Annotated in this window: 48 protein-coding genes and 9 tRNA genes (2 of these 57 running past the window's edge); 28 read left to right on the top strand and 29 right to left on the bottom strand. The window is 44.0% G+C overall.

Going from position 1 to position 57,671, the window contains the following annotated elements:
• Together PCAR9_RS06515 and PCAR9_RS06510 are read right to left on the bottom strand one after the other, a co-directional pair.
• Window positions 1-2,287, bottom strand: the 5' portion of a protein-coding gene (locus PCAR9_RS06515; RefSeq protein ID WP_179982903.1) for an ABC transporter permease. Its footprint begins 236 nt before the window's first position; the window shows 2,287 of its 2,523 coding nt (coding positions 1-2,287); the start codon lies at window positions 2,285-2,287; its stop codon lies beyond the left edge, outside the window.
• The gene (locus PCAR9_RS06510) at window positions 2,288-2,986 is read right to left on the bottom strand and encodes an ABC transporter ATP-binding protein (RefSeq protein ID WP_179982902.1); all 699 of its coding nucleotides are present in this window, start codon (window positions 2,984-2,986) and stop codon (window positions 2,288-2,290) included.
• Between the two features lie 16 nt (window positions 2,987-3,002).
• Between PCAR9_RS06510 and PCAR9_RS06505 the strand changes: the two genes are divergently transcribed.
• From PCAR9_RS06505 to PCAR9_RS06495, 3 genes are all read left to right on the top strand, one after another.
• A complete protein-coding gene (locus tag PCAR9_RS06505; protein ID WP_179982901.1) occupies window positions 3,003-3,659 on the top strand; it encodes an arylesterase in 657 nt (218 codons plus the stop codon).
• 46 nt (window positions 3,660-3,705) lie between these two features.
• On the top strand, window positions 3,706-3,888 hold the full coding sequence (locus PCAR9_RS06500) for a hypothetical protein (protein WP_179982900.1): 183 nt from the start codon (window positions 3,706-3,708) through the stop codon (window positions 3,886-3,888).
• Window positions 3,889-4,199: 311 nt separating this feature from the next.
• Entirely contained in the window at window positions 4,200-5,174 is a 975-nt protein-coding gene (locus tag PCAR9_RS06495; protein ID WP_179982899.1) for a transposase, read from the top strand.
• A gap of 25 nt (window positions 5,175-5,199) precedes the next feature.
• Here the strand turns inward: PCAR9_RS06495 and dusC are convergent, their stop codons facing one another.
• The 10 genes from dusC to gltX form a co-directional block, all read right to left on the bottom strand.
• The gene (gene dusC, locus PCAR9_RS06490; RefSeq protein WP_179982898.1) at window positions 5,200-6,138 is read right to left on the bottom strand and encodes a tRNA dihydrouridine(16) synthase DusC; all 939 of its coding nucleotides are present in this window, start codon (window positions 6,136-6,138) and stop codon (window positions 5,200-5,202) included.
• Window positions 6,139-6,393: 255 nt separating this feature from the next.
• Window positions 6,394-6,558: a DUF1289 domain-containing protein gene (locus PCAR9_RS06485; RefSeq protein WP_179982897.1), complete on the bottom strand. Its 165-nt coding sequence runs from the start codon at window positions 6,556-6,558 to the stop codon at window positions 6,394-6,396.
• Window positions 6,555-6,776 carry a hypothetical protein gene (locus tag PCAR9_RS06480; protein WP_179982896.1) on the bottom strand — a complete coding sequence of 74 codons (222 nt, stop codon included), beginning with the start codon at window positions 6,774-6,776 and terminating at the stop codon, window positions 6,555-6,557. The genes PCAR9_RS06485 and PCAR9_RS06480 overlap by 4 nt, the downstream gene beginning before the upstream one ends.
• Before the next feature lie 59 nt (window positions 6,777-6,835).
• Window positions 6,836-7,741 carry a M14 family metallopeptidase gene (locus PCAR9_RS06475; protein WP_179982895.1) on the bottom strand — a complete coding sequence of 302 codons (906 nt, stop codon included), beginning with the start codon at window positions 7,739-7,741 and terminating at the stop codon, window positions 6,836-6,838.
• Between the two features lie 363 nt (window positions 7,742-8,104).
• Window positions 8,105-8,180, bottom strand: a tRNA-Glu gene (locus PCAR9_RS06470).
• Between the two features lie 151 nt (window positions 8,181-8,331).
• A tRNA-Glu gene (locus PCAR9_RS06465) sits at window positions 8,332-8,407 on the bottom strand.
• Between the two features lie 157 nt (window positions 8,408-8,564).
• A tRNA-Glu gene (locus tag PCAR9_RS06460) sits at window positions 8,565-8,640 on the bottom strand.
• A gap of 151 nt (window positions 8,641-8,791) precedes the next feature.
• Window positions 8,792-8,867: transfer RNA gene (locus tag PCAR9_RS06455), tRNA-Glu, on the bottom strand.
• Between the two features lie 93 nt (window positions 8,868-8,960).
• A tRNA-Ala gene (locus PCAR9_RS06450) sits at window positions 8,961-9,036 on the bottom strand.
• Between the two features lie 85 nt (window positions 9,037-9,121).
• Window positions 9,122-10,531 carry a glutamate--tRNA ligase gene (gene gltX / locus PCAR9_RS06445; RefSeq protein ID WP_179982894.1) on the bottom strand — a complete coding sequence of 470 codons (1,410 nt, stop codon included), beginning with the start codon at window positions 10,529-10,531 and terminating at the stop codon, window positions 9,122-9,124.
• Between the two features lie 838 nt (window positions 10,532-11,369).
• Here gltX and PCAR9_RS06440 point away from each other — a divergent pair.
• The 5 genes from PCAR9_RS06440 to PCAR9_RS06420 all read left to right on the top strand — a co-directional run bounded on the left by PCAR9_RS06440 (window position 11,370) and on the right by PCAR9_RS06420 (window position 13,763).
• Window positions 11,370-11,445 (top strand) — tRNA-Val (locus tag PCAR9_RS06440).
• Window positions 11,446-11,481: 36 nt separating this feature from the next.
• Window positions 11,482-11,557 (top strand) — tRNA-Val (locus PCAR9_RS06435).
• Window positions 11,558-11,594: 37 nt separating this feature from the next.
• Window positions 11,595-11,670, top strand: a tRNA-Val gene (locus PCAR9_RS06430).
• Window positions 11,671-11,706: 36 nt separating this feature from the next.
• A tRNA-Val gene (locus PCAR9_RS06425) sits at window positions 11,707-11,782 on the top strand.
• A 358-nt stretch (window positions 11,783-12,140) separates the two neighbouring features.
• The gene (locus PCAR9_RS06420; RefSeq protein ID WP_179982893.1) at window positions 12,141-13,763 is read left to right on the top strand and encodes a response regulator; all 1,623 of its coding nucleotides are present in this window, start codon (window positions 12,141-12,143) and stop codon (window positions 13,761-13,763) included.
• 38 nt (window positions 13,764-13,801) lie between these two features.
• Here the strand turns inward: PCAR9_RS06420 and PCAR9_RS06415 are convergent, their stop codons facing one another.
• Both PCAR9_RS06415 and moaA read right to left on the bottom strand, forming a co-directional pair.
• On the bottom strand, window positions 13,802-14,329 hold the full coding sequence (locus PCAR9_RS06415) for a GNAT family N-acetyltransferase (RefSeq protein ID WP_179982892.1): 528 nt from the start codon (window positions 14,327-14,329) through the stop codon (window positions 13,802-13,804).
• 129 nt (window positions 14,330-14,458) lie between these two features.
• On the bottom strand, window positions 14,459-15,427 hold the full coding sequence (gene moaA / locus PCAR9_RS06410; RefSeq protein WP_179982891.1) for a GTP 3',8-cyclase MoaA: 969 nt from the start codon (window positions 15,425-15,427) through the stop codon (window positions 14,459-14,461).
• Window positions 15,428-15,749: 322 nt separating this feature from the next.
• On the opposite strand from moaA, the gene PCAR9_RS06405 reads away from it, so the two are divergent.
• The 3 genes from PCAR9_RS06405 (at window position 15,750) to PCAR9_RS06395 (ending at window position 18,210) form a co-directional block, all read left to right on the top strand.
• On the top strand, window positions 15,750-17,567 hold the full coding sequence (locus PCAR9_RS06405; protein WP_179982890.1) for an ABCB family ABC transporter ATP-binding protein/permease: 1,818 nt from the start codon (window positions 15,750-15,752) through the stop codon (window positions 17,565-17,567).
• A 3-nt stretch (window positions 17,568-17,570) separates the two neighbouring features.
• Window positions 17,571-17,786 carry a DUF3820 family protein gene (locus PCAR9_RS06400; protein ID WP_179982889.1) on the top strand — a complete coding sequence of 72 codons (216 nt, stop codon included), beginning with the start codon at window positions 17,571-17,573 and terminating at the stop codon, window positions 17,784-17,786.
• Window positions 17,787-17,892: 106 nt separating this feature from the next.
• Window positions 17,893-18,210: a hypothetical protein gene (locus tag PCAR9_RS06395; protein WP_179982888.1), complete on the top strand. Its 318-nt coding sequence runs from the start codon at window positions 17,893-17,895 to the stop codon at window positions 18,208-18,210.
• A gap of 72 nt (window positions 18,211-18,282) precedes the next feature.
• Here the strand turns inward: PCAR9_RS06395 and PCAR9_RS06390 are convergent, their stop codons facing one another.
• The 4 genes from PCAR9_RS06390 to PCAR9_RS06375 form a co-directional block, all read right to left on the bottom strand.
• On the bottom strand, window positions 18,283-19,626 hold the full coding sequence (locus PCAR9_RS06390; protein WP_179982887.1) for a class II 3-deoxy-7-phosphoheptulonate synthase: 1,344 nt from the start codon (window positions 19,624-19,626) through the stop codon (window positions 18,283-18,285).
• A 176-nt stretch (window positions 19,627-19,802) separates the two neighbouring features.
• Window positions 19,803-20,702 carry an ABC transporter ATP-binding protein gene (locus PCAR9_RS06385; RefSeq protein WP_179982886.1) on the bottom strand — a complete coding sequence of 300 codons (900 nt, stop codon included), beginning with the start codon at window positions 20,700-20,702 and terminating at the stop codon, window positions 19,803-19,805.
• 4 nt (window positions 20,703-20,706) lie between these two features.
• On the bottom strand, window positions 20,707-21,681 hold the full coding sequence (locus PCAR9_RS06380; protein ID WP_179982885.1) for a FecCD family ABC transporter permease: 975 nt from the start codon (window positions 21,679-21,681) through the stop codon (window positions 20,707-20,709).
• A gap of 99 nt (window positions 21,682-21,780) precedes the next feature.
• Entirely contained in the window at window positions 21,781-22,257 is a 477-nt protein-coding gene (locus PCAR9_RS06375; RefSeq protein WP_179982884.1) for a low molecular weight protein-tyrosine-phosphatase, read from the bottom strand.
• 93 nt (window positions 22,258-22,350) lie between these two features.
• Between PCAR9_RS06375 and pepE the strand changes: the two genes are divergently transcribed.
• Window positions 22,351-23,073 carry a dipeptidase PepE gene (gene pepE, locus PCAR9_RS06370; RefSeq protein WP_179982883.1) on the top strand — a complete coding sequence of 241 codons (723 nt, stop codon included), beginning with the start codon at window positions 22,351-22,353 and terminating at the stop codon, window positions 23,071-23,073.
• On the opposite strand, the gene bioD is transcribed toward pepE, so the two are convergent.
• The 4 genes from bioD to bioB are packed head-to-tail and all read right to left on the bottom strand — an operon-like array spanning window position 23,044 to window position 27,300.
• Complete coding sequence (bioD, locus tag PCAR9_RS06365) at window positions 23,044-23,805, bottom strand: dethiobiotin synthase (RefSeq protein WP_179982882.1); 762 nt, start codon at window positions 23,803-23,805, stop codon at window positions 23,044-23,046. The genes pepE and bioD overlap by 30 nt on opposite strands.
• Window positions 23,802-24,755 (bottom strand): methyltransferase domain-containing protein, encoded by a 954-nt coding sequence (locus tag PCAR9_RS06360; RefSeq protein ID WP_179982881.1) that lies wholly within the window; start codon window positions 24,753-24,755, stop codon window positions 23,802-23,804. Before PCAR9_RS06360 ends, bioD begins: the two co-directional genes overlap by 4 nt.
• Before the next feature lie 56 nt (window positions 24,756-24,811).
• Window positions 24,812-26,179 (bottom strand): aminotransferase class I/II-fold pyridoxal phosphate-dependent enzyme, encoded by a 1,368-nt coding sequence (locus PCAR9_RS06355; protein ID WP_179982880.1) that lies wholly within the window; start codon window positions 26,177-26,179, stop codon window positions 24,812-24,814.
• Entirely contained in the window at window positions 26,179-27,300 is a 1,122-nt protein-coding gene (bioB, locus tag PCAR9_RS06350) for a biotin synthase BioB (RefSeq protein WP_179982879.1), read from the bottom strand. The genes PCAR9_RS06355 and bioB overlap by 1 nt, the downstream gene beginning before the upstream one ends.
• Before the next feature lie 98 nt (window positions 27,301-27,398).
• Here bioB and bioA point away from each other — a divergent pair, with 98 nt between their 5' ends.
• From bioA to PCAR9_RS06335, 3 genes are all read left to right on the top strand, one after another.
• Window positions 27,399-28,664, top strand: coding sequence for an adenosylmethionine--8-amino-7-oxononanoate transaminase (bioA, locus tag PCAR9_RS06345; protein WP_179982878.1), 1,266 nt, complete (start codon window positions 27,399-27,401; stop codon window positions 28,662-28,664).
• Between the two features lie 163 nt (window positions 28,665-28,827).
• Window positions 28,828-29,349: a DUF2937 family protein gene (locus PCAR9_RS06340; RefSeq protein WP_179982877.1), complete on the top strand. Its 522-nt coding sequence runs from the start codon at window positions 28,828-28,830 to the stop codon at window positions 29,347-29,349.
• Between the two features lie 583 nt (window positions 29,350-29,932).
• Entirely contained in the window at window positions 29,933-30,214 is a 282-nt protein-coding gene (locus PCAR9_RS06335; RefSeq protein ID WP_179982876.1) for a hypothetical protein, read from the top strand.
• A gap of 45 nt (window positions 30,215-30,259) precedes the next feature.
• On the opposite strand, the gene PCAR9_RS06330 is transcribed toward PCAR9_RS06335, so the two are convergent.
• Together PCAR9_RS06330 and PCAR9_RS06325 are read right to left on the bottom strand one after the other, a co-directional pair.
• Complete coding sequence (locus PCAR9_RS06330) at window positions 30,260-31,534, bottom strand: GNAT family N-acetyltransferase/peptidase C39 family protein (RefSeq protein WP_179982875.1); 1,275 nt, start codon at window positions 31,532-31,534, stop codon at window positions 30,260-30,262.
• Window positions 31,531-33,018: a RimK family ATP-grasp domain-containing protein gene (locus PCAR9_RS06325; protein ID WP_179982874.1), complete on the bottom strand. Its 1,488-nt coding sequence runs from the start codon at window positions 33,016-33,018 to the stop codon at window positions 31,531-31,533. The genes PCAR9_RS06330 and PCAR9_RS06325 overlap by 4 nt, the downstream gene beginning before the upstream one ends.
• Window positions 33,019-33,268: 250 nt before the next feature.
• Here PCAR9_RS06325 and PCAR9_RS06320 point away from each other — a divergent pair, with 250 nt between their 5' ends.
• Entirely contained in the window at window positions 33,269-34,237 is a 969-nt protein-coding gene (locus tag PCAR9_RS06320) for a calcium/sodium antiporter (protein ID WP_179982873.1), read from the top strand.
• Between the two features lie 123 nt (window positions 34,238-34,360).
• On the opposite strand, the gene PCAR9_RS06315 is transcribed toward PCAR9_RS06320, so the two are convergent.
• Window positions 34,361-34,738: a hypothetical protein gene (locus PCAR9_RS06315; protein ID WP_420000789.1), complete on the bottom strand. Its 378-nt coding sequence runs from the start codon at window positions 34,736-34,738 to the stop codon at window positions 34,361-34,363.
• A 456-nt stretch (window positions 34,739-35,194) separates the two neighbouring features.
• Between PCAR9_RS06315 and asnS the strand changes: the two genes are divergently transcribed.
• Window positions 35,195-36,592, top strand: coding sequence for an asparagine--tRNA ligase (asnS, locus tag PCAR9_RS06310; RefSeq protein ID WP_179982871.1), 1,398 nt, complete (start codon window positions 35,195-35,197; stop codon window positions 36,590-36,592).
• Between the two features lie 109 nt (window positions 36,593-36,701).
• Here asnS and PCAR9_RS06305 read toward each other — a convergent pair whose 3' ends face one another.
• Window positions 36,702-37,601: an AraC family transcriptional regulator gene (locus tag PCAR9_RS06305; RefSeq protein ID WP_179982870.1), complete on the bottom strand. Its 900-nt coding sequence runs from the start codon at window positions 37,599-37,601 to the stop codon at window positions 36,702-36,704.
• Between the two features lie 203 nt (window positions 37,602-37,804).
• Here PCAR9_RS06305 and PCAR9_RS06300 point away from each other — a divergent pair, with 203 nt between their 5' ends.
• Both PCAR9_RS06300 and PCAR9_RS06295 read left to right on the top strand, forming a co-directional pair.
• Window positions 37,805-38,755: an SDR family oxidoreductase gene (locus PCAR9_RS06300; RefSeq protein WP_179982869.1), complete on the top strand. Its 951-nt coding sequence runs from the start codon at window positions 37,805-37,807 to the stop codon at window positions 38,753-38,755.
• A 56-nt stretch (window positions 38,756-38,811) separates the two neighbouring features.
• The gene (locus PCAR9_RS06295; RefSeq protein WP_179982868.1) at window positions 38,812-39,489 is read left to right on the top strand and encodes a fibrobacter succinogenes major paralogous domain-containing protein; all 678 of its coding nucleotides are present in this window, start codon (window positions 38,812-38,814) and stop codon (window positions 39,487-39,489) included.
• A 110-nt stretch (window positions 39,490-39,599) separates the two neighbouring features.
• On the opposite strand, the gene PCAR9_RS06290 is transcribed toward PCAR9_RS06295, so the two are convergent.
• Window positions 39,600-40,616 carry a hypothetical protein gene (locus PCAR9_RS06290; RefSeq protein ID WP_232091131.1) on the bottom strand — a complete coding sequence of 339 codons (1,017 nt, stop codon included), beginning with the start codon at window positions 40,614-40,616 and terminating at the stop codon, window positions 39,600-39,602.
• 162 nt (window positions 40,617-40,778) lie between these two features.
• On the opposite strand from PCAR9_RS06290, the gene PCAR9_RS06285 reads away from it, so the two are divergent.
• From PCAR9_RS06285 to PCAR9_RS06255, 7 genes are all read left to right on the top strand, one after another.
• Complete coding sequence (locus PCAR9_RS06285; protein ID WP_179982867.1) at window positions 40,779-41,921, top strand: paraquat-inducible protein A; 1,143 nt, start codon at window positions 40,779-40,781, stop codon at window positions 41,919-41,921.
• Window positions 41,918-43,570 (top strand): intermembrane transport protein PqiB, encoded by a 1,653-nt coding sequence (pqiB, locus tag PCAR9_RS06280; protein ID WP_179982866.1) that lies wholly within the window; start codon window positions 41,918-41,920, stop codon window positions 43,568-43,570. Before PCAR9_RS06285 ends, pqiB begins: the two co-directional genes overlap by 4 nt.
• Before the next feature lie 231 nt (window positions 43,571-43,801).
• Entirely contained in the window at window positions 43,802-44,413 is a 612-nt protein-coding gene (locus PCAR9_RS06275) for a PqiC family protein (RefSeq protein ID WP_179982865.1), read from the top strand.
• A gap of 2 nt (window positions 44,414-44,415) precedes the next feature.
• A complete protein-coding gene (locus PCAR9_RS06270; protein ID WP_179982864.1) occupies window positions 44,416-45,549 on the top strand; it encodes a GGDEF domain-containing protein in 1,134 nt (377 codons plus the stop codon).
• A 119-nt stretch (window positions 45,550-45,668) separates the two neighbouring features.
• Window positions 45,669-46,817 carry an efflux RND transporter periplasmic adaptor subunit gene (locus PCAR9_RS06265; RefSeq protein WP_179982863.1) on the top strand — a complete coding sequence of 383 codons (1,149 nt, stop codon included), beginning with the start codon at window positions 45,669-45,671 and terminating at the stop codon, window positions 46,815-46,817.
• 9 nt (window positions 46,818-46,826) lie between these two features.
• On the top strand, window positions 46,827-50,006 hold the full coding sequence (locus PCAR9_RS06260) for an efflux RND transporter permease subunit (protein ID WP_179982862.1): 3,180 nt from the start codon (window positions 46,827-46,829) through the stop codon (window positions 50,004-50,006).
• 135 nt (window positions 50,007-50,141) lie between these two features.
• Window positions 50,142-50,630 carry a GNAT family N-acetyltransferase gene (locus PCAR9_RS06255; RefSeq protein WP_179982861.1) on the top strand — a complete coding sequence of 163 codons (489 nt, stop codon included), beginning with the start codon at window positions 50,142-50,144 and terminating at the stop codon, window positions 50,628-50,630.
• A 214-nt stretch (window positions 50,631-50,844) separates the two neighbouring features.
• Here the strand turns inward: PCAR9_RS06255 and PCAR9_RS06250 are convergent, their stop codons facing one another.
• Both PCAR9_RS06250 and PCAR9_RS06245 read right to left on the bottom strand, forming a co-directional pair.
• Window positions 50,845-52,920, bottom strand: a complete 2,076-nt coding sequence (locus PCAR9_RS06250) for a TonB-dependent receptor (protein WP_179982860.1) — start codon at window positions 52,918-52,920, stop codon at window positions 50,845-50,847.
• A 735-nt stretch (window positions 52,921-53,655) separates the two neighbouring features.
• Window positions 53,656-54,270 carry a TetR/AcrR family transcriptional regulator gene (locus tag PCAR9_RS06245; protein ID WP_179982859.1) on the bottom strand — a complete coding sequence of 205 codons (615 nt, stop codon included), beginning with the start codon at window positions 54,268-54,270 and terminating at the stop codon, window positions 53,656-53,658.
• Between the two features lie 214 nt (window positions 54,271-54,484).
• Between PCAR9_RS06245 and PCAR9_RS06240 the strand changes: the two genes are divergently transcribed.
• Window positions 54,485-55,573: an efflux RND transporter periplasmic adaptor subunit gene (locus PCAR9_RS06240; protein WP_179982858.1), complete on the top strand. Its 1,089-nt coding sequence runs from the start codon at window positions 54,485-54,487 to the stop codon at window positions 55,571-55,573.
• A gap of 3 nt (window positions 55,574-55,576) precedes the next feature.
• Window positions 55,577-57,671, top strand: partial view of an efflux RND transporter permease subunit gene (locus PCAR9_RS06235; RefSeq protein WP_179982857.1) — the 5' portion only. Its footprint extends 947 nt past the window's final position; only the first 2,095 of its 3,042 coding nucleotides appear in the window; its start codon is at window positions 55,577-55,579; its stop codon lies beyond the right edge, outside the window.

Here is a 57,671-nt window from a genome sequence, read left to right as displayed (position 1 = left end):
CACTTTTTCTTATCAATGCTCCCTTTGCACCGAGTGTTCGAAGTATGGCTATTTCCTGTCTGCGTTCATCCATGCTTGCCTGTACTTGTGCAATCAATACTAGACTGCCCGCTAACAATACCAGCACCAAAATAAATTCAACGGCAACAGACACCTGATCCACAATCTCTCGCAACTGATTAATTCGAGCATCAACGTCGAACATAGTTATTGATGCAAACGGTTTAAGTAGGTTAGTTAACTCTGCCTTCCTCTCGGTAGGAAGGTAGAAACTAGTAATATAAGTTGGGCTAAATGCGGCCATTGCCTCAGGGTGAATAACGAAGAAGAAATTAGGCTGCATAGTCTGCCAATTCACCGTACGGATACTGGTTACTTTCGTTTCGACAATCTCGCTGCCCACATTAAAAGTAAGCCGATCACCCATCTTAATGTTCAACCTTTCTGCAACGCCTTCTTCAACGGAAACCGGGAACCATCCTTCGCTGTATTGTTTATCCTCATCGCCATGCCAGTTCCCGTCAATGACCTCGTTTTCTTTTTGAAGCGTGTTGCTCCAAGTTAGGTTTGCTTCTCTGCCTAAACCTCTCCGGCCTTCTCGATTCGGCTCATCTTCTTTAGAAACCTCGGTGTTTACCCCTTCTCCATTTACCGAAACAAATCGGCCTCGAATGACAGGATAAAACTCTTCAATTTTTACGCCATTGTCAGCGAAGTGTCTGTCCAACTCGGGTTGAATATCCGGCGTAATGTTAATTAAGAAGTAATTCGGTGTACCTTCTGGCAATTGCGAGCGCCATTGCGCAACCATATCGTTGCGCATTACCAGCACCACTAAAAGCAACATAATGGTGACGGAAAAGCTAATAAGCTGCACGCTGTTGTCCATTGCACGTCGCTTAATACGTGCCCATGCCAACTGCCACGCCCCCATTCTTCCACTGCCCAGCTTGCGACCTACTGCAATTAAGATATACGTTGCACCAAGCAATCCAAGCACAAGCGCAGCGCCAGAAACGAAAAGAATAGCGCTAATTTTTAAATCTCGGCTATACATCCACATCAGTAAGAATATTGCACCACCGGAAGCCACGAACTGAATGCTTCTGGAACGTAAACTCGCTGATATGTCCTTTCTTAATACGCGAAGCGGAGGAACTGAAAAAAGCTGCAACAGCGGATATAAGGAAAAGAGCAATGCACACGTAGCGCCTGTAGCAACGGCTATTAGAAGCGGCCGCCAATGCCACACGTCAAGAGATACATCCACTCTGTCCGCTACAAGTGAAACCACTACTTGCTGACCGATAAAACCTATAACGAGGCCGATAAAAATACCGAGTCCAGTGATAAATAAAATTTGGAACAAATAGACTTTTCGAATGGTGCTGCTTGTTGCACCCAAGGTCTTCATTATTGCTACAGGGTCAAAGTGTCGCTGGGCATAACGCTGTGCAGCAACTGCTATGGAAACCGCCGCTAGTACTATTGCCAACAAACTTGCCAGTAAAAAATAACGCTCGGCACTTGCGACAGAACGCCCTATTGCTGACTCATCATCTTCGACTGTCCGCCACGAATGTAAATCGTCATTCAGTTGAGGCAGCAACCAATTGTTAAAACTTTCTATATCATCTGTGTCGCCCGCAAAAAAGCCAACATAACGAGCGCGACTTCCTGGCCCGGTTATCGCGGTTTTTTCCAAGTCATCTAAGTTAATCAGAGCGATTGGATCTGTGTTAAACACGCTGAAGCCAGCATCTGGAATGTCTACCAAGACATGCGTTACGGTAAAAGTGCCATCGCCAATTTCAATATTATCGCCAATGGAAAGCCCTAAGCTCTGGAAAAGCCGAGACTGTACCCAGGCTTCACCCGGCTGTGGTAATTCTGCGGTTGCGCGTTTTTCTCCAAAAGGTTGATTGGTAATATTGACTGTCCCTTTAAGGGGATAAGCGTTATTCACCGCTCGCAAATCGACAAGCGACATTTCATCGCCATTAAATACCATAGAGCGTGTCGCCACTTGCTTTGCAGTCGCGAGCCCTTCTTCTCGTGCTCGAGCGAACCAATCTTCATTTATGGGGTCGTCTGAGCGAAGCTGCGCGTCTGCTGCAATAAACGCAGCAGAGCGAGACTTCAGTGCACCTTGCAAGCGCTCACTAAAAAGCGACAGCGACAACACGGCCGCTACAGATAACACAATTGCCAGCAATATAATGGTAAGTTCGCCGCGTCTAGCCTCATGCTTAAAAAGCCGCCAACCTAAATTAAAAGACGTCGACATCTACACCGCCTCTCTTTTGTCTACTGTGTTCGCGCCGGTTGTTTCAACAAGTTCTCCCGCATTCATGGTGAGTTGCCTATCACAATGTTCTGCAAGCTCATTATCGTGGGTAACAAGGACGAGAGTCGTGCCTTTTTCTCTGTTCATTTTAAAAAGAAGTGCTTCTATTTTTTCACTATTTTTAGCGTCTAGGTTGCCGGTAGGCTCATCGGCGAAAAGTATTTTAGGTGAAGTGATAAAGGCACGTGCTATGGCAACACGTTGCTGCTCGCCTCCCGACAACTGATTAGGGAAGTGATGCGCGCGATGCTTTAAACCAACCTGCTCAAGAATATCAAGAGCAAGCGCTTTAGGGTTATCAAGGCCTGCAATTTCTGCTGGCAACATAACGTTTTCAAGCGCTGTTAAACTTTGAACTAACATAAAGCTTTGAAAGATAAAGCCCACTTTTTTCCCTCTTAAAATAGCGCGCTCTTCTTCGTTCATGCTATGAAGTGCTTCGTTATCTAGAAGAATTTCTCCTTCTGTAACTTGATCGAGCCCTGCCAATAACCCCAAAAGGGTTGATTTACCAGAACCGGACGCGCCAATAATGGCAACGGACTCACCAGACTTGACTTCAAAAGAAATAGGACGAAGGATCTGGAGTGAACCTTCACTCGTATCCACTACTTTGGTTACAGCATTAGCTTTTATCATAAGAGGTCATCAATTCGTGTTTGTTAAATTTCGTTATTTGTTCGCTTTTTTACTTATTCTTTTAATACCCTTTCAAGCGCTATCAGATCAAGCCGAGCAGAGCGACACAAGCGAAAATGCGGTTTTACTTATCTTAGGTGACAGTTTATCCGCGGCTTATGGATTACAGCAACATGAGGGTTGGGTCAGTTTGTTACAAAAGATGTGGCATAACGACAATATTCCGATTGATATTGTAAATGCTGCGGTAAGCGGAGAAACCACTGATGGCGGTTTAGCGCGATTTCCCCGTTTGTTGGAGCAACACAACCCTACTCATGTATTGATTGAACTGGGCGGTAATGACGGCCTTCAGGGGCACAATATCGGTAAGATTAGGGATAATTTAAATTCTCTGGTAAGCGTTGCAAAGGAGAGTAATGCCGTAGTATTTCTACAAGAAATGCAAATTCCTTCTAATTACGGCAAACGCTACACGCAAATGTTTACTCAGAACTACAATAAAGTAGCGGAAGCTCAGGACGTTCAAAAGATTCCCTTTTTTCTTGCAGACATAGCGCTAAATAAAAACTTAATGCAAAACGATGGCATTCACCCAAATGCTGAGGCACAACCGTTGATCGCTAACTTTATGGACAGACACTTAAGAAGTTTAATTCTTGATGTTCAATAATTTTGCTACCTTTAAAAGATAATTTGCTCAAACATGAGGTTTGTTTATGGATGTTTCATCTGTTAATTCGACACCCGTTTCTACTGTCTTAGAATCGCCTCAACGACCTGCTCAGCAAGCAGAGTCGCGCAGTGTGCAAGAAAGTCGCGAAACTCAGCCTCAGAGTACGCAGCAGACATCAAATACTAGTGATGGACGAGTGGGTTCAAGAGTAGATGTATTTGTATAGCTCTCTTAAAAAGGCTTATAAAGGACAGACACTTGTTTTTGTCCACGTTTAGCTTGCTTGGTAGTTGTATATGAAAGGACAGACACTTGATAGCCGATGAGTGTCTGTCCTTTTTCTCACGCACACTATTAAAATTAAGTGTCTGTCCATAATCACCCTTCTCAACGATTACATAACTTCCGTTCGAAAAAAATCCAAGATGTCCTTTTTGGAATCAGCTAATCGCTAACACCAACAAAACTGTTCCAAAGACCACTTAAAATTAGCGCTGTAAATCTCATAATACATTTAAATAGCTATGGGATACGGATATGCCTTTACCTCGTTACAAACAAATTAACACCGATGTCACGCCTTACTACCATTGTATTTCGCGCTGCGTAAGGCAATCTTATTTGTGTGGTCGTGATTCACGCACAGGCATAAACTACGAACATAGAAGAAAATGGATTCAAGATAGGCTTCACAAGCTATCGCAAGCATTTGCCATCGATTTATGCGCTTACGCTGTAATGCACAACCATATTCATGTTGTGCTCCATATAGCTAAGGGTAGAGCTGATGGCTGGACTATGGATGAAGTATTGCTCAGGTGGAGAATGTTTTACAAATGCCCTCCCCTAGTACAGCGTTATCTAGAAAACTTTGATTCAGTAACAGCAGAAGAGCGAGAAGAATTGAAGTCACTATCCGCCATATATCGCGAGCGGCTTCAAAGCATAAGCTGGTTTATGCGTATGCTAAATGAATACATAGCTCGCAAAGCTAATAAAGAAGACGAGTGTAAAGGCTATTTCTGGGAAAGGAGGTTTAGATCTCAAGCAATATTAGATGAAAAAGCGCTAGCAAGCGTAATGGCGTACGTTGATTTGAACCCCATTAGGGCAAAAATAGCGAAGACACTCAACAATTCCCATTACACCAGTATCCAATACCGCTTAAATGCTAAGCGTTCAAACAAAGTACCTAAGTTTTTGATGCCCTTTGACGACAGCAAGAAAAAGCTAACTGAGAGTTTGCCCTTCGCATTTTCAGATTACTTGCAACTTATTACTGATACGTTGAACGCAGAGCGGAATGGCAGTACCTATAAAATGCCAAATCTGCCTAACAAATTGCTCAATAAACTTGGAATGACAAAAGAAAACTGGCATTTAGTGACCAGTAACTTTGAAACCCTATTTACCGGCCCTGTTGGCTGTCCAGAAATGATGGAAAATTTTGCTAGGTGCTGCCAGAGAGCATGTCGCCCTAACGTTTCTAATGCTCAGAAATATTTATCTTGAGTCGGTAAAGCAACGACGTTATCTGTTAAATATCAGCTCGGCGAGCCAGTACGTCAACGATGTCTTGAGAGTTCGTTAGACGTCTAATGTCATTGAATAGTGTTTCAGCTTCTGGGTATTGTCTTTTTAGGTAGCCGCACCACTGTTTTATGCGATTAGGGTAATATTTTCCTTTATCACCAAAAATTTCGTAGCCAGAGTACTGTATCAACAACGCGGCCAGTTCAGACCATGGCATAGGTGCTACGCCTTCTTTGATACTCAACGCCAAATTAGGCATAGCTAAAGCGCCTCTTCCAATCATTAGGTTGGTACACTCTGATTGGCTTTGACACCGCTTAGCATCTTCAGCGTTCCAAATTTCGCCATTAGCTACTATGGGGATATTAGTGTGCTGCTTAATTTTCGCTATCCACTCCCAGTAAGCCGGTGGCTTGTAGCCTTCTGTTTTTGTTCTTGCATGAACAACAAGCTCAGAGGCCCCTGCTTCAGTAATTGCAATAGCATTATCAATAGCTAAAGACTTGTCCTCAAAGCCCAGCCTGATTTTGGCTGAAACCGGGATTTCAGCAGGTACGGCATCCCTAACCGCTTTTACAATTTCGTAAAGAGTTTGCGTCTCCTTCAACAATACTGCGCCGCCCTTACTTTTGTTGACTGTCTTAGCAGGGCAACCAAAGTTCAGATCAACACCTGGAGAGCCCAGTTCTATTGCAGTTTGCGCATTCTCTGCAAGCCATTGTGGATGTTGCCCTAGCAATTGGACTCTTACTGGTACGCCTGAGGGGGTTTTGCCGCCGTTGTGTAGCTCTGGGCAAAGTCTATAAAACGTTTTCTTGGGTAGTTTTTGATCAACAACCCTTACAAACTCAGTAACACACTGGTCAAAACCACCCACACGAGTGAGCATATCTCTCATTAAGTGATCGACAACGCCTTCCATAGGGGCAAGCATTACTTTCATTATAAACGTCTCACGTTAATAGAACATAAAATTGGCGCGGGAGTGTAGCAAAAAGAGTTAATTTCAGCCAGGACTTGGGGCTCAGTTTATAAACTTTGTGTCTGTCCACTTTAGTTGCGCTTAAACAGACTACCGGCGCTACTGAAAGGAATTGTACTAATGATGAGTAAGTGTCTGTCCACTTAAACAAGAGGTTGTTATAAAGTGGTTTTTTATTTGGATTACAACGTAAAATTTTAGCTTATCATTATCACATTATTGGGAAGTAGTATCCTTCTCTAGACGAGCGAGAACGGAGAGCTTTTGGTTATCAGTGTATGTCCTCCAATTTACTATCTCATCAATAGTACGTTTGCATCCAACGCATATTTCATCTTCATTCAATTTACACAAGGCTATACACGGTGATGTTGAGTTCATAAAGCTTCTGTTTTATCTAAACCTTCATTTTTACTTTGTGCATGCGAAGCAGCAATAGCCGCCATTGTGTTTTCCGACAGTTCTTTATTTGACCATAAACAAACATGGCAACCAAAACGCGATTCAAGATATGAAGCAAACTCAGTGTATGTCCCACATTCATATCGCACTAAATTTTGTTTTTTACCGTCGTAAATAACCGCAGAATAAGTAAACACAAAAAGCCTCCTTTGAAAGAGGCTCAAATATACATCTAGACGTCTAAACGTTCAAGCGTCTATTTCGAGTAATCAAGTGCTGCGCAGATTGCGGCTACTTGAGCGTCGTTACAATTTTCAGGTGTCGCATTATCACTATCGGGATAAACTTCCGTTGTTGTAACATATTTGGCATCTGTCATACCGCCACAAAGATACAAAGCCTTCTTGTCATAGCAGATAACACCTTCACTCACCACATCTGCTCCAATAATCTTGCCGTTCTCGTCTGCAGGAGCGATGTGCGTTACTTTTTTCACCGAATCGATTACAGCTTTTTGAAACTCTATTTGTGGATTTGGCGTGTTTGCGACCGTATAGAAACCGTCAGGTATATTCCAATTATCATGGGTTACGCCATCCCGTGCGGCCAGCGCCGGTCTGAATTCAGTGTTATCTGTATCGGTCGTCTCATGTAAATCAATATGTAGTGTTAGCGACAACGTTAGGTCAGACACTAACTGCATAAGCTGAGCGGATTCTGGTGCTGGGGAGTCGCTGTAAAATGAACGATTTGGATCGAGTGCCATTGGATTCCACCGGTTTATCGTCTCGTAACCCCAAGGGCTTACACATGGCACAACTACAATGTTTACTTGCCCTGCATACTGTGACAACTTTGTGTTAATAAACTGAAGCGCGCCTTGCACGCCACTCGTTTCATAACCGTGAACTCCCCCCGTAACAAGCGCTGTAGGCTTTTTAGTATCAAAGTTATTTGGCACTACTGCATATAACGGATAGCGCTCAGAATCGTATGGGAGAGAACCATACTGCTTTAGTTCAAAGCCTTCAGGAATAATATTAAAAAGTTTATCGAGTACTTCTTCTTGATAACTTCTTTTCACAGTCTGTTTAGATTTCCACTGCGATATGTCTTTCTCGCTCCATGGCTCACCTGGGGTCCCAATTGGATAATTCTGCATATAACACCTCTTTTGTATTTAAGAGATCATAACAGCTCAGTAAGCTTACGTATCTACTTTACAAGAGATTAATCGATGGTTGTGACATTAGATCTTTACGCTTCATATCCTAAAAAGTTAGTTGCTCAATGGTATGTTGACGTAGCTTTGCAAAGGATTAGTTCACTCTAGAATAAGCATGAAAGGTCGAGTTAGTAATACTTGGGTAGCCATTTGTTCAGAAAGAAAATGTAAGTGACTGTCCACTGGCAATTCACTAGCAATTAAAAACGACTTGTGGTTGAGGAAGTGTGAAAGTGTCTTTCCACAAAGTTTCCGGAGACAAAAACAAAAAAACCAGCCGAATGGCTGGTTTTTTCGATATGGCGTCCCCTAGGGGATTCGAACCCCTGTTACCGCCGTGAAAGGGCGGTGTCCTAGGCCTCTAGACGAAGGGGACTGAAACTTTGCTAGTGAAGATACACTTCACTAAATTTCTGTAAGCTCAAGAATGCAATTAACAATCTTATTCCTACCGAAACTTTCAGTCAGAAGTTGAATAATCAACTCCAGCCTATTTCACAGTTTTAATCGACTGTGACGCGATAAAATGGCGTCCCCTAGGGGATTCGAACCCCTGTTACCGCCGTGAAAGGGCGGTGTCCTAGGCCTCTAGACGAAGGGGACTGAAAATCTTCTTTCGAAAGCTCCGCTTCCGAATTTTTCAGTAAGTCGAAGTGAGCCAGCGAACTGAGCGACCTTTCCCTACCGAAACTTTCAGTCAGAAGTTGAATAATCAACTCCAGCCTATTTCACAGTTTTAATCGACTGTGACGCGATAAAATGGCGTCCCCTAGGGGATTCGAACCCCTGTTACCGCCGTGAAAGGGCGGTGTCCTAGGCCTCTAGACGAAGGGGACTGAAAATCTTCTAGTGAAGATGTACTTCACTAAATTTCTGTGAGTATAAGACAGTGTTAACCGAGCTTATCCTTACCGAAACTTTCAGTCGGAAGTTGAAATAACAACTCCAGCCTATTTCACAGTTTTAATCGACTGTGACGCGATAAAATGGCGTCCCCTAGGGGATTCGAACCCCTGTTACCGCCGTGAAAGGGCGGTGTCCTAGGCCTCTAGACGAAGGGGACTGAATTCTTTTTTCGAAACTAAATTTTCGAATTTTTCAGTCCGAAGCTGCGTTAACAGCTTCAGCCTATATCAAACCACATCTCAATGTGACTTGGTGGAGCCAGGCGGGATCGAACCGCCGACCTCCTGCATGCCATGCAGGCGCTCTCCCAGCTGAGCTATGGCCCCATCATGGTACCAGTCATTTTGTGTGACTGTTCCGTGACAGCGGGGCGCATTCTAGGCATCCCCCTCTGTCATGTCAACGCTTTTTTTATGAATTTTCTCTGTTTGCTATAAAAGTAAGCGCTTTGTCGATTCTCTCGCCAATTTTCTCTTTTGAGATAAGATTCAACGTGATATCTAGAGACGGTGAATTACCCCCGCCTGTTACAGCTACACGCAGCGGCATGCCTACTTTACCCATACCTACTTCCAGTTCTTCAGCCGTACTATTAATAGCTGCTTGAATATTTTCTGGGTTCCAGTCTTCAATTGCCATTAATTTATCTTTAGCAAGCTCTAATGGACCTCGAGCGACTGGGCGAAGGTGTTTTTTCGCTGCATTCGCATCAAAATCTTCATAGTCTTGATAAAAGTATGTAGAAATCTCTGCTAACTCTTTAAGAGTTTTAACCCTATCCGCTTGAATAGCAATAATAGATTCAAGCGCTGGACCTGTTGTTAAATCAACATTTAACTGTTCGAAATGCCATTTAGCATGTGAAGCAACCTCGCTTGCTGGCAATGTCTTTATGTAATGCTGATTTAACCAGATTAGCTTTTCTGTATTAAATGCCGACGCAGACTGCCCTATTGCATCCAAGCTAAATTTCTCAATCATTTCATCTACAGAGAAAACTTCTTGGTCGCCGTGAGACCAGCCCAACCTAACAAGATAGTTAAGCACAGCTTGTGGTAGGAAGCCGTCATCACGATACTGCATTACACTTACTGCACCATGTCGTTTTGACAGTTTCTTTCCGTCATCACCCAAGATCATCGAAACGTGAGCGTACTCTGGAACAGGTGCATTAAGGGCTTCAAGTATATTGATTTGGCGTGGCGTGTTATTTATATGGTCTTCACCACGCACTACATGGGTAATGCCCATGTCCCAATCATCTACAACTACACAGAAGTTATAGGTAGGCGTGCCATCAGTACGCTGGATAATGAGATCGTCGAGTTCTGTATTGCTAATCTCAATTTTTCCTCGGACATGATCGTTAATAACAACCTTGCCTTCTAAAGGGTTTTTGAAGCGAATAACAAACGGCTCACCTTCAGGGTGATCAGTTCTGTCTCTCCATGTGCCAGGATAGCGAGGCTTTTCACCGCGCTCTTTTTGCGCTTCACGAATTGCATCTAGCTCTTCAGAGCTCATAAAGCATTTATACGCTTTACCTTCATCCAAAAGCTGCTGGATAAGTTCCTTATATCTATCAAAACGCTCAGTTTGATAGATAGGGCCTGTGTCCCAAGTTAAACCTAACCATTGCATACCATCTAAAATAGCCTGCTTAGCTTCTTCAGTTGAACGCTCGATATCCGTATCTTCAATACGAAGAACAAACTCACCGCCTTTGCTTTTCGCAAGAAGCCAAGAATAAAGCGCAGTTCGTGCGCCGCCAACGTGAAGGTAGCCTGTTGGGCTGGGTGCAAATCGTGTAACAACCGACATGGTCACTCTCTATTGTTAATAGTGTTTCTAAAGATGGGCGCATTCTACCAGTCTCCGCGCGACTTCAAAAGTAAGTTGAGAATAGATGGATAAGAAAGTGGACAGACACTTATTTTCCTTTATTGATTCTTTAACAGCTTTTTCAGCTGTTAAAGAAACAACTAATAACCTTTTACTGCTAAAAAAGCAGAAAAGGGACAGACACTTTTTATTGACACTCTTCTGGCTGAATAGGTGGGTGTCCAATGAGTAAAGTAGGTGTGTTTTAGTACACGGACGCATTTAGTCCAAACTTAATTAGTGTGTGTCCGATTTGACTTTCTGTATAGAAGTGTCTGTCCGATCTAACTTCGTAGATAGAAAGAAACAACATAATTCTTGGCTGCAGGTTTGAACTAGGTAATGATGTCTTTCCACACTATATTTGAATAAGTGTCTGTCCCTTTACTGCCTTTTACTGGTTTCTTTTCTGTTTTTTGTGCGCTTCCTTGCATTAGCCAAGCGAGTGCCTATTCACTTTGAACTTTGCTAAACAAAGAGTGTGTGTCCGATTTAAATTTCTTCGATTTAACTTCCACTCTAAAGAGTTGAACGAAATAAGGATACGTGTGCGCATTATATCCGAATAAGTGTCTGTCCACTTTCACGCACTTTCACGAATAAGTGTCTGTCCATTTTGGCACTTAAAAACGCTGTTCTTTTCATCAATTTAGTTAAGATACAGTCAGAGTGGCTAAATTTCGGGCACACAGTCATTTTTCTTTAATTTTATTGTTGACACTAACGGAACCGACTCTATAATACCGCCCCACTTGCTTAGGCAAGGTTTTAAAAATATGGACGCTTAGCTCAGTTGGGAGAGCATCGCCCTTACAAGGCGAGGGTCACTGGTTCAAGCCCAGTAGCGTCCACCACCTCTTCACAGTGGATAAACAGTGAAATCAAAATATGGACGCTTAGCTCAGTTGGGAGAGCATCGCCCTTACAAGGCGAGGGTCACTGGTTCAAGCCCAGTAGCGTCCACCACTTCCTCACAGTGGCTAAACAGTGAAAATCAAAATACGGACGCTTAGCTCAGTTGGGAGAGCATCGCCCTTACAAGGCGAGGGTCACTGGTTCAAGCCCAGTAGCGTCCACCACTTCCTCACAGTGGCTAAACAGTGAAATCAAAATACGGACGCTTAGCTCAGTTGGGAGAGCATCGCCCTTACAAGGCGAGGGTCACTGGTTCAAGCCCAGTAGCGTCCACCATCTTCTTTTAATATTCTTCACAATCAACGTATCAAAGCCTTAAAAACTGACAGTACCAGTTTATCTTCACCTAGATATTGCAAAAGCAATTTACACTCTAAACAAAATCAGTCACTTCTAAAAAACACTACGCCAGCAATGCTGTCACTTAGCTCTGCCAAATATTGCACCTCCCAAGCCAAAGATTGCCCAAAAAAATCATAACAATCACTTAACCACCCTATTCACCACAAGATTTCTACTGCCTATATTCACTACGAATCACCTCAACTATGCGATAGTCTCACTGACGAGCTATACTTTAAAAATAATTATCGTGGTATGGTGAAACCCATAACGTCCTAAAGGCTACCCTTTAATGAAGCTACACTTAGCTAGAAATACTAAGTTGTTAATTGCCGAAGATCAGGTGCTGGCAAAAAGCCACATGCACTATGCCCTTGAGCAGCTAGGTTTCCGCAATATGGACTATGTTGATAGGCCCTCTCATGCACTGTCAGCGCTACAAGAACACTCTTATGACGCCATCATTTGTTCCTATAACTTACGTTCCGAACAAGGCGGTTACTTTTTACTAGAACAACTCAATGAGTCTGACTCACTGCCGCTCACCAGCGCATTTATCTTCACTAGCGCAGACACATCAGCAGAAGTCGTCCACGCAATTATCGAATTGCAACCAGATGAATTTATTGCTAAGCCATTTTCCGTTAACGAATTAGACCGTCGGCTTTCTCGCGTTCTAGCAAGGAAAAAGGCCCTTGAAAATGTTTATTCATTTATGGATAAACAGGACTATGAAAAGGCGCTAGCCGAAGTTGAGCATTTCTTGCTACAACCCGAGCATGCCGAGCACTTTCCTCTAGCAATGAAGATTAAAGGTGATTTGTTTATTATCACAGAGAGATTCCAGGAAGCTTTGGTCTTCTTTGAGTCAATAATAAACATCCAAGATTTTAGCTGGGCTCGAATGGGAATTGCGAAAAGCCTTCTGGCACTCAATGAGCTTGATGATGCAGAAAGAGAAATCATCCAACTGGCGATGCGCCCTGATTCTGCATTAGAGGCATACGACTTACTCGCCAAACTACAAATTAAACAGTCAGCGTTTGACGACGCACTTGAGTGTACAGCGCTAGCATGCAACATTTCTCCTCAGAATATCCCTCGCCATCAAATGGCGATAAACCTTGCTCGTATCACACACGATTACGAAAGCCAGTTTAACAGTGCGAAAAAAGTTGTACGCTACGCAAAAAACTCTATCTACGATAAACCAGATATTTATCTAACTGCAGCAAGAGCTGGTGTTGATTTTGCGATGACGTCTGAGCCAGAACACGTAAACAGCATTGTTAAACAAACCAATGAATATTTACGTCAGTTGAAAAAAGCTCACCCAAAAGCAGCGGTCAATGATGAACTGACAGTGATCGATGCCCGTCTTCACTATTTAAAGGATGACACTGTAAAAGCCCAGACACTGCTGTCGGACTTTCACACAGACCACGCTCAACATCACTCTACTGAAGCATTACTCGATAGAGCCAAAGCGCTGCATGAGGTTGGACTTAAAAAAGAGTCGATTGCAATTTTAGATGCGATTTCATCAAGACAGGAAGAAAGCGCTGATGAATTAAACCTAATGGCGACGTATTTAAAGCAGGAAAAAGAAGAAAAAGAAGCGATTACATTAAGCCCTAAAACACTCAATAACACGGCTGTCGCCCAGTATAAGCGAGGTAATTTGGAGCAATCATATACCACCTTCGCTCAGGCATTTCGCGTTATGCCTAAAAACCCTTCAATTGCACTGAACTACCTTCAAGCCATTATTAGAGCGAGAAAAGCAAACGCGCCTATGCTTCCTGACACAGTAGCTGCAATTAACAAATGCAGAGAGACTCTTGAAACAACAGCCCTATCTGAAGACCAACACGCACGCTACCAGAGCGTGAAGAACATATTGAAGAACAAGTAATTTAACCAATCCGCTCTTTGGTTTAATAACGCACTAATCTAGTTTGAATATACTACTACTGTTTCGTGATACAGTTTGTCTTTGTATTCAAGCTCATGACTGAATGTCATGCCTAGCTTTTTCATAATATTGATAGACGCACTGTTTTCAGGGTTAGCAATTGCCGAAAACTTTTCTACACCAATATCATACAAGGCTTCTTTCACAGCTTGTGCAGCCTCAGTGGCGTACCCCTTGCCCCACGTGTGACGTTTAAAGCGCCAGCCTAATTCCATATTGTCACTTTCAGGATGTTGGGTAAAAAAGCCAAACGGACGAACCAAAATCCACCCTATGCTTTCTTTTTCAGCCAGCGTCTCTACGCGCCAAAGCCCCCACCCCAAAGCAGGGTTGGAATAAGCTTGGAAGCGAGGAACGAAAATATCGCGAACATCTTCTTTGGAGGATTTTTTACCACCGTTGATATACTTCATGACAAGCTCGTCTTGGTCGAGCTCCCATAAAAAGTCGGCGTCTTTATCGGTGATATAGTGGTAGGAGAGACGCGCACTGTCCTTGATATGCATATACTTCCTTTATCATTATTATTTTTAATATACTTACACCGCTGAATATAGCTTATTTTTACAACAAACCAAACTTATTCGATGCTTTTTATTCTGGCCTACATTTTCCCTTAACGTAGGAAGAGTTTTCTAGCCTCCTAGCATAGCCAGGTGTTTTGTGGCCCCTGTTTTTCCTTCATGTAGATAATGAGTTTCGTGCTTTTGTCCTAGTACATCTTGTAGAAAAGCTACCACTTCATCTACATTACCATTTGCAAGTAGATGCCTCATATCTATACCGTTTTCACTGAATAAGCACAAGTGTAACTTGCCTGGCGCAGAGACACGAAGACGGTTACACGTTTTACAGAAGTCCTTGCTGTACGGCATGATTAAACCAATCTTGCCCGCATAGTCCGGGTGATAGAACTCTTGCGCTGGCCCTGCATCTTTCCTACGCAATAAGGGCTGCCACCCCATATCTAACAGGGTAGTTTTTAATGGTGAACCGCTTTGATGTTGTTTATTGAAAAATTGGTTTAAATCGCCTGTTTCCATTAACTCGATAAAACGGAGCGTCACCGGCATATCTTTAAGCCAAGCAAGGAATCGATGTAGACGGCTATCGGAAAAGTCATTGAGTAAAACAGAGTTAACTTTTACATCAAGGTCAGCATCAATGGCTGCATCCAACCCTCGCAGTACTGCCTTTAGCTTGTCCTGCCCTGTTATAGCGGCGAATTGCCGGGGGTCTAAACTGTCGATACTGACGTTTACCTGATCTAAACCTGCATCTTTCCACTGGTGGGCAAATTTTTCCATTCGCGCACCGTGTGTCGTCATCGCAACACGCTCTATACCCGGTGTATTACTGGTTAGTTGTAAGATATCAAGGAAGTCTCTTCGCAGGGTTGGCTCACCACCTGTTAGGCGCACTTTTGAAGTACCTAGCTGAGCAAACGCTTTTAGTAAGGTATCAATTTCGCTTAATGTCATAAATTGATCGCTCGTTGGGCCTTCATACCCATCTGGCAAACAGTACTGACAGCGAAAGTTGCACGCTTCGGTCACTGACAAACGCAAATAGTGAAACTGTCTACCGAAACTATCTTCTAACAAACCAACTCCTTAATCCTTTGCTACTTTATGAATCGCTACTGAGATTTTTTACGTTACAAAACCCAGCAAATCATTGAGTAAATAACAAGGTCACTAAATTAAACTACCCTAGTGTACGCGGGGTGAAATTAAAATTAAACACATTCGTTGCTATAAATAAGACCATTTTAATCTCTAGCCTATTTCAAAACGTATTACAAAAGGCGAGAATAATTATATATGGGCAAGCTTGTTCAATTCCTAATAAAAGGTTTACACCAAATTATTTTCTAAATCTTCCCGCTCTTAGTACAGTAAACCAAACAATAAAGCACACTATAAAATGAGAAAAAACCGTTTTCCTACGAATGCCGATGAACCTGTTAAATGGCACGTTCTATCACAGCTCTGGCCTTATCTTCTTGAGTTTAAGCAACGCGTATTTTTAGCCCTAATGTGCTTAGTTGCAGCGAAGCTTGCCAGTATTGGCCTGCCCTACGTGCTGAAGTACACCGTTGACAGCTTAAATGGAGATTTAACCACGCTAGCTTTGGCGGTTCCTATTAGCTTAATCGTTGCCTATGGAACGCTGCGCTTATTGAATGTCTTACTCGGCGAAGTGCGAGATACGCTATTTGGTCGCGTTACTGAGCGCGCCATGCGCCGTCTAGGGCTTAAGGTTTTCAAGCACCTACACAATCTAGACTTAGGCTTTCATCTGAATCGGCGTACAGGCGGATTGTCGCGAGATATCGAGCGTGGCACCAACGGCGTCAGCTTTTTAATGCGCTTTATGGTGTTTAATATTGTCCCTACTCTGTTAGAGATCGCCTTAGTAGTTGGCTTGCTCTTATTTCAGTTCGGCGTATCTTTCGCGCTGATAATTGTGCTCAGCGTTGTGGCCTATATTGGTTTTTCGATGAAGGCTACCGACTGGCGCACCCGTTTTGTCACACAAATGAATGAAGCAGACTCAACCACTAACTCAAGGGCGGTAGACAGCCTTCTTAATTTTGAAACTGTAAAATATTTCAATAACGAATCCTTTGAAGCCAACCGGTACGACACAGATTTGGCCGCTTGGGAAAAGGCGCGACGTAAGAACCGCTTATCGCTATTTGCACTAAACGGTGGGCAAGCCGCTATTATCGCCGTTGCCATGACTTCAATGATGGCTAACGCTGCCTTTGGGGTTATGAATGGCGAAATGACCATTGGCGACTTTGTACTTATCAACGCCTTCACTATGCAGATTTTCATGCCCTTAAACTTTTTGGGTTTTGTATACCGTGAAATTCGTGGCAGCCTTGCCAATATCGATAAGTTATTCGACCTTCTATCTCAAACTCCAGCTATCAAAGATTCAGACAACGCCACCGAATTAACCTGCGCCAACCCAGCACTACGCTTTGATAATGTGCATTTCGCCTATAACGAAAATAGAAAAATATTAAACGGGTTGAGCTTTGACGTCCCACCTGGCGCCAAAGTAGCCGTAGTCGGTGAAAGCGGCGCGGGAAAATCTACGCTAATGAAGTTGCTTTTCCGTTTTTACGACCCTCAACAAGGCAGCATTACCATAGACGGAAATAATATTGCCTCGCTTACGCAACAAAGTCTGCGCTCACATATCGGTATCGTCCCCCAGGACACGGTACTGTTTAACACCACATTGCTAGAAAATATTCGCTACGGTAACCCCGATGCCAGCGATGAAGATATTAAACAAGTGATTAAGCTTGCACACCTTGAAACCTTTGTAGAAAGCTTGCCTGAAAAATTAGAAACAACCGTAGGTGAGCGAGGACTAAAGCTTTCTGGCGGTGAAAAACAGCGCGTATCTATCGCACGAGCGTTACTTAAAGGTGCGCCCATTATGATTTTCGACGAGGCCACCAGCTCATTAGATAGCACATCAGAAAGGGCAATTTTGTCAGCCCTTCGTGATGCAGCCAAGGGTCATACTAGCTTGGTCATAGCCCATAGACTGTCCACTATTGTCGATGCTGACAAGATCCTCGTACTAAAAAACGGTACCATAGTAGAGGAAGGGACACACACTCACTTGCTTGAACAAGGGGGTGAATACGCAACCTTATGGCAAGCCCAACAGCGTGAAGATGACGAAGCTAGTTCAGATAAAGATGTAGAAGGTAGTTAATAGATGGACCCGACGCTTATAAAAGCCGCCATTAATCAAGTAATGCCGTTCGGAAAATATGCGGGGAGACGCCTCTTCCATTTACCTGAGCCTTACCTAGTTTGGTTTCACAAACAGGGCTTTCCCGAAAGCAAGTTAGGTGAACAGCTCGCTTTAATGTATGAAATAAAGTTAAACGGCTTAGAATCTGTAGTAGAGCCCCTGCTAGATGATGACTAGCAACTGCCTTATGACGAGCATTGCCTTATTTCCGTAGTTTTTATTCTGGTTGCCGTATTTTTACCTAAATCCGCGTGTTAGGCACACCAAAACAGCAAGAAGATTTATGTTTGCAAGACCCAGAAAACAACGTCGAAGTGACGTAAACGAGCGCATCAAAAAGATTCATAATGCGATAGCTGACAAGTTGCTATCTTATCCAGAACTTTTTGAACAAGCTGAACACACTTTAGAAACCCGATATCAAAACAAAATGATGCGTTATGGTAGCTACCTGCTATGGAAGGGCATTATAGAAGCCCGCCATGAACCCGATGTATTTAAAGCTTTATTGTTGGCCGATGACGAGCGAACAGCCAATTTGAGAAGAGAAACTATCTTCACCGGAATTTTAAGTGAAGAAGAAAGAGAACAGCTGCTATGAAAAAAACGGGCAGCGTTTGTTTCGCTGCCCGTTTTTAAGTCTTACTGCGATTCACGCATTACGCATTACGCATTACGCATTACGCAAATGATCAGCTACCAAGAATGCCATCTCAAGCACCTGGTCCGCATTTAGGCGCGGATCACATTGTGTTTTATATGCCTGGGCTAAATCATCGTCGCTAATTTGATAAGCACCACCAGTACATTCCGTTACGTGCTGACCGGTCATTTCAAGGTGAATACCACCTGCATGAGTTCCTTCTGCTTCATGCGCTTGGAAGAACTGTTTAATTTCTTTCAAAATTGCATCGAAGTTACGGGTTTTGTAGCCGCTTGACGCTGAGAACGTGTTGCCGTGCATTGGGTCAGAACTCCACACAACATGTCTGCCTTCCGCTTTTACTTTACGCAGTAGTCGTGGCAGGTTGTCAGCTAAGTTATCAGCTCCCATGCGAGTAATAAGCGTTAAACGCCCAGGGTCATTTAGCGGGTTAAGCGCATCAATTAAACGAATAAGCTCGTCTTCCTGCATGCTTGGCCCAACTTTCACACCAATTGGATTGTGAATACCACGGAAAAACTCAACGTGCGCATGATCAAGTTGACGGGTACGCTCACCAATCCACACCATATGCGCAGAACAGTCGTAAGGCTTGCCGGTAAGCGTATCAATGCGCGTAAGCGCCTGTTCGTAGTTTAATAGCAAAGCTTCGTGCGACGTAAACAGCGAGGTTTCATGTAGCGTTGAGCTAGTTTGTGCGTTAATGCCAATAACATCCATAAACTCAAGCGTATCTTGAATACGGTTAGCCATATCCGAATAACGTTCTTTAAGCGGGTTGTTTTCAACAAACGCCATGTTCCACCGGTTCACTTCGTGAAGGTCGGCCAAACCTCCCTGGGCAAATGCGCGAAGAAGGTTCAAGGTTGAAGCACTGCGATGGTACGCTTCTAATAAGCGTTCAGGGTCTGGTCGACGGGCCGCTTCAGTAAACTCAAAGTTATTGATGATATCGCCACGATAGCTTGGCAAGGTCACGTCACCACGGGTTTCAAAGTCTGATGAACGCGGCTTAGCATACTGGCCTGCCATGCGTGCAACCTTGGTTACCGGGCAGCGCCCAGCAAAGGTAAGCACAATCGCCATTTGCAGAATAACTTTAAAGGTATCGCGAATTTTAGGCGCATTAAACTCGTCAAACGACTCAGCGCAGTCACCGCCTTGCAAAAGAAAGCCTTTACCCAAGCTCACTTCACCTAGCTGACGTCTAAGTTCACGGGCTTCGGCAGCGAATACAAGTGGAGGATAAGAACTTAGTGTTTGCTCTACTTCATTTAAACGTACTTTGTCATCGTACTGTGGTTGCTGAAGAATAGGTTTATTTCTCCAACTGTCTACTTGCCAATTACTCAACGGTGTTCTCCTGAATAAAAAACGTAGGGCAAACGTTTTACTGAAAATAGTTATTGAAACTTATTGCTTCGAATAATAAGACTGTAGCGCGCTTCACAGTATGCCTGTAACGCATTTTTATAATCAGCCTAATATGAAATTATGAATCTAAAAAATGTGGTGGCACTTTACCACATTTATCCTAAGGAAATAGGTGCGCAAACTTGAATTTCTAGAAAGTTATCGTGCTTGCTTATAGCAAAATGGCATTCAAACACCTTCTCAAGGTTTAATTGCGTCGCTACGTCTTGTGGCTCTCCCTGCGCTACCATACTACCTTTGTGCATTAACCATAGACTTTCGCAGTAGTTTGCGCTAAGTGCGATATCATGAGACGTCATGAGTATTGTATTTCCTTTACTACAAAGGAATTTTACTAAGCTGGCCAGCGCATACTGATGCCTAATATCAAGCCCTTGTAGTGGCTCATCTAAAAACGCTAAACCCTCTCCCCGCTCTAACTGGGGCCATATTTGTAAAAGTGCTCGACAAATTTCTACACGCTGACGTTCGCCGCCAGAAAGCTGGGTAAGGATTTTGTTTGAAAAGCCTGACACTTCAAGGGCCTTTTCTAAAACCGGAGGAATAAGCGAAGACTGGTTTTCTGCTGTATAAAAACTTAAGTATTCCTTAACTGAAAGGTGAAACCCACTTTCACTCTGCTGAGCTAACAAAGTACGTACGCTAGCAAGCGTGGCAAGTGACCAACTACCCATTGGCTTGCCATGCAGCATTACTTTACCGTTATCAGCTTCAATCAGCCCTGCAAGGGTAAGTAGCAGCGTCGACTTCCCTGCCCCGTTTGGCCCTATGATATGAATACATTCGCCCTTTTTCGCGCTTAATCCTTCCACCCTCAGCCGTGACCCAATGCTTACGTTTTGTAGGCTTAAAATCATTGAAGCATCCGAAGCACTTTCGCTACTATTGGTGCAAGGCGTTTTGTTGTAACTAACCGCATTACATCCATTTGTACTTGAATCTACTTCACTATAAGGATCAGGTTGCTTTATCGTAAAAGGATTAGGTGTCGTCATTCCATCAGCCTTTAAGCTGGCCTTTTGCCAGCGCCCAAATAAGTAACGGGCCACCTAGCGTTGCTGTAACCATAGAGACAGGAAGTGTAATGGCGCGAGTCATTTCAGAGCTTAGCGCTACCAGCATTAAAAGACTTGCACCACTTAGCGCACTTAAGGGCAATAAAAAGCGATTGTTATGCCCGATGATCAAACGCAAAATATGAGGAACGAGTAAGCCTACAAACGCGATGGACCCAGCCATCGACACCGCCGTACCCACCGCGATAGCGCAAACGATGAGGGCACGTTCAGTAAGTCTTTCCACATCCACACCGCTACTTTTTGCCGCAAGTTCGCCGGCATATAGCTTGTTCAAATCACCTGCGAAAAAAAGCTGTAAACCTACAGCTATAACTATCAGCGGGCCTCCTACCGATAAAATTAACCAATTAGTTTGATATAAGCTGCCCATTAGCCAAAAAGTGAGGTTGCGAAGGGCATTAGCGTCGCTGAACATATAAAGCCAGGCAATAACAGCCCCACTAAGCGTCGATATGGCAATACCAGCAAGAATTACAGCAGTGGAGGAGCCCAGCAATTTTCTAGCTAGACGGTAAATAACAAAAGTAGATAACAAGGCACCCACAAAGCACCCAAAGGGCAGTAAGTAATGCAGGTAGGCTGTCGCCCATTGCGGCGTTAACAGTAACAATAGTGCGGCAACTAAACTCGCTCCGCTGGTTATGCCTATGATTCCTGGGTCAGCTAGCGGGTTTCGAAGTACCACCTGTAACGTTGCGCCACTTACGGAAAGCGCCGCCCCTACTAAGCATGCGGTAAGTATAAGCGGTATTTGAAGCTGAACGATAATATGCTGCTTTAAGCCGTCAGCCGCGTTAGCAAACCCTGTCACGCCAATAACACCCACCACGCCAACGGCTAACAAACAAAGTAGCGTTATTACAACCAAAGAAAGGGCTGTGCGTTTAGTTTCCATGGCTCTCAAAATCGCTTCTCAAAATCGGTTCTAAATATGCGCTCTAGATTTGGCTCGCAATGCCGCTTCTCAGTTTTGGCTTGTGAATAAGGCTTCTGATTATAGTTGTTGGGTTTGCTTTATGTGCGCAATCAAACCATCCGATGCTTCTTCAATTAAATCTAACACCAACTCAAAGCCTCGCTTTCCTCCGTAGTATGGGTCAGGCACTTCTTTGTCTTCCACATTTGCGAAGTCCAGAAAGAGCTTAATTTTTTCCTGGTACTGGCTTGGCGACATGCCATGTAAATTTGCCAAGTTGCTATTATCCATAGCTAAAATATAGTCGAAGCGCTCAAAATCACTTTCATCAACACGGCGACATTTAAGCCCCTTAAAGCTGTAACCTCTGTCGACCCCAGCTGCCTGTGAACGCTTATCTGCTGGTTTCCCAATGTGGTAACCATGCGTCCCCGCAGAATCGATTTCAATATTTAACCCGGCTTTTTTAGCTTTGTGCTTGAACACGGCCTCTGCGGTTGGAGAGCGGCAAATATTGCCCAAACACACGAACAACACCGATGTAGATTGTTTCATTCAAAATCCTATTTAAACGCAGTGACGGAGCGCGACTAAACTTTGTGCCCAGTTTCGCGTATGATACGCCGTCAGAAAAATTGTGGAGTTAGTATGACCGCACATGTACTTATGCTAAGTAGCTCTCGTCAAGGCGACGAGGCTTACCTAGAGCACGCTAGAGGACTTATTTTTGCACACTTAGGCGAAATTCGCGACCTCCTATTTGTTCCTTACGCAGCTGTAACCCAAACGTACGACAGTTATGTAGATGCTGTTGCTACTGCCTTGCCAGAATGTAATGTTACTGGGCTACATACAGTAGAAGACCCTGTGGCCGCCGTAAACAATGCGAAGAAAAATGGCCAAGCCATTGTGGTAGGTGGTGGAAACACCTTTCACCTGCTTTCAACACTTTATGCGAACGCGCTTATTGTACCAATAAAGCACGCCATCGCCGATTGCACGCCTTATATTGGATGGAGCGCGGGCTCGAATATCTGTGGCGAATCGATTAGAACCACTAATGACATGCCTATTATTGAGCCGCCTAGTTTTGATGCGCTAGATATCGTGCCGTTTCAGTTGAACCCGCACTACACCGATTATCAGCCTCCTGGCCATAATGGTGAAACCCGCGATCAGCGATTGGCCGAGTTTACTACGCTAAATCCAACCACGCCGGTGGTAGCTATCCGTGAAGGCACTGCGCTACGTCTTTGTAATAACCAACTTACTTTAGTCGGTGAAAAAGACGGCTTCATCTTCTTAGGTGAAGAAAAAACGCTAATTAATTCAGGTGATGATTTAACTTATTTGCTTGATAGCGGCGAATAGCGCTTCTTCATCAGGCTCACGCTGGTAGGGAATTTCTGCCAGCAGTGGCTCGGGTAACATGGCTTTTAGAGAATGCAGGTTTTCCTGGTATCGCGTCATGTTACCTGTGATGTCGTTAGCCACCCACCCTTTAATGTTTAGCCCATCTGCGCGTATCGCTTCTGCGGTTAATAGCGCATGATTTAAGCAGCCTAGACGCATACCCACAACGAAAATCACCTCCATGTTGAGCGCTTTCACAACATCGGATAGATAATACGTAGGCGTATACTCATCGCCCACGATTAAGGGTAATCGCCACCCGCCAGCACCTTCCATCAGCAAGAGATCTGGCTGATAAGCATGCAGTTTATTAAGGCCTTGCGCAATTTTTTCAAAGCTTAACGCCACACCTTCTTCAAGTGCTGCAATATGTGGCGCAATGGGCGGTCTTAATGCGATAGGGTTTATTTGATGAAAAGGAAGTGTCTGTCCATTTTCTTCGCTTGCGCTTTTTAGCTCGGTATTATCTATAGCTTTAATGGCTTTGTTTTCGCGTATTTTAGAGCACGCTTTTTGAATATTTAGCGCATCATCGTTAACCCACTCACCGTTAACCTGCTCACAACCAGCTGCAATAGGTTTATAGCCGATGCTGGTAAGCGATGCTTTTTGCGCTGCTTTTAGTAATTGGCATGTGACATAGGTTTTCCCGACCTCTGTGTCGGTACCAGTAATGAAATACTGCTTCATCGTTTTTCCAATCTAAAATGACTCACACGGTAGGTAAGCGGTAACTTACTTTCTACACCACTTATATCGCTGTAAGCCATTGCTAATTTTTTAATATCTCGACGGGTAAGCGGAGGTTGCTTTCGGCCAGTCTCACCCGCTCCTACACCTTTCACCGAGTACAGTAGCGACATAATATCTTGGTGAGTATCAACATAGTCTTTGGTAATAACTCGTTGTAAGCGAAGCCCTGATTGCTTAAACCCACTCTCCCACTGTGCGGTAGTCGGCAGATGAGTTTCGGCTTGCGAAAGCTGCGCCACTTTACGTGCAGTTTTAAGCTCATCAAAAGAGCCCGACACCATAATAGCAAGCTCAGCGATACCGCCCTGTTTAAGCACGCGCGCTATCTCGCTAGCAACAAGGTTTGTGTCACTCGCCCACTGCAGCGCCATGGACGAAAACACCGTTGAAAATGTGTTTTCAGAGAATGGTAAATCAACAGCACTACCTTTTACGAAAATGGGGTCAGAGTACTTTTTTCGTGCCTGCGCCAACATACCCTCAGCAATGTCTACTCCAGTTGCAACAGCCCCTTTTTCAAGAATTTCCTGTGTGTGAATACCGGTTCCACAGCCTATATCGAGGGCATCGCCCTGCAAAGCCTTTGGTAAGTTTGCTAGCCCCTGCTCGGCTATATTACGCTGGATACACGCAATACTGTCGTACTTTACTGCCGCTTTTGAGAAACTGTGTGCAATGCTCTGCTCGTTGATAGTTTGCGCAGTAACCGCTTTGCTAGCTTTGCCGGTACCGTCAGCTGATTCGGCAACCGTGGAATTACAAAACTCTGCTACGAAAGCGTCTTCATTTTGAGGAAGCACTCTTGCCGTATCATTTAATGATTGACCTACAAAAGGTTCCAATGGCTCTATCAATGTCGCTGATTTTTCACCTGGGCTTGCCGACATTTTTACATCTCTTTCTAATTTACAGAATTTCGGGCGGTTACGGCATTCATCGTACTTTATGCTTCCCTTTTAGCAGAAGGCTCACTTCCAACGCCACACGATAGCTCGTTTAAACCATTGACTGACAACTCAAGCGCATCAATTAACACATCGATATCCTGAGTCGTATGCTTTGCGGTTAAGGTTATACGCAGCCTGTCTTGGTTTTTCGGTACGGTTGGTTGCCGGATAGCGGTTGCCCAAATCCCCCGTTGTTTTAGACCTTCACTTAACGCAACGGCACGCTCTGGGCTGCCGACAATAACTGGCTGAATAGCGCTTTGCGAGGTTCCTAAGGTGATAGTTCCAAAGGTGATATGGTCTGAATTATCACTTTCCTTGTTCGCATCGAGTGTCTGTCCAAAACGTTTGTGGAACGACTCTCTGAAATAGGAAATATTGTTGGTAAGCAATTCGCGACGAGCGGTATCACTGGCGATATGGGTGAGTGAATATAAGGTTGCCACCGCTTGCGCTGGGGGCATGGCAGTTGAATACACATAGTGCTTAGAAAAATTCACCAGATAATCGATAAGGGTTTGGCTTCCGGCAATAAATGCGCCTGCTGTGCCTACCGCTTTCCCGAATGTTCCCATAACAACTGGAACCTGTTGCTGGCTTAAGCCAAGTGCTTCTACAGTACCAAAACCATTTTCGCCTAAAACTCCCATGCCATGTGCATCGTCTAACATAAACCATGCATTATATTTCGCGGCGATATCGGCCATATCTTTGCAAGGCGCAGCATCACCGTCCATGCTAAACACGCCTTCGCTGGCAATAAGAATATCTTGTTGGCTTGAATTAAAATTAGCATCAATTTCGCTATGCGCATCCGCAGCAAGCATTGGGGTATTGCAAACACCTGAAAGCACGCTTTCTAAGTGGTTAAGATCGTTATGCTTAAAGCGGCGAAGCTTGGCGCGCTCGGATACACACTGTGCCCCTTCTAAAAACGACGCATGCATGAGTTTGTCAGCAATAATATGCCCAAGCGCCCCGCTTCTGCTAGCGTGAGACATGTGAGGGAAAAGTGCCATACACAACGCTTGATTAGCGGCAAAGCCAGAGTTAAACAGCAGTGCTGATTCACGGTTTAAACCATCGGCAATATAAGCTTCAAGCGCTAAATGAGCCTGCGTATGCCCCGTGACCAAGGGCGATGCGCCGCTGCCCCCACCAAATTGCGCCAATCCTTCAACCCAACTTTGCAATACGCCTTCATGCTGGCGCATGCCTAAGTAGTCATTGCTTGAAAAGTTAAGATAGTGCTCACCGTTAATACAAATAATGCTGTCTTTTTCGTACTGCTGACGGTGACGCTGGCGCAGCAAGCCTTCCTGAGCACGCGCGCTCAATGAATCGCCTAACCAATTAAAGGCCATTACGCCTCCGTTAATTGCTGTTTCTTTGCCGCTACCTTAGGCTTGGTTGCATCAATAAACAAGTCGTTACTGTCGCCGGCCTGTTCTTGCTGTGCAATCTCCTCTTCTAATACCTGTTGATGCGCTTCATCAGAGTAATCTCGCGTACGCTCAGTATTGATTCCAAGCTTTTTAAACAGCATGACATCTTCGTGGGTATCAGGGTTAGAGGTAGTTAGCAGCTTGCAACCATAGAATATTGAATTGGCTCCCGCCATAAAGCATAGCGCCTGCATTTGCTCGTTCATGGCTTCGCGGCCTGCCGACAATCGTACGTGTGACTTAGGCATCATGATGCGGGCAACCGCAATGGTGCGAATAAACTCAAAATAGTCTAGGTCTTCTACACTATCTAGCGGTGTACCTTTAACTTTTACCAACATATTAATAGGCACACTTTGCGGCTGTTCGGGAAGGTTTGCTAGCTGCACCAGCATACTGGCGCGGTCGCTCATCGTTTCTCCCATGCCCACAATGCCACCTGAGCAAACATTCATACCCGCTGCCCGCACATTTTCCAACGTATTTAAGCGGTCTTGGTAGGTACGAGTGGTAATAATATCGCCGTAGTATTCCGGTGAGGTGTCTAAGTTATGGTTATAATAATCTAAACCCGCTTGTTTAAGTGCAACTGCTTGGTCACGGGTTAGCATACCCAACGTCATACAGGTTTCCAGCCCTAAGCTTTTCACCTCTTCAACCATTTTTAAAATGTAAGGCATATCTCTGTCGCGGGGATTTCGCCATGCAGCTCCCATACAAAACCGGGTAGAACCCACTTGCTTCGCTTCTTTTGCTCGCTGGATGACCTTCTCAATTTCTAGCAGGCGCTCTTTTTCAAGCCCTGTATCATAACGGGCACTTTGTGGGCAGTACTTACAGTCTTCAGGACATGCACCGGTTTTAATCGACAAAAGCGTGCTAACCTGCACTTCGTTAGGATTAAAATGCTGTCTATGCACCACTTGGGCATCAAACAGTAAATCGTTAAATGGCATGGCGAACAAAGCTTCGACTTCAGCTTTGGTCCAATCGTTTCGAATAGTTGTCGTTTGCGCAGAAGGCGCACTAGCCAGTGTCATTGACTGTCCTTTACTAATTATTATTGCTGGCTTAGTCTATGCCCCAATATCGAGTTGTCAACTCTGACCAACTTCAAAACTTTACTAACGGTTAATTTGTGAACAATATAGAATTTGATAAACAGCACATTTGGCATCCGTATACCTCGGCGGTTAACCCCCTTCCCTGTTACGAAGTAGTTGGCGCAAAAGGCGCTGAACTTACCCTTGCAAGCTCTGAAGTATTAGTAGACGGCATGTCTAGCTGGTGGGCCGCAATTCACGGCTACAACCATCCCGTACTCAACGATGCTGCGCATAAACAAGTGGACGCGTTTTCTCACGTTATGTTTGGTGGTATTACCCACAAACCCGCTGTGGATTTGTGTAAAACTTTGCTTAACATGGTGCCCGCTGGCTTAGAGCGAGTTTTCCTAGCTGACTCTGGTTCAGTGTCCGTTGAAGTGGCTATAAAAATGGCAATTCAGTATTGGGCATGCCAAGGACGTTCAGAAAAGTCACGTATTGTCGCGCCGCGCAATGGTTATCATGGCGATACGTTCGCCGCTATGAGTGTGTGCGACCCAGTAAACGGCATGCACAGTTTGTTTGAAGGTGTATTAAGCAAGCAGATTTTCGCGCCCGCTCCTCAAACTCGCTTTGGTCAAACCTTTAGTGAAGACGATATTCTTCCGCTTGAAGAGATTTTCGAGAAACATCACCACACCATGGCGGCGTTAATTCTAGAGCCTATCGTTCAAGGTGCAGGTGGCATGCGTATTTACCATCCTGAATACTTAAAGCGCTGCCGACAGCTTTGCGATACCTACGACGTACTTTTAATTTGCGATGAAATTGCTACTGGCTTCGGCCGTACAGGTAAGCTGTTCGCTTGCGAGCATGCAGGTATTTCGCCTGACATCATGTGTTTGGGTAAAGCGATTACGGGTGGTTATATGACACTGGCCGCGACCTTGTGTACCGAAGACGTGGCTTTAGGGGTTTGCCAAGGTGAGCCTGGTGTTTTTATGCACGGCCCAACTTATATGGGTAACCCGTTAGCTTGTGCTGTGGCAAACGCTAGTTTATCACTCATTAATGAGAACCATTGGCAGCAGCAAATACCCGCTATTGAGAAACAATTACAAACCGAGTTGGCAAAATGTGCAGACTTACCCCGCGTTGCTGATGTTAGGGTGTTGGGCGCTATTGGGGTGGTTGAGACAGTAAACCCAGTCAATGTTGCTGAAATTCAGCGCCATTTTGTAGAACAAGGCGTGTGGATACGGCCCTTTGGGAAACTGGTATACATTATGCCTCCCTATATCATATCTTCCGAGCAATTAAGTAAGTTAACCCATGCGATTTATACAGCCTTGAAATAGCGTGAGAGGTTGTTACGCTTAGCACTTACTTTTTGTCATATGAGATGAATTAATGTCGAGAGCCCCTAGCGTTAAAAGGCTTCTATAAACGGATGTTAGAAGTCAACGATTAGGCGGGTCACTAATGAGTCGACAATACTGATTATTTTATAGCGAGTTTTTAATGGTAGTGCGTGTTCTTGATAAAGTGGTCTTTGCAGTTTTATTCATTATTACATTGCAGGTACCTATTTTAGCTGATCACTATCGCCAATATTTGAATGGCTACTACGATGCACTAAGAGATGAAGTATCCAGTTCTTCTGTACTCGCTAAACAACATGGATTTTCTTCTGTGGAAGCTATGCTCGACAGCTTACAGAAAAATAGCGAGCCGGTAGTGCGTGAGAATGCGTCTATGAAAGCAAGTCGCTTTGCCCAGATCACTACATTGGAGCAGGGTATGAGAAAACTTGAGCACGGCCACTATTTCGAAAAACTAGTGTTTATGGCCTCGCCTTCTCAATACAGCACGCTAAATCGAGTACTCGACAATTTTAGTCCATCCGTACCGCTAACCCCCTCCTCAATCGTCTTTAGCCTTATTACCGCTATTTTGCTTAATTTATTAATTTGGACACCGCATTTTTGCTATTGTCAGGTTAAGAAAATCAAGGACAAACCCAAACGCTATTCTTATAAATAGCGAGTCAATCAGAACTGTACTTTGGCAAAACGACCAAAGTCGAATAGGCGCATGGACAAACTTACTAAAGAAGCTTATTCAGTACTTTCTGAAAAAAACGGCTTTTCACAATTTTTCAATCGTGGTGCTAAGAAAACATTCGCTTTAGAAATAATGCGAATTATCAATAAGTTTTTGATAAATGGCGCCAGCCACACCACCAGCTTAAAACTAGAGCAGGTTCGGCAAAAACATTTTTCTTCGAAGTCCCGATAATTTTACGGGTAAACATTTCTTCTTAAATTCGGTTAAGAGAATAAATCCCTTGTTTTAGCTCTCTGTCGAAATCTATTTATTCAGCATTTTGAAATTATAAAGATGCTTTGCTCATGTCTTTTAAGAGCGCAGTTTAAGAGCTGAGACGGTATTTCCAAACTTACAAGCGCGCAGAAAAAGGATTCTCACCTTTTTATTGAACGTGGCATCAATAATGCAACTCTTTATTCAACAGTAAGATGCAAACAATTGGTTTATTTTTTCTAGCGAAAGGTAAAAAACCAAATATCAGCGACTTACCTAAATAAATTGCAAAGGAGATACCATTATGCCTACAGATGCTCAATTATTGATCGGAAAAGTGTTGCAAATAAAAGACAAAATTATTGCTAAACGTCATTGCATCCCAAGCGATCTAGAAGCGGAATGGAACACGTTAAACAAACAAACTGCATGCTTTGAAAGTGAAGCGCTATATAAGAGTGCAGTAAAAGGCCAGGAAATGAATAAACACATTGATTATTCAGGTTCGGTGAAAGAGCTATCTCAGTTAGTAAAGCAGCTCAAAACATTGAATAAAAAGGTTAATGTTACACGAGTGCATCACTAAGGCCCCTGGCACTTTTTCATGCCTGAGGCCATAACAAGAATCGTGTTACTTTTTCTTTTTAAGGAGCACCAATGTTCTTACTTTACGCGTGCCATAGCTGGCAAGTCTTAGAAAGTCTTCGCGGGCAACCGGAATGTGTTGATATTCAACAGGCTGCCCGTCGCTCGCATCTGGATCGTGCAGATAGTAACAGTGAGGATCGCAGCTAGTTATTGCTACCCAATGGGGCACCTTTTTCTTATCAAATGCGTATGTACTGATTAGGCATAATACTGCTCCGCCAGCTTTAAGGGTTTGGTCAATAACATCCATAGGCCAGTCTGATATTGCAACGGCAATGCCTTTCTTACGTGCCTCTGCCATAAACTGCGATTCAACATTTTCGACTATCGCTTTCTTGTCAGTATTTCTAACGCCATCAACAAAAAGCGGGACATCCTGATTAATGAGCACTTTCGCTGCATAACCTTCGTTTACCGCGGCGAGCGCTAATCCTACCGGGTGGCAACCGCCATGACCTGACATCATAAATATAGTGGTAGCAGTACGCCACAACGACAGTTCTTTCTCTTGGGTCATTTCATAGCGATTGTTCAATGCACACATTGCCATCATTAATGCTGATGGACCGCAGGTAAAATCAGTCGTCTGTTGGTACCACGGATAAACCTCTGGCTTAACTGACTTACTCGGCACCAATACTTTTTGCATACGTAATGCGTCAGTGTGATCGTCGTAGTAATCGGTATACATACCAAATTGACTAAACCCTAATTTTTTATACAGAGCAATGGCGCCAGCATTACCTACTGCCACTTCCAAGCGCATAAATCGCTTTCCCCGCAAAAGCGCCCGCTCCCCCAAGCTATGTATAAGCTTTTCAGCAACGCCAAGCCCTCGCGCTTCCGGCAGAACCGCAATAGAATACAGCCTAGTAAGTTGTGTCCCGCGTCGCAGTAGCAACAGTCCATAGCCTACTATGCTATTTAAACCTTGATTATTTTGGTCAAGGTTTGAGCCTAAACTCGAGGGTGCACGTTCGGCCACAATAAGCTCTGCGTGCTGGGCATCAATGTAAAATTTGAAACGGCTTTTACTTAACCTGTCGGTGGTAAAACAGGTTTGCTCGATATGCTGAAGTAAAGCAAGATCTTGTAATGTCGCCACACGTAGCACTACATTGGACTGCGTTGAAGACACACCGACATCTTTTGTAGGTTCAGCCATCATCGCATTCTCTGTAAGATCAGGTGCGCTATTTACGGTTTTCGATGGACTTCCACTATTTACTTCAGTTACTCGCTCAGCCGATGTAATCATCGCCCTCTTTGCTCCAGCCTGTTAGCAAATTCCTGCATAATCAATTCGTACAGTTCTTTGCCTAAATATTTATCTTCGACTCCCGAGTCGATACTTGGGTTGTCGTTTACTTCAATAACATAAACAGCATTTCCGGTCTGCTTAATATCGACACCGTACAGACCATTACCCACGGCTTTCGCGGCCTTTATAGCGGCTTGTAGTACCGGCTTGGGAACTTCAAATGTGGGCATTGTGGTAAAACCGCCCGAAGAGAATCTATCTCCCTGATGGTTGTATATCTGCCAATGGTTGCGCACCATAAAATACTGGCAAGCGTAGATAGGTTTACCACCTAAAACACCAATTCGCCAGTCGAATTCAGTGAATATATATTCCTGAACCAGAACAAGCGCCGATTCAGCCAGCATTTGTTCTAAACGCGTCTTTAGCGCATCTTTATTTTCAGCCTTGTGCACGCCGCGTGAAAACGAGCTCTCTGGCAGTTTTAAAACAAGCGGCAAACCAAAGTCAGCCATTAGTTTTTCGCATACTTCATCGGTAGCGCTCGATACAAACGTGGCTTTCGGCGCCGGTACTTTCTGATAAGCAAACGCGTCCTGCAGGTACACTTTGTTACAGCAGCGCAGAATTGACTGCGTATCGTCCATAACCACTATGCCTTCTCGCTCTGCGGCACGCGCTAAACGGTAAGTATGATGGTCAATCGCCGTGGTTTCACGAATGAACAATGCATCATAGTGCCCCAATTCTTCTTGCGACAGGCGACTCACCACATCTGCGCGAAAACCCACTTTTTCAGCTGCTTTCACAAAACTTTTAATGGCGCGTTCATCACTAGGCGGCGTGCTCTCTTCAGGGTTAACCAAAATGGCCATATCCCAACGCGTGCGCTTACTTGCTTTACCTGCTTTCCACTGTATTTTTGTGTGTACTTCAAGCTGCTGAATGAAGTGTTCTTGCTGCACTGCATCTAAATCTTTAAATGCTCTCGCCTGCAACGTGGCAAAGCCTTCAATTTGCGCTTTACCCTTCGTTTTGGGCAAAACACTTTTATCGGTAACCACAAGGCTTAACATCAATATCGGATACGGATATTTTTCGAACGCTTGGCGGGCCAAACGTTTAAAGCGCTGATCTTTCACTTCACCGAAAAGTACTAATATAGGTTCATTTTTAATTTCAGTGTTGTCTTGAGATACCTGTAAGGAAAAAGCGATGCGATCGACACTTTTCTCTTCGGCCATACGTAAATCATTAACGGTATTTACTGATGGCAATACCGAATGGTTACGCGCCTGAGCCAGCAGCGAACAGTAATAGCCCTCGCTCAAATATCGCGTGGTATCGCAAATATTGATAACCCGGGTTTTGGGTTCGTTTAACTTTGGGAATTCAGCAAGATATTCTTGAAAAGTAAGTACGGTTAATGAAGAGTTACGAAAAGGGGTAACATCATCAGTAACAATCAAGGTGTTGTGCATTAATGTCGCTTCTAAAAAATGGTAAGACGGTTAACAACTAAACTGCGCTGTTCAAATAGCGTACACAGTTATTTAGGCGCGAAGTTTACGCCTAACTTTCATTTTGCATAGCACAATCTGCACGCCTTTTTTTCATCGAAATGACAATTAAAACTGATGTACAATTAAATCTATTGATACAGCTTTTGTTTATTAATTTTGCCTATAAATAGAAATGGGCGGAACGATACAAATGGTTTGAGGAGTAAGTATGTTACTAGCCAGTCTGGCTATTCTAATCGGTTTACCAGTACTGCTTTGGAGTGCAGGAAAATTTGTGGGTGGCGCCGCATCAGTCGCTAATCATTTTGGTGTTTCCCCCCTATTAATAGGTATGCTTATTATTGGGTTTGGTACGTCGGCTCCTGAAATCATCGTCTCCATCTTCGCTGCGTATCAGGGCAACTCGGGCATTGCGTTGGGAAATGCCTACGGCTCGAATATCGCAAACATTTTGCTAATTTTAGGCTTAACCGCCGTCATTAGCCCTATTGCGGTCAGATCGGAAATTATCAAAAAAGAATTGCCCGTATTACTGGGTATCACTTTTTTTGCTGTGTGGCAGGTATGGGATTTAACGGTTTCCAAAGATGATGCGTTTTCTTTGCTAGGACTATTTGTACTGCTGATTTCATGGAGTATCTATCATGCAATGAAAGGCGATAAAGACGCCCTCGCAGAAGAATACGACGAAGAAATCAACAGCAACGAAGGCACGGTTAAAACCCATGTTATATGGCTGATTGCCGGTTTGTTACTACTTGTTGCAAGCTCTCGCATGCTTGTGTGGGGCGCAGTGGAATACGCAACCTTCTTTGGTGTAAGTGATACGATTATCGGGCTTACGGTGATAGCCATTGGTACATCACTACCCGAACTCGCTTCATCATTAATGGCAGTTAAAAAAGGCGAGCATGATTTAGCGATTGGTAATGTGATTGGCTCTAATATGTTTAATACCCTAACCGTTGTGGGTATTGCAGGGACGATACAACCTATGACAGTAGGGGCTGAGTTCTTATACCGTGACGCTATGGTTATGTTTGTCTCTACCGTGGCACTTTTCATTTTCTGTATCGGTATTAAACGTCAAGGTCGTCTTAATCGTCTAGAAGGTGGAGCATTTGTGCTTGCCTACATTGCTTATACCTACTGGTTAGTTCAGGCAGCATTTATATAAGCCGCGAGTTGTAGAACGTAAGTAAAAATAGTTAACTGACAACAAAAAGCTTGGCTGCTCTACTGACGTAAAGTGCCAAGCTTTTTTGATCTTATCGCTATTAATTTCGTTAGTTAACCTGCGCTATAACCCCAGCGTAGTAGCAAGAGTAATCAAACTAATTGCCGCAATAGCAAACAAAATTATAAGGTTTACGCCGAAGGAGTCTGTGCGTCGACGATTGCGTCTTGCACGCATGACAATGCTGACAAGGCTTACTATTAAACATACCTGCAGCATAATAGTCATGGCAGACAAATGACCTTCAGACCAAGACGAGTCCCCTTCTATTCCCCAATACTGCTGAACGCCACTGATGAAGTCGGGCCTAGCGTAGTGAAACAATATAAGAACCACCACCATTCCCACCCAACCGAACACGTTGAGGCCAAGCATTACCTTATAAAAGGGTGTCTGTGAGCGCGGTGTCGAACGCCGTTCAGCTAGTTGCTCATAGGTCATAGAACGCCTATCAATATCGCCAGTTGCAGAGGATTGTGACGCCCGTTGCGATTCCCCCTGCGTTTGCTGCTGGTTACGTACCGACGTGCCTGAATCATTTTTATTTCCCATTTGTCACTCTGTTCTCTGGCATCCCGCTTTATGTTGGGTATACTAGCGTGCTATTGGATTGTATTTCATTGGTTATTTTTACATCGCCGAAGCGAATTCCGTTCGGTGTATCTCGTTATTTATATTTATTTCTATAATTCGCGATACATAAATGACATAAAGAAGTTAACCATTACTTCAAAGTGCATTTTACCGACATTAAACACTTATCGGCACAGCAATCCAAAACATTGACCATAAAGCAAATTTTAGTGCAATTTTTCATACATAGTTTATTGCACTGGGTTGATACACTCGATGCGTATTCGAGCAACAACATAAGATCAGTAAGACGGAGAAATTAACATGACGCATGCGCCCGTAGTTGACGTGCTTAAAGGTAAGTACGCCGTTGGCGAATCGGTAACCGTTAAGGGTTGGGTAAGAACACGCCGCGACTCTAAAGCGGGGTTATCATTTATTGCACTACACGATGGTAGTTGCTTCGATCCTGTACAAGTTATTGCGCTAAATTCTCTGTCAAATTACGCCGATATCCAGCGCCTTACTGCTGGTTGCTCATTGTCGGTAACCGGTACAGTGAAAGAATCGCAAGGCCAAGGGCAATCACTAGAAATTGATGCTACCGAGGTAGAAATTGTAGGTTTGGTTGAAAACCCTGATACCTACCCAATGGCGGCAAAGCGCCACAGCATAGAATATCTACGTGAATACGCACACCTGCGCCCGCGTACTAATGTTATTGGTGCGGTCACCCGTGTACGTAACTGTTTATCTCAAGCTATCCATCGCTTCTTCCACGAAAAGGGCTACTACTGGATCTCTACCCCAATTCTTACGGCTAGCGATACAGAAGGTGCAGGTGAAATGTTCCGCGTATCAACACTTGATATGATGAACCTTCCACTAGACGATAAAGGCAACGTTGATTACTCAGAAGATTTCTTCGGTAAAGAAACTTACCTAACAGTATCAGGTCAGCTTAACGTTGAAACATACTGTACGGCTATGTCTAAGGTATACACCTTCGGACCTACGTTCCGTGCAGAGAACTCAAATACCTCTCGTCACCTTGCCGAGTTCTGGATGATTGAACCTGAAGTGGCGTTTGCTGAATTAAAAGACGTAGCACAGCTTGCTGAAGACATGCTGAAGTATGTGTGTAAAGCGGTACTAGAAGAATTGCCTGATGATATGGCATTCTTCGCCCAGCGCATCAAAAAAGATGCGGTTGAGCGTTTAGAAAAGCTAGTTAGCTCTGACTTCGTTCGCATGGATTACACCGACGCTATTGAAATTCTTCAAAATTGCGGCAAGAAATTCGAATTCCCGGTTGAATGGGGTATTGATTTGTCTTCTGAGCATGAGCGTTACCTTGCCGAAGAGCATGTTGGTGCACCAATCATCATGCAGAACTATCCAAAAGATATTAAAGCCTTCTACATGCGTATTAACGATGACGGCAAAACCGTTGCAGCAATGGACGTGCTAGCGCCAGGTATCGGCGAAATTATCGGTGGTTCACAGCGTGAAGAACGTTTAGATGTATTCGACGCTCGTCTTGATGAAATGGGACTATCTAAAGAAGATTACGCATGGTATCGCGACCTTCGCCGCTACGGCACTGTACCTCACTCAGGTTTCGGTCTAGGTTTCGAACGTCTTGTTGCATACGTAACCGGCATGCAAAACGTACGTGACGTTATCCCATTCCCACGTACACCAGGTAACGCTAGCTTCTAAGCAGTGTTGCTGTACTAATGAAACGAAAGCTCGCAACAGTCTACTGTCGCGAGCTTTTTTATTTCTCCATCGCCTATGTGCTTTAATTCAGAAACTCATTTTGACTAAACTACTGCAACATAGTCGCGGCTCTAGCTTTATTCTCTTTTTCCCATTGCTTCGGCGACAAGCCATACATTCGCTTAAAATCTCGGCTAAATTGCGATGAGCTTACATAGCCGACATCCATCGCTGCAACACTTACATTTGTGCCGTCAGCTATACGTTTTGCCGCGTTGTTTAATCTCATCGATTTTACAAACTGGATAGGCGACATATTGGTGGCTTGCTTAAACTTACGATGAAATACAGCCTTACTCATTCCAACCTTGCTCGCCATATCGTCAATAGTGACATTCTCAGCCACATGGGAGGCCAGGTATTCAATAGCGCGCCCTATGGCGTTACCTAACCCAAAGCTACCTCTTACTGTGTTACCAGCCTCCCCTTTCAATACCGAGTAATACAGTTCACGTAAGCGTGCACTCGATAACATAGCTATATCGGTAGCGTTATCGGTGAGCAGAAGTAAGCGGTATAAAGCTTCGGTGAAATTAGCATCCCAATGTGCAGAAGCAATACCCGAGGGTACAGACGAAGCTGACGATTGACGAAAATTACCGCCTACACTTTCAAACTCTATGGCTAAATCAGTCATCATTCTGCTATTTAATGAAATATATACACCCAATAGAGGACTATCTTCCGAAGCGTCGGGAATACCCGCTTCTACAGGCATAGACATAGTGCAGCACGTGTATTTACTGGTATTAAACGTGTGCTTTTCTCCATTTAAAATAGCTTCCTTTCCACCGTAAACAATAGCGGTTAGTGACGGTTCGTACACCACAGGGCCACATTCGATGGGCTGTGTTATTTTAAAAAGTTGAACACCATCGATCCCGGTATCGTATAAACCGCTGCTTTCCACTTTATCTTCAATTAATTGCTTTATTAGTGCTTTGTTCATAGCGTTTTAAACCACTACCTCACCATTTATTTACGTTACGTGCTTTACTCTGTTTTTCGTTTTGCAATCTAGCAACAAATTTCACTCAAAACAACAAAGTGATACGAATAGGAAAATTTTAAAGAGCTTATCGCCTACTTAAGCGAAGCAATAGTCATTATATTACAAATATACAAATTTTAGTGACAGAAGGTGCTAAGCAGATGGCAAAGAGCAATCAATTTGGAAAAGGCGGGTGGACGCCTTCGCGTATTGAAAACGCAAAAGATAAGACATTTTTAATAACAGGCGCAAATACGGGCGCGGGGTATGAAGCAACACGAATTTTGCTTTCAAAAGGTGCGAAAGTAGTCATGCTGAACCGAAGCCCGAGCAAATCCCATGACGCTATCGCTACGCTAAAACAAGAGTTTGGCGACGATGCCAATGTCAGCTATATACGCCTTGACCTAAGCAGCCTTAATGCTGTGAGACAATCAGCTAAAGAAATTCTAACGCGCGTTCCAGTGATTGACGCGCTGATTTGTAATGCTGCTATTGCGCAGATTTCAACGCAACAATTCACTGAAGATGGCTTTGAAAGTCAATTAGGCGTTAACCACTACGGGCACTTTTTACTGTGCGGTTTGTTATTCGATCGTATTAATGAATCGAAGGGAAGCATTGTAGTCGTTGCCAGTGAAGGACACAAAATGGGGCTAAGAACCATGCAGTTTGACGACATGAACTGGGACAAAAATTACAACCCCAATAAGGTATACAGTCAGAGTAAACTGGCGCAAATGATGTTTGCGTACGAGCTTCAAGACAAAGTAAAAGCACATAACAAGCAAGTGAAGGTATTTGTGTGTCACCCCGGCGCTTCGAACACTACTCTTATACGAGAAAGCGCTAGCTTTTTAACACGCATTTCTTGGTCTTTTATGGTGAAAATAGGCTTGGCTCAATCTGCAGAGAAAGGCGCCTACCCTGAAGTGATGTGTGCCACCGAAGATAAAATTAAACAGCGTGCCTATTATGGTCCAACGGGTCTAATGAATTTTGGCGGTCCCGTTGGAGAATGTAAATTAGAGGATTTTGTCGTAGACAAAAAAGTGCTAACAAAGCTTTGGGCCGTGTCAGAAGAAGCAACAGGCTTTGCCTGGTCGTTTTAGCTGCTAAATTGAGTTTTCACAACATGATAAGTGCTGCCTTATTCTTAGGATTTTTTATGATGACATCTACGCCCGCAGAGCCTGCTTCGATTAATGGCACAAGCAAAGAAATTGAAAACACTGTGAGTACTTTTCAAGATTTAGAAGGTAATCGCTATAAAACCGTTAAAATAGGTAAACTTGAATGGTTTGCAGAGAACCTAAGAGCTACCCAATTTCAAGATGGAAGCCCTGTTGCATCAGGGTTTATTCCAAAAGATGACAAAAAGAACCTACTTAAATATGGAAGGCTTTATCATTGGCAAGACGTAAATGACCAGCGAAAGCTGTATCCTAGTGGATGGCGTATAGCTACCGATGAAGATTGGCAAAGTATGGAACGCGCTATTGGTATAGCACAAAGCGAGCTTTCGAAAGAGGGCTGGCGCGGAAATAATGATATTGCTATTACTTTAAAAGCAGAACAGCCTGATACTCTATTTAAAGAGTTTGATCAGGCTAAAGTTAATCAATCTCACTTTGGCGCTATGCCAGCAGGTGTAAAAATAGGCAACTGGTATATCACGCAAGGCATGTACACCGAGTTTTGGACAAGTACTAGCGCCACTGATAAAGAGGCGTACGCTCGCACCCTCGCCTATTCGTGGTGGAACTCACATAAGGGCGAAATTAGAAGAGCTAAGCTTAACAAAGACTATATGTCTAGCGTTCGTTGTGTACGAGATGCCAAGTAGCTATATACTCACGGCAGATACTCTTAAAGCGTAATCAAGGTATCGCCATTTGTACATTTAATCTAAACCGGCGATGGCCCTGCAAACTATGAACGAAAAAAGCAGGCCCTTTAATCGAGCCCAATAGCAGCTGAACGACAAGGCTCTACTGTATACGTGTAGCCAATTTCATCTTCGGGCGTTTGCGCTATTTGTAATATCTCGTAATCATTAAGCTCGATGACGCGCGTTCCTTCAGGGTGAGCACAGCGCGAACGTGAATCCGCTTCAAACTCATAGATAAAGCTAGCCAACGCTTGGCGTTGTGCCTTTTTATAGCGAATACTTTTTTCCTTGGCGTCGGTGATAAGCGCGGTTAAATCGTCTTCCAGTTCAGAAGTATCTTCCGCTTGTTTGTCATTGAGTAGAACCTCACTGTCCTCAATCGACGTTTCTGTCTCGTTTTCGATTGTGATCAGCTGGCTTGTGCTTTCAGCACTAAACTCGGAAAGTAGCCCTACTTGCCCTGCTAATACGCTAAGCTGAAGCGCTACACCTAATGTCCAAACAAACCGCGCCACAGCGGTAGACAAAACATAGCGATAACCAGGCTTATGCCACAGTTTTTGCACACCAAAGGGCTTGAGTAGTAGTAGAAAAAACAGATAAATAAAAATAACTAGCATTCCGCCAACGAGTGCCATTAACGTGGTGACAAAGAACCAACTTGGCACCATAAGTATGAGCGCGAAATTGTGGCTGTAGGGCAGCGCACCTGCGGAAACACCGGTTATGTTGTTTACTAACCCGCTAGCAGAAGCGAGAGCAAAATTGGCGATAACGGCATAGACAAACAGAATTACCGCTTTACCCGGTAAACTATTCCATAGCGCCATAAACCTTGGCCAAGTTTCACTTACAATACCACTAAGGGCAAAGCCAAACATGATCGTTTCAAACAAGCCACTTTTAACATCAAAAAAAAGCTGTAATAAAAGCATTGCAGTTGCCAGAAAGTAGCAACGCTGAGCAAAAGTGATACTTCCCCAAAAGCGCAAAAAGCCAATGCGCCTTTTTAGCAATAAGCGATTTCCTTGTTTTTTAACTTTTCTGTAGGTACCACGAATTTCGTTTGTTGTTTCCATCATTTAATCGTCAATTATTGTTGTTATGTTTCTGAACACGAATGACTTTACTTCCCGATGTGGCCGCAATACGCTATTCTGTTGAATTCAAAAAACAACGAGTTATTTCATCAAGCTACTCTCTATCATACATCCAGTGTATAAAAAGTGGCGCAATAAAATTTTATGGCTGAATCTAATACGTTATCTATAGTTTGTGAGCAATGCCATACTAAGGTTCACATACCCGCGCTAGCGCACAGACAAAGAGCAGTTTGCCCTGTTTGCAGCCACACGTTAGTTTCGTATCGCGTCGGTGCCAGCGAAAAGCTACTCGCTTATGCTTTCAGCGCGCTTATTTTTTTATTGCTCTCGTTACCCTTTAACTTTTTGACATTTAAAGCGAGCGGGCAGAAGCATAGTATCGACTTGCCAACGGGCATTACCGTGCTTATTGAAAATGACTACTTATCCCTTGCGATAATAACCAGTTTAGCCACGCTATTACTACCCGGAATGGTCCTCGCTGGCTTGTTACTGCTTTCTTTAGCTCAAATACAAAACCGTCGCCCCTTTTACTTGGCTAGACTGTATAAGCTGGTTAAAGCGCTTTTGCCATGGAGCATGGCTGAGATATTTCTAGTAGGAACCTTGGTCAGTCTAATTAAAATAACCGAGTTAGCCGATGTATCTATAGGGCTGTCGTTTTATGCGTTTGTCGGCTTTTCAGCATTTACTGCCCTTTGTATATATCAGTTCGACACGACAAGTTATGCCTTGTGGATGTCACAAGGTCAGCCTCCACAACCCAAACCCCTATGCGAAAAACAAGCGCAAGTGAGTATTCAGCGCACATGGGCATTATTGTTAACCGCTTGTATTTTATATATTCCTGCTAATATGCTGCCAATTATGTATACTGAATTTTTTGGTCAAGAAACACCAAATACCATTATTGGCGGTGTTATTTCACTTTGGGAATCTGGCTCGTATCCGGTTGCGATAATCATCTTAATTGCCAGCGTGGTTGTTCCGGTTGCGAAAATATTAATTCTTGCTTGGCTTAATTTTTCCGTACAGCGAGAGAAAACCACTTCAAAACAATTACGTATACGTTACTACCGCATTACCGAGGCAATAGGTCGCTGGTCGATGATAGACGTTTTTGTGGTAGCAGTACTGGTGTCTCTCATACAGATGGGAAACACTATGTCTATTTATCCGGGCCAAGCGGCACTCGCCTTTTGCGCCGTAGTATTTGTAACAATGATAGCCGCGATGACATTTGATTCGAGGCTTATTTGGCAGCAGTGGAAACAATTACCATGACCACAAACGATCCCAACATTAACGAGGCAAAAGTTAAGCCCACTTCATCAGTCTCTCGCATTTGGATTATTCCAATTCTTGTTATCGTTATTGGTGGCTGGATGGTTTATTACCAATGGAAAAACCAAGGCCCACTTATAACCATTGAACTTCAATCAGCTTCGGGTATTGAAGTAAACAAAACCCCAATAAAAGTGCGCGACTTAGACATTGGTCAGGTAAAGAAAATAACACTGAACCCCGACTTAAACGGTGTACTTGTTACGGCTAGAATTGATGCTAGTGCGACCCACCTGCTCAATGAAAATGCAAAATTCTGGGTGGTAGCTCCTCGTATTAGTTTTTCGGAAGTATCTGGGCTCAATACCCTTTTATCTGGTAGTTATATTGCGATGTCGGCTGACGACAAAGGCAAAGAGCAGCTGCATTTCACTGCGCTTGAGCGCCCACCCGTTACGCCGCCTGGTACCCCTGGCCTTCACGTTATGCTCAAAAGCGACGACGAGTTTGCCTATAAACCTGGCGACCCCATCATCTACAAGGGTTTTAAAGTTGGCGAGTTTGAAGATGCCACATTTAACATTGAAGAACGTGTCGTATATTACGACGCATTCATTGAAGCGCCCTACCACAAGCTAATTACTAACACGACCCGCTTTTGGGATGTCAGTGGCGTAAAACTTCTACTTGAATCAAATGGGGTCAGTGTAGAAACCGGAAGTTTAGAAACCTTATTAGCCAATGGCATTACCTTTGGCATTCCTGAAGGCGTACCAAAGGGTGAACAGGTATTAGACAACGCCTTTTTTACTATTTATGGCGACAGTACCTCTGCCTCAGATGCTCGTTTTAAAGTGGCAGCTGAATATCTTTTGCTCATCGATGAAAGTGTGAGAGGGCTCACTGTCGGAGCCCCCGTTGAATATCGAGGCATTGAGATTGGTAACGTCACAGCAATTAACTCGTTCCCTGCTGTTGAAGGAAACATTCTGGAAAGGGACTACCCTATTCCAGTGCTCATCAACATCTACCCAGGGAAGGCGCGACAACCTGATACCGAAGAAGGGCTAAGTGCCATAAAGCAGACCATTAGAAATTGGCTGCACCGAGATCTCAGGGCTTCACTTCGCATGGGTAATGTTTTGACCGGTGGTCTTTACGTAGACTTACAGCATGTTCCTGACGCCGACGCAGGCAATGAAATCGCCGTCATTAACGGTTATGAAGTAATTCCTACCGTAAGTAACGAGTTTACTCAGTTGACACAAAAAGCTGATGCGATCTTAGATAAAATTAACCAGCTACCCCTTAAAGAAATGGTTGAGAACGTACAGTTAGCCGTTGAAGATATGCGTCTAGCGGCAGAATCAGTAGAAACCGCGAGTGACGACTTCGATTTACTTATTGCAGATATTGATGCCAAAGCCCTTAACAGTAACCTTAATCAGGTTCTTGTGAGCCTCGATAGCCTGCTGAAAAATTACAGTGAGGGTGGCTTTAATCAATCTGAAATTAAAGAAACCGTCGATGCCTTACAAGAAACCATGCGCAATATTCAGCCGTTGCTTTTGCAATTAAATCAGTCTCCGAACAGCTTGATATTTTCCAAAGATGACGAGGCAGATATTCAGCCCAAGGCAAAGAATTGATGTGACTATTTAAGATGCTGCCTCACAAAACTGTACGCAAAATATTCAGCCTGGCGCAAAAAATGAATAGTAAAATGAATAGTGTAAATGAATAAGTCTGAAGATAGACAAGATATGCCCTAATTCTACTAATTGGGCATATACCCTACACTTTATTTTTGGAAAGATTGCAAAACCTACCCGATACTCAAGGTAGCGTACCCGTAAACAGGGAAGAAAGGATTAAATTATATGATAATGCAGGTTAAGACTTTTTCTTTCAATAAGGATAACAAATCGCTAAAAATCATTATTTTAGCTGTATTGTTTTCTTTTTTATCTGCATGCAGTAGCGCCCCTAATGCACTGACTTATTACTTACTTCACGCAACGAACGGTGCTTCTGTTTTAGAAGGCGAGGCGAAACAAAGCATCGTTTTAGATAAAGTAACATTGCCAGAGTATCTAAAGCATAGAGGCTTGGTGTATCAAACCAGCGACACTAATCTTCACATTTCTACCAGCCATTTATGGGCAGAACCCGTAGATGAAGGGCTTACTAAAGCCCTCGCTAGTGCTTTAAAAGCGAATAATGTAGCGCTTGTTCGCCCCGGCCATTACGCAAGTGAAGAAGCACCGCATATATCTTTATACATCAATGATTTTGTCAGCACATACGAAGGTGAAGTAATATTTTCCGGGCAATACGCAGTTTCGCGTGCTTCAGAAGCAGCCAGCATTCACTCATTTACGTTCAAGGCTCCGCTTAGCAACGATGGCTTTGCATCCAGCATAAAAGCCATGAGGTCAGCGATAGAAAAGCTGGCGGTAGATATGAATACAACGATTAACCAACAAAGCTAATTATGCTCAGCCGGTTAAAGCAATACGTATTCAGTGGCGTAAAAAGCCACCATAAAGACGAAACTAACAGGCGCATTATTGTGGTCAACTTGTTTGCCGCCGTTGGTATGTCTATTACGTTTTTGCTTGGAACTCGTGCCTTAATCGACGCGGAGTATTCGCTATCTACAACGCTTTATATTGCGAGTGTTGTTTTTGCCGTCTCGCAGCAGTTACAGGTACGCTTTTCTTCAGCTAGCGCTCGCACATGGTCTATTACGCTACTAATAAGCTGTTTGATGGTACTAACGTTACTTTTGATCATTACTGGTGGTAAAGACAACACTGGCCCACTTTGGATGTACCTGGTTCCACCGGTTACTATGTTTTTCGCTGGTTTTGTTCGCGGCCTACTGGCTCTTATCGCCTTTACAATTACCTGCGCAATCCTTCTATTTGGGTTTAACGATGCAGCCTTTGTTGCCAACTACACCTATGCGTTTAAAACTCGCCTACTCTACTCCTTTCTAACCGTGTCTTTTTTATCTGCTTTTTACGAATACAGCAGACAAAAAAGTTACGACACCGCACTCTACCTCAGTGAACAATTTGAGAGACAAGCTAAACACGACCATTTAACGAATTTGTTGAATCGACGTGGTGCCCAGCAGTGCTTAGACAGAGAATACGCAAGAATGCTACGCAGTAAACGTCCTTTCTCTGTTGCCATTGCCGATGTAGATAGATTCAAAAGCATAAACGATACCCTTGGTCACGAACAAGGCGATAAGGTGCTTCGACAAATTGCTAAAATCTTTAGCTCTCGGCTTCGCGCGCAAGATATACTCGCGCGATGGGGCGGTGAAGAATTTATGTTCATCTTTGCCGATACCGACGAAGCCGGTGCGGTGAACGCATTAGAAAGTATAAAAGAAGTACTCAGCAAGGCCCCATTGAATATAGATGGCAGTAAGATCCACGTCACCAGTAGCTTTGGCGTAAGTGAAGTCACAATTGATACAGATATCTCAAGTGCTATACGTCGTGCAGACCAAGCGCTTTATGTCGCAAAAGATAACGGTCGTAATCGTGTATGTGCCTCTTCCTCTATAAGCTCGTCACCTTTATCTAGCTCACCGCCTTTAAAAGTACGGTAATCAATAATTTTGTGTCCTTTACGCAAAATTGACTCATGTTTCGTTACATTTGCGCTGTATTCCTGAAACACTTTAGCGCTACACTATGTAAAGTATTCGCTATAAAAGTAGATTTAGCCATGAAATGGATGAAAGTTGCGTTACCTATTGGTGTCTTACTAGTAGGCTATTTAGGTATGAAAGGAATCGAAGCTTCTGCTTCCGACAGTGCGATTACCGAAGAGGTTGATACTCGCCCAACCGTCACTATTGAAGCGTTATCGCCAGAGGATGTGCGCGTTCAACTGACTTCTTATGGCGAAATCATGCCACTTGAGAGCACGAATCTTGCTGCGCAAGTATCGGGTGAAGTCGAGAGGTGGAACCCCAAGTTTGTAAGCGGTGGTTTAGTCAGGCGTGGCGAAACCCTGTTTGAAATAGAAGCCGATGCCTATGAAGCGGCCCTATTATTAGCAGAAGCAAACCTTGCAAGCGCCCAAGCACAGCTTATTCAAGAAGAAGCACAGGCAGAAGTGGCCGCCAAAGAAGCGAAAACAATGCCGAACGCACGGGTAACCGACCTATACCTTCGCAAACCGCAAGTTATGAGCGCAAAAGCTGGCGTTAAATCAGCCGAAGCCCAGCTCAAAATAGCAAAACGTGATTTAGATAACTGCAAGGTGAAAGCGCCTTACGATGCACTTATCGTATCAAGAGACATCAGCACCGGTGACTATGTTACACAAGGCTCCCCTGTTGCGGTTCTCAATAATATAGAGTACGCCGAAGCCACTTTCCCTATTGCTGGTTTTGACCGTGTTTTTCTTTCAGAAAACACAATAGGTAGTGAAATTGCGATAGAAGTTGACGATGTTCAGGGCGCTACTGTTAAAGGCACCATTCACAGAGATACTGGTGTGGTAGATAACACCACACGTATGAGCTATTTCGTAGCGCGTATCGAAGACCCTTACTCAATTAACTCAACCAAACCTATTGTTAAATTTGGTTCATACAGCACCATAGCTTTTGAAGGTAAAACGTTGAGTGACGTATACCGTGTACCACAGGAATTGGTAACCAATCGCATGCTGTGGACTCTTGACGATGAAGACCGATTGAAATCTCATAAAGTTGTGGTTGTCCGTGAAGAAAATGGCGACTTCCTCATACAAGGTGATTTCGACGCGAAAAAAGTGGTAATGAGTCTGCCTGAATACCCGCAAAACGGCATGCCGGTTAAGGTTATTGAGACTACGACTGAAATTGTGACAGCACAAGCTAACTAAGGAGCTGTCATGGAAAATCATAACAATACGCAAAGCGGCATTATTTCTTGGTTTGCAAGAAACTCTGTAGCGGCCAACCTTCTGATGTTCTTCATTATTGTCATGGGTATAGCCAGCTACTTTACTATTCAGCGTCAGATGTTTCCTAACATCGAAATTAATTATATTACCGTTGAAGCCAACTACCCTGGCGCTTCTCCGCAAGAAATTGAAGAAAGTATCTTCATCAAAGTTGAGGAAGCGGTAAAAGACATCACTGAAATTAAGCGTACTGTATCTAGAGCATTTCGGGGTGGCGGCGCAGTCACCTTGGAAATTGATACTAAAGCTGAACTGACTGACGTTTTAGACAAGGTTAAGCTTCGCGTAGACAGTATTGCTACCTTTCCAGCCGGCATGGAGCCTGTTAACGTTTCGCAAGTAGAGTTCCAGCAGCAAGTTATCGAAATGCCGATTGTTGGCGACTTGCCTTTATCAGAGCTAAAAGTGCTAGCTAAAGAAGTAGAAGATGAACTACTTCAGCTTGGCTCTATTTCCTTGGTGGAAGCCAATACGCCCGATGATGAAATTGCTATTGAAATTAAGCCCGATACGCTAAGAAAGTACGGCTTAACCATTGCCGATGTTACCCAAGCCATTAATAGTTATTCAGCAAATATCTCTGCAGGCCAGCTAAGAACTAATTCAGGAATAGTGTCAGTTCGCGTTGAAAATCAATACTACAGCGGCGACGAGTTCAAACAAATCCCAATTAAAATTGGCACTGGTGGCGCAAAAGTAACCTTAGGCGATGTTGCCTATATCAATGATGGATTTGTTGAGGGTGAACGTTACTTTAAGTACAACGGCATGAACGCCATCTACATCGCCGTTAAAGCCACTAAAACCCAAAACACTATTCCTGTAGCTGAAACGGTTAAAGCCTACATCGACCAGAGAAATGAGACCCTTCCTCAGGGCGTCAGCCTGGAAGTTTTAGTGGATATGACCTACTACCTTAACGCACGCTTAGACATGATGTTATCGAACCTTGTTCAAGGGTCTGTACTCGTCGCGTTTATGCTTACCCTTTTCTTGCGCTTTCGTTTAGCGCTATGGGTTATGGTCGGCCTACCGGTGTGTTTCTTAGGTGCAATGATGCTTATGCCGGTTTTCGGTGTAAGCATTAATATTCTTTCGCTCTTTGCGTTCATTATGGTGCTGGGCATCGTGGTTGATGACGCCATTGTTATTGGGGAAAGTGCCTACACCGAAATTGAAAGCAAGGGTGGCGGCGTTGATAACGTGGTTCGCGGCGCTAAACGCGTGGCTACCCCAGCTACCTTTGGTGTGTTAACTACCATCGCGGTATTTGCTCCATTTACACTGAGCAGTGGCCCTGAAGGTGCGTTCTTCTATAACATCGCTGTGGTAGTTATTTTGTGTTTGGTATTTAGTTTAATTGAGTCAAAACTAATCTTGCCCGCGCATTTAGCCCACACGAAATTCTCACCCGTAAGGCAAGATAGCTGGCGTGCACGCTTTAACAAAGGCTTCTTTGCTTTTGTTAATGGCCCGTACAAGCGCACTGTTACGAAAGCCATTGAATGGCGCTGGGCAGTACTTATGATGTTCGTGGCTATGTTAATGCTTAGCATGGGCCTGATTGGCGCGAACTATGTGCGCATGGTGCCAAACCCTAAAGTGCCTCACGACTTCCCTAGCGTAAAAATAGAGATGAACGAAAACGTTTCTGATCTAGCCACTATCAATGCGCTTAAAATTGTTGAGCAAACCATTCTTGATGTTGAAGAGCAGATCATTGATGAATTTGGCCAAGGCATGATTCGCGACCGACTCGCCTTTAACGAAGACAGCAATGAAGGGCGCATACTTACACCACTGGTTAATGAAGAAGACCGCCCTATCGACACCTTTGAGCTTGCCCGACGTTGGCGCGAAGCCATTCCTGAAATTACCGGTATGAAGTCTTTTACCGTAGTTGATGATGTAAACGGTGACGGTGACGACGGTGAATTCGGTTATCTACTATTTGGCCCAGACATTGACACCTTAAATGCGGCAGGCCTTAAGTTCATTGAAATGCTGCAGCAGCAAGAAGGCCTGTTTGACGTAAGCTCAACTATCGACCCACCGAGCAAAGAAGTACAAATGACCCTACTTCCGGTTGCCTACGATTTGGGGCTTACCCTTTCTAATATCGCCTCTCAGGTTGGTGCGGGCTTTTACGGCGGCGAAGCACAGCGTGTTATCCGCAACGGTGAAGAAGTTAGGGTCATGGTTCGCTATCCTGAACTTACCCGCGAACGTTTTGCTGACTTGAAGTACTCTTTAATTAAAACGCCTAACGGCCAAGAAGTAATGCTTGGTGACGTGGTTGCTTTAGAAGAAAAGCCTGGGATTAGCTACATTCGTCGTGAAGGTGGTTATCGCAGCGTTTATATCTGGGGCAACATTGATGAGGAAAAAGTTGAACCTAACGAGGTTGTCACTGAAATTCAAGACAAACTACTGCCTCAGCTTAAAGAGTCGTTCCCATCGGTCATGACTGAACTTGGCGGTGATATTGAAGAGCAGCAAGCACAGCAAAACGAGCAAATACTCTTCTTCTTAGCGGCCATGATCATGGTGTATATCCTTTTAGCTGTTCCGCTAAAAAGTTATGGGCAACCGCTTATCATTATGTCGGTTATTCCATTTAGCTTTACAGGTGCAGTGTTCGGCCACTTTGTACTAGGCCTAGACCTATCTATGATGTCTAACTTTGGCCTTATTGCAGCAGCGGGGGTTGTTATCAACGACTCGCTGGTTATGACGGACTTTGTGAATCAGCGCCGTGCACAAGGCTACAGTATAAAAGAAGCGGTAACTGAGGCCGGTACCGCGCGCTTTAGGGCAATTACGTTAACCTCAATCACTACATTTGCGGGCGTATTGCCAATTATGTTTGAAACTAGCCTACAGGCAGCATTTGTGGTACCTATGGCGGCTGCGCTTGGCTTTGCGGTGCTTTATGCTACTTTAGTAACACTCATCTTGGTACCTTGTTTGTACTTAATACTGCTAGATTTACGTGGTCCTTTTTCGTTCATAAAAAGAAAAGTATTACGCAGAAAATCTAGTAGCGAAGTCGAAAACAATAACACGGATCAAGCACATACACCTCAGCCTGCTGGCCCACTTGACTAGCAGTTAACTAACAACTGACTAGCGGATAGCACTCACTATATAGCCGTTCACTAGTTAGTGTTAGAAACGCACTTAACTTTTAAAAATGAGCCTTCGAGGCTCATTTTTTTTCAAGCCTATTGAAGAGAAAACACTATGAATAACGCAATTTCAATAAGACCAGCAACACCTGACGATATTTCACAAATTCGCCAATTCATTCTAGAACTTGCCATTTATGAAAAAGCTGAGCATGAAGTAGAAGCCTCTGAAGCGGCGCTTCTAAAGACACTATTTGGCGAAGGTGCCACTGCTCATTGCGTTATCTGCGAGAATAACAGCACACCTATCGGCTTTGCAGTGTACTTTTTTAATTATTCCACCTGGCAAGGTCGCAACGGACTTTATCTTGAAGATCTTTATGTTTCACCGAAATTTCGTGGCCTAGGTGCGGGTAAAGCGCTGCTGCAACATTTAGCAAAAACAGCTGTAGAAAACGACTGCGGCCGTTTTGAGTGGAGTGTTTTAGATTGGAATAAGCCAGCTATCGATTTCTATGAATCGTTAGGCGCAAAACCTAAGAGTGAATGGTTAGGCTATCGCATGGATGGACAGACTCTTATCGACTTCGCAAAACAGGCTTAACCCTGACTTGCTGACTTGCTGACTTGCTGACTTGCTGACTTGCTGACTTGCTGACTTGCTGACTTGCTGACTTAGACAGTATGAAGGTAAAACAGTGTTAGCTGCAAATACGCTAATAACGCCAGCGCAGCTTAAAAAACTTTTCTGCAAAATAAAAAAGCCATTCGCTTTCACGAATGGCTTTCAAATTCTATGGATAATCTTTCAGTTTTACTTAGAAAGAACCAATCAGAGATAAACGCGCGTTGATTGGTGCGCCAACTGTAACCTGATGCGTAGAGTGTGCATTAGGGAAGTAAAGCGTATCAGTTAAGTTTTCTACGTTTAGCTGAAGACGTGTTTTGTCGCTAAGTGTGTAGTACGCCGATGCATCAACACGGGTATAGCTTGGCAGTACAGGTGACGTAGCGCTTGTCGATACCTTGCTTTCGTCTTGGTATGTTGCGCCAATGCCGAAGCCAAATACTTCATTTACTTCATAAGTTGTCCAAACTGACATGGTATTTTCAGGTAGCTCACGAAGCTCCACGCCACTTGCATTCTCGCCGTCTAGGTTGCTGTAGTTAGCAGTAACGTACCACTTATCAGTGATATAACCTTGAAGCTGAAGCTCAAAACCTGATACATCTGAATCAACTTCTATGAAGCTCTCTGCATCGTTAGGGTCGTTATCAAGAGACGTTTGCTCATTTTCAAAGATAGCAGCCGTAAAGCTCATGCTCTCACTGAAGTCCCACTTAATACCAATTTCTTGGTTAGTGAAAGTATCTGGGTCAAGTGCGTCAGCATCACCGTTGATATTCGCATACTGCTCGCCACTGCGTGGTAAGAATGACTCGCTGTAGCTTGCATAAATTGAGATATTCTCTTGTGGCTTGTAAACAAGGCCCGCACGTGGCGATACTTCTTCGTCTTTTCTGCTGCGTGTTTCTGCTGCAACAACGTTAAACACTTCAATATCGAAGCTATCAAAACGTGCGCCTAGCACTAGGTCGAAGTTTTCTGATAGTGCAATTTCGTCTTGCACGTAGAAAGAGTAAACATCAAGGTCTACGTGTGTATCGTCGTTTACATCACTAAAAGTAGCAGTAACTGTTTCGCCAACTGAGTTAGTACCAGTTAGGCCTCTGAAACTAAGTGGGCGTGTTACATTAAACGCTTCTCTATCGCCATCTGTAGAATCAAATACAGGGTTATAACGGTCTTGATTCGACTTGGTATTAATAACCTCACCACCAAAGATAACCGTATGCTCAATACTGCCAGTTGCGAACTCGCCTACTAAGTTTGAAGACAAGATAAGGTTTTCACGCTGAGTAGTATCTACATAACCGTCAAGGGTTACCACTTCAGCGTCAGCGTCATAAGCCGCGGCGTAAAAGTTTGAGTAAACTTTGTCGTAGTCACCGTAAAAGGCGTTGAAGTTACCTTTTAAGCTGTCAGAAAACGTGTGTTCAACGTTTGCGCGAAATACGTCGGCACCTAGAGTTTGGTAGTTATTTTCTGGGTCGCCAAATACTATTTCTTCAAATGCTTCTACAGGTTCACCGTTTGCCGTTGGCACACCACGGTCAATGAAGCGCTCGTGATCGATATATTCGTATGACACATCAACAATGGTATCGTCGCTTACTTCAAAACGTGCAGTTGGGTTAAAACCATAGCGGTCGCCATCGTAAAAGTCACGGTGGTTATCAAGGCTTTCATACATTGCATTAATGCGAAGCGCAGACTTATCCCCTGTATCAACGTTGGTATCTAGTTGAAGGTTGTAAGCGCCAAAAGTGTTAGCAGAAACGTTGTAGTTTACGAATTTTTCGCCCGTTTTCGCTTTTTTAGATACTCGGTTTAGGATACCGCCCGTACCGCCACGGCCGAATAGCAATGCATTCGGTCCACGAAGAATCTCTACTTGTTCGACGTTGTATAGCGCACGATAGTACTGGACGTCGTCGCGATTACCGTCTAAGTAAAAGTCGGCTGTTGAACGTACACCACGAAATACCACTGCATCGCGGTGACCTTCGCCTTGAGATGTATTAACACCTGGTGCGTAGTCAATAATTTGTCCAATGCTTGTAATACCGCGAGCCGTAATTTCTTCAGCGGTGATAATTGACAAGCTTTGCGGCACATCGAGGATAGGCGTTGGGCTCTTAATAGAGTTAGACTGGTTAACCGAAAGGTATTTACCTTCTACCGTCAGTCTTTCAATGTCTTCCATATCAGCAGCAAATACAGCTGGGCTTAACATTATCGCAGTGGCAATACTCGTAAGTTTGAATTTCAAAATTACTCTCCAAGTGTTCTTCAAAGTGTTGTGTGTTTGTTGGCAACCAAGAACCTTATTATTCGGCAATACTTTTTTAAGTCGCTAGCTCTTCCAAACCGCTTAACTTTTCATTCCTTTTGCAATTGCAAATAATAATAGTTGCTATTTGTGGTCTGGATAATATAGAAAAAATGTCAAAATGACGAGAGCAAATACATCAAAATTTAAAAACTCTTTATAAATTTTCTTAATCTTTAGTCTAAAAAAACGCTAAACAGCACGCTTATCAAACAGAAAAAATAAAAATTCACAAATTTTGTCTCAGAAAGATTAAGAAAAGGTTAATTAAGGGGATTTTTGAAAACTTGCCTTATTTATCAGGCTTTGCCGCATTAGCACCGGCGATTTGAGCTTCACTATTTTTAAGCGTTTAAATCTAAAAGCAGCTGTTGTGTTTCAACACTGTTTGGCTTGCCTGCCAAATAATTCACTCAAAATCTGTCGAGCACAATGAACTTATAGTGCTGTGTACGTGTTAAGCGATGAAGTGATGGGTGAATGCCGTTTGGCACGCAAAAGAATAACGATATCGGCGTTTTTAATGCACGGTCTGGTCGGTTACGACGCTATAAGGGGATTGGGTCGTAATGGTATTAAATTGCATGGATCTTAGGTTGGAGGCACATTAGGGTAATGTATTAGTTATGTATTCAGAACCCGTGTAGGCTTTAAAGCGTTTGAAAAAGCCAGCCGCTACGCCGTAGCATAACGGCTCAGGATGAGCGCGACGGTATTTTTCGCTACATCTTTTTTGTCATTATCGGTCAAGGTATCTTCAATTTTAAAAAGCTGAGGCCAAAAGCACTTTCCTTTAACTAAGCTGTCAATTTCCTCAACAACCCGGTCTAAATCATCAAAAGCGAGTCTGTTATCTGCTTTAGCATCTTTCAAGAAACGATGCATTGCCGTTTCTTGGGCTTTTAGCTGTGCGACTTCATCTTTTAGCTTATCTGGCTCGTAAAAGAAATGGCCAATAGCCACGCGAGCTAGGTCTAAATGGGACTCGCTCACTAAAAACTCTATGTCTTGTAAGATAAAGTCTTCAAGCTGTTCGTCTAGCGGAAGCGCGCTATCGTATTCTTTATTTATATTGAGAATTGCTGATTGCCACTGCTCTGTAACCAAGTGCATCACCAACTCTTCTTTGGTAGAGAAATGGTTATACACAGTGCGCTTTGACACATTCGCCAGTTCAGCCAGCTTATCCATGCTGGTGCCGTTTACGCCAAACTCTTGAAAGGCCTGAGTAGCAGCCTGAATGATGGCTTCGCGTTTTATATCGCTACGCGTTCTCGTATTGCCTACCATATCGAAACTCTCAAAATAAATCCCCTTAGCCTTGCTGGTTATTGCGATTAACCATTTTACACCGAACAGTTTACTTTTCAATGCGACCGCACTAAAATGCACTCACTAGTTTACTTTAGGTAATAACTGCTTATTCGCGCTTGAGTTTAAGCGTCACTACTTAACGTTCTCATGTCTATACTTCATTTACCCTGACAATGGATTACACACACCTATGTCCGTAATGCGATTCTCTCACATTCTATTTTTAAGCGTTTTATTGGTTTCAACCTTAAGTGCATGCTCTTCAGAAGAACCTGTGGAGCAACAATCAAAATCTGCGCCTCGTTACGTCAAATTGGCTACCGTTAGCAACATTCCAGATTTTGACGAGTTTACTTTCCCCGCCGTTGTTTCGGCGGTTAAAACCGTAGATTTAAGCTTTGAAGTTTCAGGTCGACTTATTCAAACCGACTTAGTGACAGGTAGCGATATTGAAAAAGGAAAGTTGCTGGCCACTATCGACCGTAAACCGTTTGAGCGCCGCGTGGAAGAGTCGAAGACACGTTTAGACCAAGCAAAACGCGAACTAGATAGAATTGAAAAAATGTTTGCACGAAAGCTTCTTGCACAAAGCGCGCTCGATACTGCGAAAACATCTTATGAGCTTGCGGTTATCGACCTAAAAAATGCAGAGCAAGATTTAAGTTACACTCAGCTCTATGCCCCGTTCGACGCAAAGGTGTCACAACGCCTTGTTGAAAACAACAGCTTTGTTGCTGCGGGCACTCCTATTGCTCGCCTTCAAGATGTGTCAAAAATCTACTTTAATATCAATGTTCCTGAACGCCTGCTAACGGCCAATATTGGTCGTGGGATCAAACAAGCTAGTGCGACCTTAGCCACAAATCGCAACCAGTGGTACCCCGTAAATTATGTAGAGCACTCAACACAGCCTGATCCTGTGTCGCAAACCTATGAAGTGGTGTTTGCGATGGAACCTCGTGAAGAGTTGCCACTAACTCCAGGTGCCCGAGCGGTAGTAAAAGTAAGCCTTCAAGGTAGCCTATATCCTGAAGGCTTCGTTGTGCCGGTAAGATCCCTTGTAGGTGACGAAAACTCAGGCTTTGCAGTTTGGGTGTATAACGACGAAACAAGTTCGGTGGTAAAAACACCTGTTGACGTAAAGCATATAGAAAACGAACTCGCGATTATTAAGGGTAAAGGCCAGGGCGATATATCACTGGGCCTTCAAGTGGTTGCTGCTGGAGCAACACAAATGCGTGCAGACATGAAAGTACTTCCTTACCAAGGAGAGAAGTAATTTATGGATATCGCACGTTATTCAATTGATAAGCCCGTCAACATTTGGCTGATGGTGGTCATTCTGCTTTTAGGCGGCATTTTAGCTATGAGTAAGATAGGCCGTTTGGAAGACCCTGCCTTTACTATTAAACAAGTAAAGGTATACACCAGCTACCCTGGTGCCAGTGCTGAAAAAGTAGAGCGCGAAGTCACCGAACGCTTAGAAATTGCCATTCAGCAAATGCCGCAGTTAAAAGAAGTGACGTCAATTTCATCACCCGGCCTTTCAGAAATTACGGTTGAAGTTAAAAGTACTTACGACAGTAATTTATTGCCGCAGATTTGGGATGAGCTAAGAAAGCGTCTTCGCGACACTGCAAGTTCACTTCCCACCGGCGCACAAGCCCCCATCGTCTTCGATGATTTTGGTGATGTGTATGGCCTTTACTACGCCTTAAGTGCACCAGATTTTGACACTCGTGAACTTCGCGAATTTGCACGGGTTATCCGACGTGACTTACTTACTACAGAAGGGGTCGCCAAAGTAAATGTAACTGGTGTTCAAAAAGAGCAGATAGTGGCGTATATCAACCCCTATCAGCTGGCAGGCTTGGGCATTTCATTTCCCGATCTCGCCGCCCTTTTCGAAGATAACTTACGGCCCTTTAACGGCGGTCGGATTAAAGTAGACGAAAAGAATGTGCGTTTAATTGTAGAACGCGCACCTGACAGGCTTGAAGAAATCTCAAACCTTTCAGTAGTAGTGCCGGGCACTAACCGTTCACTTAGAGTTGCCGATATTGCCACATTAAAATTAGAGCCTGCGGACATACAGCCTGTTCATGTGCGCTACAACGGTGAAGAAGCGTTAACACTTTCTGTCTCAGCTCTCACTGACGTGAATATTGTTGATGTGGGCGAACGAGTGAATGCAAAGGTGGAAAAGCTACTTCAAGAGCTACCTGTTGGTATTACGCTCACCCCAATTTATGATCAGGCCTCTGTGGTCGATGAGTCTGTAACAGGTTTTATTAATAACCTAGTGATGTCGGTAGCCGTTGTTACGTTAACCCTATGTTTATTTATGGGCTGGCGCTCTGGTGTGGTCGTTGGCTCAGTACTGCTTGTAACCGTGCTAGGTACAATTCTGGTTATGTGGCTAATGGATATTCAGCTTCAGCGAATATCTCTTGGTGCTATGGTTATCGCTATGGGCATGCTGGTTGATAACGCTATTGTTGTTGCCGAAGGTATGATGCTGCGCATGGCCACAGGCTCTACAGCTAAAGAATCTGCCAGCTTTATTGTTAAACGTACTCAGTGGCCTCTGCTAGGCGCAACCGTTATTGGTATTGCGGCATTCTCAGGCATCGGCCTTTCCAACGATGCCACCGGGGAGTTCCTCTACTCTTTGTTTGCCGTTGTCTTGGTTTCACTGATGATAAGTTGGGTATTGGCCGTTACCTTAGTACCAGTGTTGGGCGCATACTTTTACCGCAAAGGTATTGGTCAAACTACTGGCAAAGAACTCTCGGCATCACAGCGCTGGTTCAAACGCACGTTACTTGGCGCGCTTAAACTTCGGTGGGTCACTATTGGTGTGCTATTTGTCATCACCATTGTGGCTTATGGAAGCTTTGGCATGGTTAAACAGGGCTTCTTCCCACCATCAAATGCGCCGCTATTCTTTGTGCATTACTGGGGGCCGCAAGATAGAGATATACGCGCTACTGAAGTCATTGCCAAAGAAGCAGAAGCGCGTATTTTAGAAATGGAAAATGTAACGGCTGTCACCACCTTTATCGGGCAAGGCGCAGATCGTTTCACCCTCACTTATGCGCCTAAAAGTGCTAACGAGAACTATGCCTTTTTCATGGTTCGCGCCAATGAACTGGACAATATTCCGGCCATTCAGTCGGCGCTGGCCGACAAACTCACCGACCTAGATTTCGACGCAAGCTTTTACATGGAGCGCATGCAGTTTGGGCCCGGTTCGGGGGCAAAATTAGAAGCCCGTTTCTCGGGCCCTGATACCGAAGTGCTTCGCACATTGGCTGAAGAGGCTAAAGCCTTACTGTTTGCCGACGGACAAGTGAAAGACGTACGTCACAACTGGC

It is taken from the genome of Alteromonas macleodii (assembly GCF_903772925.1).
Taxonomy (GTDB): domain Bacteria; phylum Pseudomonadota; class Gammaproteobacteria; order Enterobacterales; family Alteromonadaceae; genus Alteromonas; species Alteromonas macleodii_A.
The sequence above is the reverse complement of the archived record's forward strand: the minus strand, read 5'-3'. Positions and strand labels throughout refer to the sequence as shown.

What these genes read in the sequence shown, in the direction of transcription:
- PCAR9_RS06510 (WP_179982902.1), bottom strand. Translation starts at nt 2,986, where the DNA reads ATGATAAAAGCTAATGCTGTAACCAAAGTAGTGGATACGAGTGAAGGT.
- PCAR9_RS06500 (WP_179982900.1), top strand. Translation starts at nt 3,706, where the DNA reads ATGGATGTTTCATCTGTTAATTCGACACCCGTTTCTACTGTCTTAGAA.
- PCAR9_RS06495 (WP_179982899.1), top strand. Translation starts at nt 4,200, where the DNA reads ATGCCTTTACCTCGTTACAAACAAATTAACACCGATGTCACGCCTTAC.
- dusC (WP_179982898.1), bottom strand. Translation starts at nt 6,138, where the DNA reads ATGAAAGTAATGCTTGCCCCTATGGAAGGCGTTGTCGATCACTTAATG.
- PCAR9_RS06485 (WP_179982897.1), bottom strand. Translation starts at nt 6,558, where the DNA reads ATGAACTCAACATCACCGTGTATAGCCTTGTGTAAATTGAATGAAGAT.
- PCAR9_RS06475 (WP_179982895.1), bottom strand. Translation starts at nt 7,741, where the DNA reads ATGCAGAATTATCCAATTGGGACCCCAGGTGAGCCATGGAGCGAGAAA.
- gltX (WP_179982894.1), bottom strand. Translation starts at nt 10,531, where the DNA reads ATGTCGGTTGTTACACGATTTGCACCCAGCCCAACAGGCTACCTTCAC.
- PCAR9_RS06420 (WP_179982893.1), top strand. Translation starts at nt 12,141, where the DNA reads ATGAAGCTACACTTAGCTAGAAATACTAAGTTGTTAATTGCCGAAGAT.
- PCAR9_RS06415 (WP_179982892.1), bottom strand. Translation starts at nt 14,329, where the DNA reads ATGCATATCAAGGACAGTGCGCGTCTCTCCTACCACTATATCACCGAT.
- PCAR9_RS06405 (WP_179982890.1), top strand. Translation starts at nt 15,750, where the DNA reads ATGAGAAAAAACCGTTTTCCTACGAATGCCGATGAACCTGTTAAATGG.
- PCAR9_RS06400 (WP_179982889.1), top strand. Translation starts at nt 17,571, where the DNA reads ATGGACCCGACGCTTATAAAAGCCGCCATTAATCAAGTAATGCCGTTC.
- PCAR9_RS06395 (WP_179982888.1), top strand. Translation starts at nt 17,893, where the DNA reads ATGTTTGCAAGACCCAGAAAACAACGTCGAAGTGACGTAAACGAGCGC.
- PCAR9_RS06385 (WP_179982886.1), bottom strand. Translation starts at nt 20,702, where the DNA reads ATGACGACACCTAATCCTTTTACGATAAAGCAACCTGATCCTTATAGT.
- PCAR9_RS06380 (WP_179982885.1), bottom strand. Translation starts at nt 21,681, where the DNA reads ATGGAAACTAAACGCACAGCCCTTTCTTTGGTTGTAATAACGCTACTT.
- PCAR9_RS06375 (WP_179982884.1), bottom strand. Translation starts at nt 22,257, where the DNA reads ATGAAACAATCTACATCGGTGTTGTTCGTGTGTTTGGGCAATATTTGC.
- pepE (WP_179982883.1), top strand. Translation starts at nt 22,351, where the DNA reads ATGACCGCACATGTACTTATGCTAAGTAGCTCTCGTCAAGGCGACGAG.
- bioD (WP_179982882.1), bottom strand. Translation starts at nt 23,805, where the DNA reads ATGAAGCAGTATTTCATTACTGGTACCGACACAGAGGTCGGGAAAACC.
- PCAR9_RS06360 (WP_179982881.1), bottom strand. Translation starts at nt 24,755, where the DNA reads ATGTCGGCAAGCCCAGGTGAAAAATCAGCGACATTGATAGAGCCATTG.
- PCAR9_RS06355 (WP_179982880.1), bottom strand. Translation starts at nt 26,179, where the DNA reads ATGGCCTTTAATTGGTTAGGCGATTCATTGAGCGCGCGTGCTCAGGAA.
- bioB (WP_179982879.1), bottom strand. Translation starts at nt 27,300, where the DNA reads ATGACACTGGCTAGTGCGCCTTCTGCGCAAACGACAACTATTCGAAAC.
- PCAR9_RS06340 (WP_179982877.1), top strand. Translation starts at nt 28,828, where the DNA reads ATGGTAGTGCGTGTTCTTGATAAAGTGGTCTTTGCAGTTTTATTCATT.
- PCAR9_RS06335 (WP_179982876.1), top strand. Translation starts at nt 29,933, where the DNA reads ATGCCTACAGATGCTCAATTATTGATCGGAAAAGTGTTGCAAATAAAA.
- PCAR9_RS06330 (WP_179982875.1), bottom strand. Translation starts at nt 31,534, where the DNA reads ATGATTACATCGGCTGAGCGAGTAACTGAAGTAAATAGTGGAAGTCCA.
- PCAR9_RS06325 (WP_179982874.1), bottom strand. Translation starts at nt 33,018, where the DNA reads ATGCACAACACCTTGATTGTTACTGATGATGTTACCCCTTTTCGTAAC.
- PCAR9_RS06320 (WP_179982873.1), top strand. Translation starts at nt 33,269, where the DNA reads ATGTTACTAGCCAGTCTGGCTATTCTAATCGGTTTACCAGTACTGCTT.
- PCAR9_RS06315 (WP_420000789.1), bottom strand. Translation starts at nt 34,738, where the DNA reads ATGACCTATGAGCAACTAGCTGAACGGCGTTCGACACCGCGCTCACAG.
- asnS (WP_179982871.1), top strand. Translation starts at nt 35,195, where the DNA reads ATGACGCATGCGCCCGTAGTTGACGTGCTTAAAGGTAAGTACGCCGTT.
- PCAR9_RS06305 (WP_179982870.1), bottom strand. Translation starts at nt 37,601, where the DNA reads ATGAACAAAGCACTAATAAAGCAATTAATTGAAGATAAAGTGGAAAGC.
- PCAR9_RS06300 (WP_179982869.1), top strand. Translation starts at nt 37,805, where the DNA reads ATGGCAAAGAGCAATCAATTTGGAAAAGGCGGGTGGACGCCTTCGCGT.
- PCAR9_RS06295 (WP_179982868.1), top strand. Translation starts at nt 38,812, where the DNA reads ATGATGACATCTACGCCCGCAGAGCCTGCTTCGATTAATGGCACAAGC.
- PCAR9_RS06290 (WP_232091131.1), bottom strand. Translation starts at nt 40,616, where the DNA reads ATGATGGAAACAACAAACGAAATTCGTGGTACCTACAGAAAAGTTAAA.
- PCAR9_RS06285 (WP_179982867.1), top strand. Translation starts at nt 40,779, where the DNA reads ATGGCTGAATCTAATACGTTATCTATAGTTTGTGAGCAATGCCATACT.
- pqiB (WP_179982866.1), top strand. Translation starts at nt 41,918, where the DNA reads ATGACCACAAACGATCCCAACATTAACGAGGCAAAAGTTAAGCCCACT.
- PCAR9_RS06275 (WP_179982865.1), top strand. Translation starts at nt 43,802, where the DNA reads ATGATAATGCAGGTTAAGACTTTTTCTTTCAATAAGGATAACAAATCG.
- PCAR9_RS06270 (WP_179982864.1), top strand. Translation starts at nt 44,416, where the DNA reads ATGCTCAGCCGGTTAAAGCAATACGTATTCAGTGGCGTAAAAAGCCAC.
- PCAR9_RS06265 (WP_179982863.1), top strand. Translation starts at nt 45,669, where the DNA reads ATGAAATGGATGAAAGTTGCGTTACCTATTGGTGTCTTACTAGTAGGC.
- PCAR9_RS06260 (WP_179982862.1), top strand. Translation starts at nt 46,827, where the DNA reads ATGGAAAATCATAACAATACGCAAAGCGGCATTATTTCTTGGTTTGCA.
- PCAR9_RS06255 (WP_179982861.1), top strand. Translation starts at nt 50,142, where the DNA reads ATGAATAACGCAATTTCAATAAGACCAGCAACACCTGACGATATTTCA.
- PCAR9_RS06245 (WP_179982859.1), bottom strand. Translation starts at nt 54,270, where the DNA reads ATGGTAGGCAATACGAGAACGCGTAGCGATATAAAACGCGAAGCCATC.
- PCAR9_RS06240 (WP_179982858.1), top strand. Translation starts at nt 54,485, where the DNA reads ATGTCCGTAATGCGATTCTCTCACATTCTATTTTTAAGCGTTTTATTG.